The sequence below is a fragment of the Amycolatopsis sp. NPDC031561 genome (assembly GCF_055580625.1).
Window position 1 is genome coordinate 148,163 of record NZ_JBVILA010000020.1, and the last position, 46,527, is coordinate 194,689.

A 46,527-nucleotide genomic window follows, 5' to 3' on the forward strand; every position below is an offset into this window, starting at 1 on the left:
TTTCCAAGAGGTTCCCTGCCTTCTGTGGGGGGGGGAAGGGGGGGGGGGGGGGGGTGGGGGGGGGGGGGGGGGGGGGGGGGGGGGGGGGGAAACCCCCCCCCCCCCCCCCACGACCGACCCAGCCCACCCCGCTCCGGAACCTTGGCCGCTTTAGCTGACACAACCCGCCGAAGCAGGCGGCGCGGACGACGTGGACGACGAGGGCGGAGCGGCGACCGAGGAGGTGGCCGCCACCGGCTTGATCCCGATTCCGCCCGTCGGTTCCCCCACCGCGGCGACGTTCGTCGACGTCAGCGTGGCGTTCACGAACGCCTTCACCTGGGCGGGATCCACCTTCACCGCGTCACCGTCGGAAGGCGTCGGCAGGGAAAGGCTCTGGATCGGGATCGTCTGGAACTTGATCGCCCCCGAACTCATCCCCCGCAACTGCTGCGCGAAGCTCAGCACGTCCCAGCCGCGGTCGAGCACGACCGCCCCCTGGATCGCGCCGGTCAGAGCGCTCAGCCTGGAGGGGTCGGTGAACGTCCCCGCGTCCAGCATGGTCTTGGCCATACTCGAGAGGAACGCCTGCTGCCGAGCGATGCGGTCGAGGTCGCTGGGCAGCCCGTGCCGCTGCCGCACGAAAGCGAGCGCCTGCGGCCCGGAAAGCAGCTGCTTCCCCGCCGGGAACGCAGCGCCCGAGAACTTGTCCTGGACCGGTTCCTTGAGACAGACCTCGACACCGCCGACGGCTTCGCTCAGCGCGGAGAACCCGGCGAGGTTGACGGCGGCGTAGTGGTTGATGCTCAGCCCGGTGAACTGCTCGATCGTCTGGATCGTGAGTTTGGCGCCCGCTTCGTTGGCCTTGACCTCGAGCTGGGCACCGCTCAGGCCTTGGGCGCGCAGCGAGCTCATCGCGGCGTTCTTGCCACGACTGTAGGCGGAATTGATCTTGTGCTTGCCGAAGCCGCCCGCGATGTCCACATAGGAATCGCGCGGGATGGAGATGGCGGTGGCCGCGGCGCCGCCCGCCGGGATGTGGACCACGATCATGGTGTCGGTGGTGTCGCCGCCGTCGTCGTCGGCCCCGGCGTGCAGCGTGTCGAGCACGTTCTGCGGCAACGGGTTCCCGTAGGTGTCGGTGCGGGAGTCGATCCCGACGAGGAGGATGTTCTGCGCCACCTTCAGCGGTTCGCCAGCCGGACCGTCGGGCATCTGAGCGGAGGGCGCGATCACGTCGGCCGTGACGATGCCTTCGTCCAAACGGCTCAACTGCGTCCACGCGAAACCCGTGACCCCCAGTACGGCCGTCGACACCAGGCCCAGTGCGACGCGGCCGCCGATCCGCCGTCCTCGCGACGTGAGCAGCACGACCTTCTCCCCGCTTCCGTGAATGATCCCCCGCATTCGAGGATCACCGCGTTAGCTGGGAATTACCTGAGAAACGTGTCATAACCGGGTCTTAAAGCCCGTTCGGCCCAGCAGAAGTGATCAAGCAGACAACCGGCCGCGACACCGAGTGCCGGACCGACCGCGCAGCGCTCCCTAGCGGGGCATCCGGCGCCAGATCGCGCGAGGCACCACGCGCATCACCGCGAACACCAGCCTCAGCAGTCCCGGCACCCACACCGTATCCCGGCGTTTCCGGATTCCGGCGACCGTCGCGTCCGCGACCTGATCGGGCGTGCTCGAGAACGGCGCCGGGGACATGCCCTCGGTCATCCGGCCGATCACGAACCCGGGCCGGACGAGCAGGAGGTGCACGCCGGTGCCGTGCAGGGCGTCGGCCAGGCCGCTCGCGAAACCGTCGAGGCCCGCCTTGGCCGAACCGTAGACGTAGTTCGCCCGCCGGACCCGCACCCCGGCGACCGACGAGAACACCACGAGGCTTCCGCTTCCTTGCTCACGAAGCACATTGGCCACATGCGTCAGCACACTCACGTGAGCCACATAGTCGGTGTGCACGATCGCGACGGCGTGCTCGACATCGGTTTCGGCACGCGCCTGGTCGCCGAGGATCCCGAAAGCGGTGACGACGACGTCCAGCGGGCCGTGCTCCGCGGCGACGTTCTCCAGGAACGGGCCGTGCCCGGCGAGGTCGTCGGCGTCGAACTCGACGACGTCGACCGTCTTCGCTCCCGCGGCCAGCAGTCGTTCGGTCTCCGCACCGAGGTCCGCGCTCCGCCGTGCGGCCAGCACGATCTCGCGCGCCCCGCCCTTGGCAAGCCGCTCCGCGACCGCGAGACCGATCTCGCTGCGCCCGCCCAGTACCAGCACCGTTCCACTCACCCGCCGCAGTCTGCCAGGCGGTTCGGGGCCGCCGGCCAGTGGCACGGTTCACAAACTGCAATTTTGCAGTATCTGCATCTTTGGGCGTATCGTGGTGCTCATGCCCGAACCCGTCAAAGGCCTCCGCGAGCGCAAGCGGCTGGAAACCCACCGCGCGCTGGCGACCACCGCCGTCCGGCTCGTCGCCGAACGCGGCCTGGACCAGGTGACGGTCGAGGACATCAGCGCGGCGGCGGGGGTCTCGTCGCGCACCTTCTTCAACTACTTCGCGTCCAAAGAGGACGCTGTCGTCATCGCGCACGCCGACAACGCCGAGCGTTCGCAACGCATCATCGAGAAGTTCCTCGCCGCGCCGAAGGAAGTCAGCATTCCGCGCGCTTTCGTCGCCGCGCTGAAAGAGGACTTCGCCCAGATCGACGAGAACCGTGAAGAGTGGCTCGGCCGGATGAAGGCGATCCAGGAGAACGCCACCCTGCATTCGCGCGCGGTGGCGATGAACCACGACACCATCGCGCCGACCATCGAGGCGATCGCGCGCCGCGCAGGCGTGGATCCCCGGGACGACCTGTATCCGACGCTGCTGTTGTCCACGCTCGGCGGCGCCGTCAACGCCGTGCTCATCCTCTGGTCCCGGCACGACGGCCGAGTGTCCGCGCTCGACCTGCTGGACGAAGCCGTCGAAATGCTTCTCGCCGGGCTCCCGGAGCCCGGCGGCCGCGCGCGCTGACGCGCTCGGCATCCCAGAACACGAAGGGGGACAACCATGTCCGCATCCATGACCGAATCACGAGAACCGGAATCGCCACCGGATTCGATGGGCCGCAAACAGGTCCTCGAAGCCATGTCGGGGCTGATGATGGGCATGTTCGTCGCCATCCTCGCCTCGACGGTGGTCGCGAACGCGCTGCCGCGGATCGTTTCCGAACTCGGCGGCTCGCAGTCCTCCTACACCTGGGTGGTCACCACCGAACTGCTCGCGATGACCGCGACGGTTCCGCTCTGGGGCAAACTTTCCGACCTGTACAACAAGAAGCTGCTGATCCAGCTCTCGCTCGGGCTGTTCGTGGTCGGCTCGCTGGTCGCCGGGTTCGCGGGCAACATCGAGCTCCTGATCGGCAGCCGCGTCGCGCAGGGCATCGGCGCGGGCGGGCTCACCGCGCTCGCGCAGGTGATCATGGCGGCCATCGTTTCGCCGCGTGAACTCGGGAAGTACTCGGGCGTCTTCGGTGCCGTTTTCGCGGTCGGGACCATCGCGGGCCCGCTGATCGGCGGCGTCATGGTGGACACCTCGTGGCTCGGCTGGCGCTGGTGCTTCTTCCTCGGCGTGCCGTTCGCGATCGCGGCGATCCTGCTGCTGCAGCGCACCCTGAACCTGCCGACGGTCCGGCGTGACGTGAAGGTCGACTACCTCGGCGCGTTCCTGATCATGGCCGGGGTCTCGACGCTGCTGGTCTGGTCTTCGCTGGCCGGGCACCAATTCGCGTGGGCCTCCCTGTGGACGGCCGGCCTGGTGACCGCGGGCGTGGTCATCCTCGCCCTCGCCGTCTACGTCGAGTCGAAGGTGGCCGAGCCGATCCTGCCGCTCGGGCTGTTCCGCAACCGCACGGTCACCCTGACCACCCTCGCGAGCTTCCTCGTCGGCGTCGCGATGTTCGGCGGGACGGTGTTCCTGTCGCAGTACTTCCAGCTGTCGCTCGGCAAGTCGCCGACGGTGGCCGGGCTGCTGAGCCTGCCGATGATCTTCGGCCTCCTCGTGTCGTCCACGGTCTCGGGGCAGCTGATCAGCCGGACCGGCAAGTGGAAGAGCCACCTGCTGCTCGGCTCGGCCTTGATGACGGCGGGCCTCGCCCTGCTGGGCACGCTCGACTCGAAGACGAACCTCGTCGTCCTCGGCGCCTACATGGTGGTGCTGGGCGTGGGCGTCGGCATGCTGATGCAGAACCTGGTCCTGGTGGCGCAGAACGACGTCGACGCGCAGGACCTCGGCACGGCGACCTCCACACTGTCGTTCTTCCGCAGCCTCGGCGGTTCGATCGGGGTCAGCGCGCTGGGCGCGGTGCTCGCGAACCGGGTCACCGCGCTGATCACCGAGGACCTCGGGCCGCTGCCCGGTGGCGGCGAAGGCGGCGCGGTGCCGAACATCGCCACGCTGCCCGAACCGGTCGCGAACGTCGTCCGCGACGCCTACGGGGAAGCGACCAGCGAGTTGTTCCTGATCAGCGCGCCGATCGCCCTGCTGGTCGTCGTCGCCGTCGCGTTCCTCAAGCACAAGCCGCTCAAGACCCAGTCGGGGAACGAGCGGCTGGCCGAGGAGACGGCCGCCGACGCCGTCGCCTGACCACCACGAGAGAGGGGCCCGGTTCGCCGAACCGGGCCCCTCTTTTTTCGCGCGCGAAAGAAAGCGATGGAAATTCAGTCGCGCGATCGAGTGGATTCAGGCGGCGCTGCCGACCCGAATCGGGCGGCGCCGCTCACTACCGGTCAGCCCGCCGAAAACGCCATGGGCGAGTCCGTTGTCCAGGGCGTAGGCCAGGCAGGCCGAAATCACCGGGCACCGTGCGCAAACGGCCTTCGCCCTGTTCGCCTGCCGTGCGCCGGGACCGGTTTCGGTGACCGGGAAGAACAGTTCGGGATCCTCACCGCGGCAAGCGGCCTCACTCAGGTCACCGGCCATCCTCGTTTCCATTTTCCTATCACCTCCTTTTCTTCGATTTTCCCTTCCGCGTCAAACGACTTCCGCTCGAAGCCCGGGTATCCACCCCGGTACGCGGCGCAAACATCACCTTCACCGAATCGTTACACTCAGCGGCCCGCTCACTGCACCTGTCCTGTGAGGGCATTCGCGTCAGGCGGCTGGGAGCGGTGAGTGCGGGTGATGGGCCAAGAAGAGTTCGACGAGTTCTTTCACAGCGAATTTCCGCTGCTCACCGGCTTCTTGTGCAAGGCGGGCTTCGCGCTCGACCCGGCGCGGGACGCCGCTGCGGAGGCGATGCTCAACGCCTACGAGGACTGGCAGACCATCAACCAGCCGAAATCGTGGGTCCGCCGCGTCGGGCACCGGCGGGCGAAGGAGCAGACCGCGGTCCGCGCCGACTGGGCCTTCGCCGACGCCGGCCGGGAGGACAAACTCACCGTCCTCGCCGACGAGACCTCGTCCGTCCTGACCATGCTGGGGCGGCTGCCGAAACGCCAGCAGCTCGGTATGGCCTGGTCGCTGGACGGCTTCACCTCCCGGGAGATCGCCGGGGTGCTCGGCATCGCGGACGAGGCCGTCAGCGCGACACTGCGTCACGCGCGCGGCCGGCTGGAGGAGCACGACCCCGAGTTCATCGGCCGCCTGGACAGCGCCAACGGCGCCTTCGTCGACGCGCTGCGGGTGGGGCTCGACGTCGAAGACACCCTGTCCCGGATCAAGAACCGCGCGATGATCCGGGACCTGGCCCTGGTGGAGCCGGGCACCCCGACGGAGGCGGAGCCCGAGCAGGTGACGCCGGATCACTGGTACACCCTCGACGGTCCCGTCGCGGCCGCGGGACAGGGTGACCGGCGCGCGCTGGACCACCTGCTGACCACCATCCGCCCGATCGTGATCCGGTACTGCCGGGCGCGGATCGGCAGACAGGAACGGACGTACGCCTCGGCGGACGACGTCGCGCAGGAGGTCTGCGTGGCGATCCTCCGCGCGCTGCCCACCTACCGCGAACGAGGACGGCCGTTCCTCGCCTTCGTCTACGGCATCGCCCAGCACAAGGTCGCCGACGCCCGCCGCGCCGCCGCCCGCAACCGCACCGAACCCGTCGCCGAAGTCCCCGACGGGGTCTCGGATACCGCGAGCCCCGAACAACACGCGCTGCACAACGAATTGAGCGACCGGATGGGGGAACTGCTGCGGATCCTGCCGGACAAGCAGCGGGAGATCGTCGTGTTGCGGATCGTCGTCGGCCTTTCGGCGGAGGAGACCGCAGGCGTGGTCGGATCGACGGCGGGTGCCGTGCGGGTGGCGCAGCACCGGGCTTTGACACGGCTCCGCAAGATTCTCACCGACGAGTGACCTCGTGAGTGGCAAGGACGGTTAGAACCGTCCTTGCCACTCACGAGGCCCAGCGCGTTCACGGACGGCAGCGTTCCGCGGTCGCCGCGGCCGTCTTCAGTTCGGGCGCTCCCAGAATGGCCGCGACCGGGTCGAGCGCGCCGTTCGTGTCCTTCTGGGCGGCGATGAGCCCCTCGACCGCCCGGCCCTGTGCCGCGGTGTCGTTCTTCCCGGACGCGTCCAGGTCGGCCTTGGCTTTCACGGTCTTGTCGCGCGCCGCGGTGTACTTACCGAGGAACTCCTGCTTCGCCGTCTCCCCCGCCGGAACCGGCGAGACGGGTAGGGCGCTGAGACCGTCGACCGTCTTGGCCAGAATGGTCGAGTAGTGCCCGAGCTGGTCGCTCGTGCTCTTCTTGATCACCTCGACGGTTTCACCGCTCGCCGACGGCATCTTGTTGTTGCCGTCGACGAAATCCCGGATCGCGCCGCAGAACCCGTTCATCCAGGCCACCGTCGCGGCCGAATCCGCGGCGGGCGACGAGGTCGTCACCGGCGGCGGCGCCGGGGCGGCCTGCGGTGCCGGGTCCGGCGCGCAACCGGACAGTGCCATCGCGGCCAGGGCGATTCCCGCCGCGCCCAGGAACCCGGCCGATGTCTTACGGGCAGCGCACATGTCTGTTTCCCCTCTCTTCCGGCTGGTGTTCCGGCCGGCGCGAGGACTGTGACATGCGGGAACGCGCGCGGTCTGCGTCATCTGACTCAGAACGGACGGGCGGCGCTCGAACTCGTAACGTTCGAGGCACGACGCCCGGACCGCGTAACGGGGTGCCGACAGGTGGCGAGTACAGCATTACCCCTGTTCGCTTCGAGGGCACCCAGCCGGGGAGGCAGCATCATGGCCATCAAGATCATCGCAGCGCGGCTCGAAGGCGGGAAGTTCCACGAAAGCATCACGAAACTGCGCTGGATCAACCCCGGCAGCGGCGAGACCGGCGAGAGCTTCGTTTCGGCGATCGTGGCGTGGATCGAGGACGACGACGGGAAGGCCTACGTGGACGAGGGAATCCACCGGGTGGCGGTGGAGATCATCAAGCCGACCTTCGGCCCCGAGTTCCTCCGCACGCGGGCGGACGGGATCTGGAAGAACAACCTGCTGGAGCTTCCCCGCTTCTGAGGCGGGCTTGTCCACAATGGACCACGGTGATCCGCGGCTCCGGCACGTCAGCCAGCGGGTCCATCAGCCTTGCCGGTCCAGCCATTCTGAAATCACTCGGTTCGTCTCTTCGGGCATTTCCTGCTGGATCCAGTGACCGCAGTCCAGGCCGACCACTTCCACATCGGGCACGAACTCCGCCAGTTTTTCGAACCTCGGGACCGCGAGGTCCCGATCGCCGTAGATCATGAGGGTGGGCTGCTTGATGATCGGGTCCGCGTCCGCCAGCTGGTGCCAGTCGCGGTCGAGGTTCCGGTACCAGTTGATGCCGCCGGTGAACCCCGACGTCTCGAACGCGGAGACGATGACGGCCAGGTCGCCGTCGCTCATGACGGGCTCACCGAGTGGTGTTTCCGCCTTGGCGAGATTGATGAATGCCATGCCCGGCTCAGGGGGCGCGGGGGGCACGTTCTTCCGGTAGAGGTTGCGGATGAACCGGGAGGTGTTGCCATCGAACACGGCATCGGCGACACCCGGCTGCCGGTTGAAGTGGACGAAATAGAAGTCGCCGCCGAGGAAGGTTTCCATGACCTCGATCCACGGCGTTTCTCCGCGCGCCTGGTAAGGCAGGCTCATGTTGATCAGCTTGTTCACCCTGTCGGGGTGCAACAGGGTCAGCCCCCAGACGACGAACGCGCCCCAGTCATGACCGACGAAGGTGGCATCCTCGTAGCCGTAGTGATCCAGGAGCGCGACGAGGTCACCCGTCAGGTGTTCGATGTCGTAGTCCGTCACCTCGGCGGGGCGGGAGGAATTGCCGTATCCCCGCTGGTTCGGTGCGATGACGTGGTAGCCGGCTGCGGCGAGGACGGGCATCTGGTAACGCCAGGTGAAGGCGTGCTCCGGCCAGCCGTGGCAGAGCACGATGGGCTTGCCCTTGTTTTCTCGGCCTGCTTCGAACACTTCGAGCTCCACGCCGTTGACTGGTACAAGGGTGGGCTCGGGAAAGTCGGCTGGATCGAACATCGAATTTCTTCCCAATCTTTACAGGGTTCAGGCGGCGAAAGCACTCTGACGATGGTGTCGGCACACCCCTGACAGGCCGAGGGCCGGCACCGTCGTGGATGGTCGGACTCGTCGATGAGGCCGCGACACCCACTTTGCCGACTAATCCGGTCAGCCCATGACCGGTTTTCTGCGGAATTTTCGCCGAGGTGCGACCGGCCGGCTGGTGAGTACCAGCGAGCAAGTCATCGACAGGTCGCGGTGGCGTCACTCCTTGTTCGGCACCAGGTACAGCTCCTGCTTTCCGAGTGTCGGCGCGTCGAGCGTCCAGTGCGCGAGCGCGTCCTGTGGTGGGGTCGCCAGCCGGCGCAGCACGAGTTCGGGACGGCGTGGCCGGACGTCGAAGTCGAAGAAGGCGTAGTTCACGCGGAGCATCGCGCGGGTCCAGCGGTTCTCCTTGCCGCGCGCCTCGATCGCGGCCGGCAGCAGGCCGCGGTCGGAGAAGACGTCGACGACCGGGCAGCCGCAGGTGTAGGCGAGGATGCCGATTTCGCCCGCGCTGCCGACGATCCGGCCTCCGGAGAGCGTTCCCAGTTCTGCTCCGATACGTGCGTACTGCGCGCTCGACGTGTAGTTCGACGTGAACGGCGCGTACATGCGGGGAAGCCCGGCAGCCGCGTACGTGATCAGACCGGCGACGATCAACGCGAGCACCCCGCGGACCATGATCCGGTGGGAAACCGCTACGGCACAGACGAAAACAGTCGCCACGGTGAGGCCGGGGCCGTAATACCAGTGGTAGGGCGGGACCGTCAGCGACACGTAGCCGAGGTGGTACAGCAGGCCACCGAGGGCGAGCGGAACGAACGGCCGCAGCCCGGCGGGGATCGTGCGCCGCCGGATGGCCAGTGTCACCACGGCGAGGACAGCGAGTACGGCGGGCAGGAACGCCAGTGCCGCCATCACCGGCGAAGTCCGCGCGTAGAACAGCGGGCCGTTACCGAAGTTCCAAGCGCCCCAAGCATGTTGCGCGCCCTGGAGCGTCTTGATCACAACCGTGTCCGGTACCGCCGCGCCGAGCACCACCCAGCTGAAGCAGAACCACGGCAGCGTGATCAGCCCGGCTCCGAGCAGTGCGCGTCCCGTGCCGGGACGGAGGAAGACGAAGAGCACCACCGCGAATACGATCAGGTCCAGCCGGACCAGGGCGAGCACGCCGGCCGCAAGACCGAAGGCGAACGGGTTCTTTTCGGCGGCGAACACGGTGAGCCAGCCCAGGACCGCCGCACCGAGGGTGACCTCGAGCCCGATCGACGAGAGCAGAAGCGGGTTCGCGGTCAGCGCGGCGAGTGTCAGAGCAGGGAACCGGGGCGGCAGCCCCGCCGCCCCGCCGAGCCTGCGCAACGCCAGGGCGAGCAGGACCTGGCACAGCACGAACAACGCTCCGGCGGCGAAGACGGCGTCGCGGACGAAGATGGTCAAGACCGCCAGGATGAGCACGTTCGCCGGCGACGTCGCGGTGTTCGACGTCGCGTCGGCGAGCAAGCCCCAGTGGCCGTGGAAGGCGACGTTGCGCGCGTACGCGAGCGTGATGAACGTGTCGTCGATCAAATGCGGACGGGCGAGCAGGAACACCCCCGCCGAGAGCACCGCTACGGCCAGGGGCATCCGCCAGGACGTCGTCCGGTTGTCCGTCGTCCGGACCTGTTCCATGATCATGGCTTGATATGGCTCCCCCGGCCCGGAAAGTTGCGCGCAACGTTCGGCCGGTGCCGGCCACAACCAGGACGTGAGCAGCCATACGATCGAGGCGGGGGTACCGGTGGAACAGACCGGTGACCGGGAACTGTGGGCCCGCGCGGCCGGCGGCGACGAGGGGGCGTTCGGCGAGCTGTTCGAGCGGCACGCCGAGGCTCTGTGGAACTACACGTATCGCCTGACCGGTTCGTGGAGCAGCGCCGAGGACCTGGCGTCCACGACGTTCCTCATCGCGTGGCGGCGGCGGGCGGAGGTGACCTTGGTGCGGGACAGTGCCCTGCCGTGGCTCTACACGGTCGCGGCCAATGTCGCCCGTGACGAGTACCGCGGTGCTCGTCGCCGGCTGCGGCTGCTCGGGAAGATCCCGGCCCAGCCCGCCGTGTCCGACCACGCCGATTCGGTGGCCGAGAAGATCGACGGCCAGCGCCGGCTGGGACAAGTCGCCGAAGCCGTCCGGTCACTGCCGAAATCGCAGCGTGACGTCGTCGAACTCTGCCTGGCCGCCGAGGTGAGCATCGCCGACGCCGCAGAGCTGCTGGGCATCGCCGAGGTCACCGTCCGCGCCCATCTTTCCCGGGGACGAGCCCGGCTGCGTACGTTGCTGGAGGAGAAATGAGCGGCGAACCCGTGTACCCACCTCGCCATGCGATGCCGGACGACGTCCGCACCCGGATGCGATCGGCCGTCCGAGAGGGGATCGCGAAGCCGCGGCGGCCGGCACGCATCTGGTACGCCGCCGCGGCGGCCGTTCTCGTCGCGTCCGGCGCCGCCGCCGCGACGCAGCTGCTCCGTCAGCACGGCACGGACCCCCGCCCCGAGCCGGCCGCCGGCGAGCTCAACCTGGACGTCAGGCTGGCGGCGTCCTCACTCGACCGTTGCTGGGCCGCGGTGCGGGCCGCGGGCAAGACGGATCGAGTGCCCCCGCGCGAGGACTGGGTTCCCCAGTTCACGGACGTCATGCTGGACGTTTCGGTCGTCGCCGCGACGGCGGCGGGCAAGCCGATGTTCTGCGAGACGACGCTGACCACCGTGACCCTGTCCGACCCGAACGCCGCCCCCGCGTATGTGCCGGGCACCCTCACCGGGCTGCTCCTGCAGAGCGCGACCGGGCTGATCGGCGGGGTGCTCGATCCGGCCTTGCGGGGTGCGGGTCTCGCGTTCCAGGCCGAGGATTCCGGCGGCGGGGACGCCGTGGAAGCTTCGCCTCTGACACATCAGTTCGTCTCGTTCTCCTGGACCGACCCCGCCAAGACGCGACTGTCCGTCTACGAGCCCGTCGGAGCGACGACCACGAGCCTGCCGCCGGCTCCGGCGCCGCTGCTTTCGGCCGTCGATCGCCCGGTCGCCCCGGCCGACCGGACCTCGCCCGCGGGACGTGCACTGGGCATATGCCTGTCCGGTGCGGCGGACGCCGTCTCCGACGTGGCGGGCTATAAGCCGGGCGCGATGCTGGACAAGGACGGCTATCAGGTCGTTCTCGGCCGTTTGGGCGACCGGAGCCTGGCGTGCACGACCGTTCCGGACCCGCGGCGTCCCGGCCGGCTGAAGATGCGTGTCTACCAAGACCATTTCGAGCTCCCGCCGGTGCAGCCCCGGAACATCCCGATGCAGCCACTGGGCGGGGTGGAAGACGGCGGTGACCGGGGTAACGCCCGGACGCCGTTCGCCGGGACGCTGCTGCCGGCGACCGCGGTGACGGTGACCTGTGACTTCGGCGCCGGACCGACCTCGACGACCGATGTGGTCGACGGGACCTTCGTGGCCTTCGTTCCGAAAGAGGTGAACGATCCGGTCCCGCGAGGGGTCCACATTCGAGCGCGTGATGCCAACGGCATCGTCGTGTTCGACGGGACTCTGTAGCCGGGGTGGCCAGTTCTACCCGAGACCCCCTTTCTTGATCGCTCGATCCAGAAAGGGTACGGTGAAGTCGTGGTCAGAACTCGCGAATTCGATACCGAGGCGGCGGTGAGCCGCGCGATGGAGCTGTTCTGGTCGCGCGGCTACGAGGCGACTTCGGTACGGGACCTGACCCGGCACCTGGGAATCGGGCAAGGGTCCTTGTATGCCGCGTTCGGCGACAAGGAGGGCCTGTACCAGGCGGCGCTGGAGCGCTACCGAACCACCCTCGCGGCGGCCGCCCTGCGCGACCTCAAGGAGGGGGCGGACGCCCGGTCGATGATCCGCACGATGCTGGTCGAGCGGGTCCTGATCGCCGTGGAAGACGACGGCCGGGGCTGCCTGGTCGTCAATGCCGCTTGCGAGCGCCTGCCGAAGGATACGGCAACCCGGCGCACCGTGCGGGACATGCAGGACGCCAGCCGGGACGCGCTCGTCGAGGTGCTGCGTATCGCGGCGGAGCGGGGCGAGATCGCGACGCGGCACGACCCGCACACGCTGGCCGCCTTCCTTGTCACCTTCCTCAACGGACTACTGGTCTCCGCGAAGATCACCCCGGACGTCTCCACTCTCGAACCACTCGTGGAGGTCGCCCTGACCGCTCTCGACTGATTTTTGCCGCCCTCAAACTGGATCGTTCGATCCAGAAAACCTCGCACTGCGAAGTACGCCAGGAAAGTTGGGAAACATGATGTTCGACCATGACGGAACGCCGGTCCGCACGGGACGTGCCGCGGTCAACGGAACGAGCCTGCACTACCGGGCGGCCGGGTCCGGCCCCGCGGTGGTGCTGTTGCACGGCGTGCCCAAGACCGGTTACCACTGGCGCCACCTCGTTCCGAAGCTGACGCCCCACCACACCGTCGTCGTTCCGGACCTTCGCGGTCTCGGCGACTCCGCCCGTCCTGCGGATGGCTACGACTCCGTGACGATGAGCGACGACATCGCCGAGCTGATGGCCCACCTCGGACACGAGACCTACGCCGTGGCGGGCGAGGACTGGGGAGCGGTGATCGGCTACCAGCTCGCCGCCCGCCACCGCGGCCACGTCAACGCTCTCGTGTTCGCGGAAGCGTTGTTCCCCGGGTTCGGCTTCGAGGACCACACCGCGCTCACCCCCGAGAACGTCGCCGGCGGCATGCACCTGTGGCATCTGGGCTTCTACTTCCAGCCGGACGTACCCGAGATGCTGATCGCCGGGCACGAGCGCGAGCTGATCACCTACATGATCAAGTACGAACGCAGCCACCCCGACACCGCCACTTCCGACGCGGTCGACGAATACGTGCGCTGCTACTCCATGCCTGGCGGCATCCGCGCGATGCTCTCGATCTACCGGGCAATGCTCGTCGACGCCGAACAAAACCGGCGAGCCGCACAGAAGAAACTGGACATCCCCGTCCTGGCGCTTGGCGGATCCGCGTTCATCGGCGACCGCAACGAGTCCCAGATGCGGCTCATGGCCCACGACGTCACTGGCCACGTCTTCGACGCCGGACACGACCTCGCCGAGGAAGTACCCGACGACATGGCCGCCATCATCGTGCCGTTCCTGGCCGAACACGGGTAACCGCACCCGGCCACCGATGTCGGCGGCCCGACGCTGCCGGCATCGACGTCGGCACGGTGGATCCGGTGCACGTGAGAGCTCGTCGTCGCGGATTCATCGGCGCGGTCGGCTGCGACGAGCCGAATTTCCGCCGGCCGCCATCGGCCGCAGCGGCAACAGTTCCGCTTGTGCCAGCGTTTCAACTGCTCCAGCTGCGGTAGGCGGGGCACGGTGGCGGTGAAGATCCCGAGGTTCCCCTGCTCGCCGGACACGGCGGGGGTGGGGTCAGGCGGTCTCGTCCGTTGGAGGTGACCACCCCCTTGTCCTTGATCCGCAGCCGCAGGCCGTCGACATAGAGAATCGGGTATCTCGTCCAAAGGCCGGGATTGTCACAACGCGATCTCGTCGGTCACCACTTCGGTGACGTTGGAGATCAATTCCCGTGACACGTTCACGTCATATACGTCACGCAAATGAGATTCGATATCCCGGGTGGTCATGCCATTCGCTGGGACCCGTTGGCTGTTCCCTGGCCGCCGAGCAGGCCGGCTCATGTCCCCGAGGACGCTCGAACAGAGTCTCCGACAGGTCGGGATTCCCAGCCTCCGCGGCCGGACCGCGGAACGACGCGTCATCAGGACGTTTCACCACGATCCAAGCGGCCATAAGGGCAGGAACCACTGCCCCTGCGGCGGAACAACCGCCCGCGCGCTCATGGTCCCGGGAGTGCAACGCTTCATGCACCGCAAAACCGGACAACAGTGGAAGATGGAGCAAACATGCGCAAGCTCTTGACAGCGGCGGCCCTGTTCGCGAGCTGTCTGGCCATCGGAACGACACCGGCGAACGCCGCTCAGACCCGCGCGACGCCACTGGCGGACTGCCACGTCGCGAACGTGCAGCTCGCGTTCGACAACTGGGGCTCCACCGGTGGTTTCCATGCCTACTGCGGGCAAAACCGGCGTGTCTGGGCCGTTACCGCGTTCTACGACTCGGCTGGGGCACAGGTCGCGGGCGGCAGCGGCTACACCCTTGTCTCCGCCGACGGCCAGTGGCATTGGTTGTACGCGAACACCAACTGGGGCGGCGTCTGGAAACCGGTCTACACCGGCTGCATCTGGATCACCCAGGACAACCCCTTGCCCGGCGGCACACTTCTGTCCAACTACTGCAAGAACAAATAACCACCATCGCCCGCATCGTGAGAGAACCTTCATCGCATGGCGACGTTCAGCTTGAGGGTGCTTCCGGGCCCTGCCGTTCGGCGGAGGGCCGGCCCCGTCCTCAGGAGCTGACGCCGCGACCAAGGCCGCAAGGCCCGGTGCTGACGCTCCGGCAGCGCGGCCGCCTGTGATGGCCGGCGATAGGCTCGACGGCTTGAAGGACCTGATCTTCGGGAGGGCGTGGATGACTTTTGTCTGGTCGTTGACGGAGCTGGACGCCGTCTTCCGGCAGTGTTGGGACGAACAGACCTGCGATCCGGCCGTCCCGTGGGATGACGGCAACCCTGCGGCCGGGCACTGCGGTGTCACGTCGATGGCAGTGGCAGAACTCTCCGGCGGTGTTCTACTCTGTTCGGAGGTCTTTCGACGCGATGGTCAGCGCGACGGTCTGCACTATTGGAATCGCTTGCCCAGCGGCATCGAGGTTGACCTGACTCGAGATCAGTTCCGTGCTGGTGAGCAATTCGGCCCGGCGTCGGCGCACGAACCGATTCGTCTCCCGACAGCGCGAATGGCCACGCGCTACGACCTCTTCGCCTCGCGCGTGCGCGCCCGCCTGGGCGGGCCCCTGCCGGAGGGAATCCCCATCTCAGGCAGCGGTTGTTCAGTGCTGACTCAGACGGACTGAAAAGGTCGGAATATCAGCTGAGCGCTTGAGTCTCGGTCGCTGGATTCTCCTGGCTTGCCGCCCACGACGCCAACAGGGCCAGACCGTCCGCGGTCGCCGTGCCGACGGCCGCGGTGTAAACGGTCAGGAGCAGGCCGGGGTCGGCAGACAGTTCCATTGACTCGACGTCCAGGTCGAGCTGGCCCACTACCGGATGGTGCAGGCGCTTGCGTCCGGACCGGTGGAGCCGGACGTCCTGAGATGCCCACCGCTGCCGAAACAGTTCACTGCGTGTTGACAACTCACCGACCAGGGCGACCAGCTCCTCGTCGTACGGATTGCGGCCGGCTTCCATGCGCAGCTTCGCGGCCACGTCGCAGGCGATTCGGTCATAGTCGACAAAGAACGTTTTTGCCGCTTCGGGATCCAGATACACGAACCGCGCGGTGTTCGCCGGCCGTCGCGTTTCGGCCAGCACCGGTGAATACAGCGCGCGGGCAAGGTGATTCATGGCCAGCACGTCGTAACGGCTGTTGCAAATCCACGCCGGCGCATCGGTGATGGCGTCGAGCACCTGCTGAAGCGCCGGGCGCGCCGTCACGGCGGGTCGCCGGCGGCGCGGACCGCCGGGTGCCCTGGACTGCCGCGCGAGGTGGAAGAGGTGATCGCGCTCGGCCTCGTCAAGGTGCAAGGCGGACGCCAACGCGTCGAGCACCCCATCGGAGGCGCCGGTGAGGCTGCCGCGCTCCATACGCACGTAGTAGTCGACCGATACCCCTGCCAGTAGAGCCACCTCTTCGCGGCGCAGACCTTTGACCCGGCGGTTGCCGCCGTAGGAGGGCAGTCCGGCCCGCTCGGGCGTGATGCGCGCGCGACGCGAACTCAGGAACTCCTTGATCTCGGTGCGCAGATCGATCTTGACCACCCCTTCACCATAGGCCCCGTCCGCGGGCGAAGGGAGGTTCTGCTGGTACCCCCGTTGAGACCCGACTTGAAGTAGTTCACGAGGGCCCGTCGGCCGACGGCAAAGTCTCGCGTCTAGGTACCCGATGCGGTCGTGGCGGTGCCGCCGTCGACCGGGACGATGGTGCCCGTCAGGTAAGACCCGGCCCGGCTGGCGAGGAACACGGCGACACCTGCCATGTCGTCGTCGCGGCCGAGCCGGCGCAAGGGCGCCTTCGCCGCGATCGTGTCGCCGATGGCATCGATCGTGGCCGCCATCATCCGCGACGGGAACACTCCCGGGGCCACCGCGTTCACCGTGACGTGCTGTGGGCCCAGTTCCCTGGCAAGCACCCTGGTGAGCTGATGGAGTGCCGCTTTGCTGCTGGCGTACGAGTAGTTGGGCGCCTCGGCGACGTGGATGGCGGCGATACTGCCGATGTTGATGATCCGCGCGGGATCATCGGCGGTGCCCGCCCTGCGCAGTGCGGGCAGCAGCGCCTGCACCAGCCAGAACGGCGACTTGAGGTTGAGGTCGATCACTGCGTCCCATGCCTCGGCCGGGAACGTCTCCAACGGCTCGCGCCACATCGCCCCCGCGTTGTTGACGAGGATGTCCAGGCGTTCCGAGTCGGCCTTGACCAGATCAGCGAGGCGCTGACACTCATCGTATCTGGACAGGTCGGCGGGGATTGCTTGAACGTCGCCGAATTCGGACAGTTGACGCTGTGCCTCCGCGCACGCGTCTGCCTTGCGTGAGCTGACGACGACGCGGGCGCCCGCCTGCAGAAGGCCGCGCGCGATCATCATCCCAATGCCCCTGGTGCCGCCGGTGACAAGTGCGTACTTCCCACTCAGATCGAAAAGTCCTGAGTGAGTGGTGAACTGGTTGTCCGCCATGGGTCTTCGTCCCTTCTGCCGTGGACGCATGTGCTGACACGGTCACGCGTCCAGTGCAGCTGAATTGAACTGATGAAGGTAAATCTGCAGCTAACCGGAAGTCGACTCAAACAGGTTGACAGACGTCCTGGACGCCTGGGAGTCCCTGGCGATACAGGTACTATGAGAGCCCCCTTGTCTGGCGCGTCGGCTCCCACCGCCACAATCCCCTCAGGCACAGTCATTTTCTTGATTGCTTTGATTCGTATTGCGACCCGGCATCGTCGTCGTGAATCGACGGTCAGGCCAATGTCGGACCTGCGTGGACGGGGTTACGTATCAGCTCCAAATCGCTGGAATCGAGTAGCCGCACTTCGAGTAAAAGCGGACCACGAGTACACCCTCCAACCGTGGAAGCGGTTGTGACGAGGAAGCAGAAAGGCTGCTACGCCACCACCGGCTCTGCAAAGCACTTCTCCAACTATCGCCACACCGGAGCAAACGGAGCCCAATCGGAGACAACGTAGGGCACGAAATCCGCAGCACTCGAGGCTTGAGCTCGAAGCAGTTGCCGCGTCATCCAGTCCGGCAACAGATGATCAAGGTCTACATTGACGTCCGCACCGAGGCCAGCTTGCAGGGCAGCAGTGACGTCAAAGCCCGAGTGCGCGACACGCTCGGGATCTCGAACGCCCAGCTCCCAGTCGCCGGCCGCAGCCAGCCTTCGCCTGACTGGCTATCCAACGCACCGAGCCTCAGAACGACCTACGACCCTGGCACTTATCGACGCAGGACCGTTCGAGTTCATGGAGACCCGCTGGAAATACCAGCTGGAGCTGATCCGAGCCAAATCGAACATCGGGCACGCGCGTCCGGCCTTCCACGTCGATCTCCCGGTCCTCATCCTCAGCGAGGATGAGGACGTGGGTGGCGTCCGCCGGAGAGGCGAACGCGTGCCATGCCGGCGTTCGACGGTCATGAGATCAGCGGTTCGGGTGATCGCGGTAGGCCGCGGCGATGACCCGCAGCTTGAGCCCGAGGTGCAGCATGAGCCGGTCGTCGCCGGAGTCCAGGCTGCACCCGCTGATCTGCTCGATCCGCTTGATGCGCTGGTACAGAGTGGCGCGGTGGACGTGCAGCGAGTCGGCGGCGCGCTGGATGTTGCCGCCGTGGTCGAAGAAGGCGGACAGCGTGGAGATCAGGACGTCGTGCGTGTCCTCCGCCTCCACCGCCGCGAGCGCCGGAACCTGCGATGCGTTGAGGAGGTCTTCGGGCGCGAGCTTCAGCAGCAGCTCGTAAGGACCCAGTTCACCCCAGCGGGCGAGCGTCCCGAAACCAGGCAGCAGCAGGGCCGCGCGAGCGGCCAGCAACGCCTGCTGGTAGGACGTAACGACGTCGCCGAGGACCGTCACGGAACCGCCGAGCCCGAACACCAGCCGCGCCTGCTCATCGCCGAGCAGCCGGAAGCGGCCCGTGATCCGCTCGGCGACCGCGTCGACGAGGGCCCGCGACGGCGGAACCCGCTGAACGAGCAGGATCCACGCGCGCCAGCGGTTCGTCGCCATCAGGGCTACGTCGTCGGCGACGGCCCGCAGCCCGTCCTCGACTGCTGCGTCGAACGCGACCTCTCGCGGTGTCGCGGAAGCCTGCGAAGCCGGGCACTGCACGGTGAGCACGGTGAAGTGGCCGCACTCGTCGCCGAAAAGCTGCTCGGCGTGCAGGTCTTCGATCGCTTGCGCACGCACCGCCGGGTCGGCGGAGACGAGTTCGCGCAGGATGCCTTCCTGACGTGCCTTCGACCGTTCGTGCAGCAGCAACCGGCGCAGGAGCACCACCCCGGCGGAGGCTGCTGCCTCGCCTGCTGCCGCCACCTCGCGGCCGGTGAACGCGCCGTCCTTGTCGATCAGCCACAGGTAGCCGAGCAGCATGCCGTTGCAGCGCACCGGCGCGCACAGCCTCGGCATCGCGCCCTCGACGTCGACGAAGCCGGGCGCGACCCAGCGGCTGATGCCATGGGCAAGGATGTCGTCGACGATCTCCGGCCGCACGGATCGGTTCATCACCGAGCTGACTCGGAGGGTGTCCTCGTCGCCGAAGTGGCGGCTGGCGGCGAGCAGGCGCAGGGCCGGGTCGTCGATCGCGACCGACCGCCGCAGGCGCTCGGCGAGTTCGTCCACGATGGACTGGAGGTCGCGGTCGGGCACACCCGTCCCTTCCCTCGGCGGATGCCGTCCACGGTAGCCGTCCCCAACCGGAGCGGTCAGCCCATCACCGTGCCGGAGCTGCCCGAGTTGCGCTCGCGCCTGCGGGAGAACGCCCCGAGGTCGATCTCCAGGCCGGTGTGGGCGCCCCGGTAGCGGGCCGGGCGGGTGTCGTGGTCGGCGCCCGACTCGACGCGGTCGATCAGCGTGGCCATCAGCCTGCCGACGACGGGGGCGTTCTTGAACTGGTTGCCGCTGGTGCCCATCGCGACGTAGAACCCGGGCAGCTCGGTGCGGTCGTAGATCGGCGTCCAGTCGTCGGCGGCGTCGTACACGCCGACGATCCCGCGCGCCCGGTTCGGTACCCGCAGCCCGGTCAGCCGTCGTGCCGCCCGCGTGACCTGGGCTTCGAACACGGCCATGGTCGGGTTCGGCTGGGCGTCGTCGGGGTCGTCGAGCCAGTGCAGCGGGTCGCACGCCGGCTCGGTGCCACCCACGAGCAGGCCACCGCCGACCTCACCGCGGACGTAGACCCCCAGGTCCATGTCTGCCACAGCCGGCCCCACCCCGCCGGGCGGGTGATATCCCTCCGGCGCGAGCACGTGGGCGACTTCCTGCCGCAGCGGCCGAACGCCGATGGTGAAGTCTGCCCCGACTCCCGCCAGCTCATTGAGCTTGCCCGACCACGGTCCCGCGGCGTTGACGACCACCGGTGCGGCGATCTTCGTGCCGTCCGCGAGCCCGACGGCGCTTGCCCGCCCGTGGCGTGATTCCACCGCGCACACCGTGGCGCGGAACCGGAACCGCGCGCCTTCCCGCGTGGCCGCCGCCGCGAGGTTCTGCGCGGCGAGCTGGGGGTCGGTGACGTACCCGGCGTCGGGGGTGTAGACGGCGCCGAGCGTGTCGGTGGTGTCGGCCCAGAAGGCGTCATCGTCGATGCGCCGGGGCGGCCAGAACCGGCCTGCGTCGATGCCGGGCACGCAGTCGAGAAGGGTCGCGCTGTCCCATTCCTGGTAGGGCACGCCGACTTCGTCGAACAGCGGCAGCCAGCTGTCGCGCGGCGCGGCGGCGACGTCCAGCATGACCAGCCCGCTGCGCTCGAACCGGGCCAGGTCGCCGACGTCATGGCCCAGGTGCTCGCTCCACGCCGACCAGCAGAAGTGCGACTCCCAGGCGGTGGCCACACCGGCGAGAGTGGAGAAGTTGTACCGCACCACGGCACTCGACGCGCTCGTCGAGCCCTGTCCGGCGCCACTCGCGCGGTCCACCACCACGACCTGGCGTCCCGCCTTCGCCAGTTCGAGCGCGATCGCCGATCCGATCACGCCCGCGCCGACCACCACGACGTCCGCACTGAGTTGTGAGCTCATCGTCCTCGTCCTCCCTGTGCTTCAGCAAGCCGGCATGTGGCGCCCGAACCACTGCAGCACACGGGCGAGGAAGTCCGTCTGGGCGGGGAAAGCCCGGATACCGTGCCCTTCCTCCGGGTAGATCACCAGCGCCGATGGCACGCTGTGGGCGAGCAGGGCCTGGTGGAACTCACGAGCCTGGCCGGGTGGTGTGCACTTGTCCCGCGCGCCTGCAACGTTCAGGCACGGCGTCCGCACCTTGCTCGCCTGCAGCACCGGGCTGCGCAGGTGGGCGAGGGTGCCCGGCTGCTCGGGATCCGCGCCGAGGAAGCGGGTGCCCCACGCGGCGATGTTGCTGGTGAAGCTCTGGCTGTACCAGTTCGTCACCGGCGAAACGGGCACCGCAGCGGCGAACCGCGAGTCCTGGGTGACCAGCCACGACGACATGAACCCGCCGTAGCTGCCGCCGATCAGGCCGACTCGGGAGCCGTCGACGACCCCGCGCTCGACCAGCGCGTCGATTCCGGCGAGGTAGTCGTAGGTGTCGGCGCCACCCATGTCGCCGACCACCTGCCCGGCGAACTGCTGTCCGCGCCCGCAACTGCCCCTGGGGTTCGGGCTCAACACGGCATAACCCTGCTCCACCAGCAACGGGACCCAGGGATACCGCATGGACCACGAGTTCTGGTACGCCCAGATCGGGCCGCCGTGGATGCTGACGACCAGCGGGAACGGGCCCTGCCCGTCCGGGCGGCACAGGATGCCGTCGATGTCCAGGCCGTCCGGCGCCGTCCAGGTGACGACCTCGGCCGACCCGGCCACCGAACGAAGGAACTCGGTTCCCGCGTGCGCCACCGTGGCGAGCGGCCGCCCGTCGCCCAGCACCAGTCGTGGCGCGAGTTCGTAGGAGTCCTGCACAGTCAGCACGCGGCCGTCCGCGGTGAACGCCCCTTGCGGGAGGAAACCTCCGCCGGAGCACGCCAGCCGTGTCGACAACACCTCCTCGACCTCGCCGCCGGGCACGCTGATGATCCCGGCGACCGAGTCGAGTCGCCGCAGCCCGATGTAGCCCAGGCGTCCGCTACCGATCCACTCCAGCTGCGTGACGTCCGTGCCGCGAGTGTCGATCCGCCGCGCAGCACCGGTGGCCGCGTCAATGAGCACCACATCACCCGCGACCAGCAACCGGTCGCTGCAGACCGCTTCGACCGCGGTCACCCACCTGCCGTCCGGGGAACCGGTCGGCAATCCCAGCTGGACATCGCTGCCGAGCAGCTCGCGGACGCCGCCGTCGAGGTCGATCAGACTCAGGTGCGCGGTGTACCACGCGTCCTCGCCGGGTGCGTCGGACGCGATCGCCACGATCCGGCCGGGACCACACCACCCGGCTTCCCAGCAGTTCATACCGGCCGGGGACACCTGAGTCGACTCGCCGGTCGCGACGGTGTGGACCCACAAGCTCCGCCACCCGGTGCCGTAAGTTCCGTCGTCGACCTCGGGGAACCAGGAGGGGCGCTCCCGGTCCGGTTTCGAGGCCGTGCCCGAGCCCTGTCCGCCGGAGAGGTCCGCCCCGAACCCCGCCACCCCGAGCAGCACCTTGCCGCCGTCGGGGGACCAATGGGCGTACTCGACGTGACCAGGAAACTCCGGTGCGGGCCGCGCCTCCCCGAATCGGTCGTGATCGAGCAGGTAAAGCTGGAACACACCGGTCTCGTGCCGATCGGACAGGAAGGCGAGCGTGGTGCCGTCCGGCGAGAACCGCGCACCCCGCGACGAGCCCGGGCCACCGGTGACAGGCTGGAATTCACCGCCGTCCGCGGTGTAGATCGCGGTCCTGGGCACGCCCTCCAGCTCGTCGAACACCGCACCGGTTACCACTGTGCGCGAACCGTCCGGAGTCACATGCGGCTCGCGGATCGCGTGCGGCTGGCCGAAGGCGGGCTCGTGAAGCGCTGTCAGGTGTGCCGTAACCCGTTGATGGATCTCTGTCGCGTCCACGTCTGCCACTCACGCGTTCCTTCCTGCTCGAGGTCGACCCGTCCCTGATTCTGAGCTTCGCGAGTGGCGCCGCACAGCCGACAAACGCCGATCTTCGCAGCAGCTGAACACGACATCTGTCGTTTGGTTAGCTCGATGCCTGCCAAGTCTCAGTACACAGCGGATGGTCTCGCCGAAGTCGCTATCACGATGGCGCGGCTTGCGCCGATACCCCGGTCGACAACGTCGGTATCGGCGAGCGCAGCGAGGATGCGTGGTGTCCTGCGGGACGTCGCGGCTATGCGGGCGGGGCTCATACGGCCGCCGAACCAGCGCGAAGCCGCACTGGTGCGGGCTGGATCACCGGCGGCGGATCGCGCAGGCGGGAGGCGACGGTGCCGACGTCGCCGAGTGGCCGTCGGCCCGGTAGCGAGACACGCGCGGAGCCTCTGAGTGGAAGCGAGAAGATACCGGCGTGACCGCAGAGCCCAAGCAGGAACTGCTGAACTGGCTACGTCACGTCATCGATCTCCGGCCTCCGCAGGTGGCTGTGAAACGAGCGAGACCTCGGCCGCGCGACCACTGGCAGCTCGGCAGCCAGCCCACGACGCTGCGCACGGACCCGGACCGCACCCGTGCGCTCGCGGCCACAACGGACTTCCCGCTCGGCTGGTTCTGGACCTGGCCTGCTGAAGAGGCCGCGTTCGATCGTGACGGCAGGATGAGCGGCCCGCTACCGGTGCACCTCATCGACGCGACGGCCGACGACATCAGGGAGTCGCTGCCGCCCCGGTTCGTGTTCGTCACCGACCCCCCTGGCCGAGCACACCGGCCACGGTGACGGCTTCCCGTTCCTGCCCTTCGCCCGCGACGTCGGCACCGGCGAGATCCACTACCTCGACAGGCGGCTGCGGATCCGCCGGTGCACACCGCCGCCCCGCCACGATGCCGGACGGCGTACCCGTCACTCCGAACGTCGACCTGTTCCTCGCCGAAAGGGTCGGCGACCAGGGCGCCGGTACCGAGTGGGTCGGGGTGGTCGTGGGGGGGGGGGGGGGGGGGGGGGGGGGGGGGGGGGAAAAACCCCCCCCCCCCCCCACGACCCTCAGCACCCGATCAAGCCGCCTTTGCCTTGCCCCTCACTAAATGGACGCCCGGGCAGCCCGTGAAGCGTCGGTCAAGGTGGTGCCCACACCGGAGACCAGACCGCTGTGGACGCAGGTGAGGGTGACTTTGTAGCCACCTGGAGTCGTGGCGTACACGAAGGCGCTGCAGGTGTCGCCACCGCCGAGCGCGATCTGTGCCAGGGCACGCGCTTCCGAACTGGCATCGGTGAGGGTGGTGCCGAGCCCGTCGATGAAGGAGAGCCCGATGCCCTTGCAGTTGAGGGTGGCTTTGTAGCCGCCGCTGACCGCGGAGTTCATGAAGGCCGAACACCCGGCGGCGGGGGCGGCGTTCGCGGTGGCGGGCAGCGCAAGACTCGCGGCGGTGAACGCTCCGATCATGACCATCGTTCCTTTGGCCAGGCCGATCTTGCTGATGCTTTCGCGCATCGACACGTCCTTCCCTCTCTCGCGGCGCGAGGCGCCGGATCCGACGGGCCGAGCGGGCTGCCGGCCCGTCGGTGGTTCGACGTTCGGAAACCCTTGCCGGTTCCGGAAACGAGCCTCAGCCAGGATGGGCGATGAACCGGTTTCCCCAGAAGCCGCCGAACTCCACCGGTTTTTCCGCGATGCTCCAGCCGAAGATGTTGTCCTCCCCGGTGCTCACCAGCACATCCCGGATGACGCTCGTCATCGGCCCGGGATGCTCTTCGTGCCAGGCATCCCGATCGTGGTAGACGACCGGCCACTCGTCCGGATCCGCCTGCCCGGTGAGCCACCAGAACGTTCCGCCCGCACCGTCGTTCCCCCAGGGGTAGAGGCCACCGGGCTCCGGGAACAACCGGTACGTGACACCGCGCAGGTAGCCGAGGTCTTCGTCGCCGAAGAATCCCAGCATCCGGTGGTTGTTCCTCTTGACGTTCGCGCATTCCTCGGCGCTTTGGCCGGGATTCGAAATCTCGATCACGCCGCGAAAACCGCCGGCAGGGAACCGCGTGAGCAACTCCTTGTAGTCACTGGGCAGCGGTGTTCCCAGTTCGCGTTCGACGGTGGTCCAGTCCAGCTCCGGCCGGAAGTCTCCGGCCTGCCAGCCGACGAGCTCGCAGATCTCGTCGACGTGCGACCGTCTTGGCGCGTCTGTCACATCTTCTCCTGGTCGGTCAGCCTGATTTCCCTTACGAGGAATCCTGCCAGGCCCGGACCGGCCACAGAGCGGCGATGTGTTCCTGAAGCGAGATGACGCTCGAGTGGCCGCGGGTGACGGCCTCGATGCCTTGCACCGCGGCGGCCAGTCCCTGGACCGTCGTGAGGTACGGGATTCCGCGGGCGGCCGCCGCGGTGCGGATCTCGTCCTGTCGTGTCCCGGGCAGGGTGTCGACGACCAAAACGATGTCGCCTGCCTCGACGAGGTCCACAAGGGAGTGTTCGCGGGCGATCGTGACCGGCAGCCCGAGGTACTGGAGGATGGTGCCGGTTCCTTCGGCGGCCAGGATTTCGAAACCGTTGTCCGCCAGTGCTTTCACCGGGAAGATCATCGACCGGTTGTCGCGGGCGGCGAACGCGGCGTAGATCCGGCCCTTGGTGGGCAACGGACCGGACGCGGCGGCCAGCGCCTTGGCGTAGGCGGTGCCGAAATTCGAGTCGATCCCCATCACCTCGCCCTGTTTGACCGCGACGGCGGAGTCCGGCGGGAGGGTGCCGCCGTCCCCGATGGGCGGCAGAAGGCCCTCGGCGCGCAGATCGGCGATGCGGGCGCCGAGCATCACCCGTGCGGCGGCCTTGGCCAGCGGCACGCCGGTGGCCTTCGACACGAACGGGATGGTGCGGTCTTCCCGCGGATTCGCCTCCAGGACGGACAACGCACCCGGCGTGAGCGCGTACCGGACGTTCAGCGGCCCGCGCAGTCCCGTGCTTTCGGCCAGGACTCGGGTGGCCTCGCGGATCCTGGCGAGATCGGCGCGGCCGAGGGTGATCGGCGGCAGCACGCAGGCCGGGTCGCCGGGGGCTTCGAAGCGCTCCATGACCCCGCCCAGATACAACTCCTGGCCGTCGTAGAGGGCGTCGACGTCGATCTCGAGCGCGTCGCCGGTCGAGCCGGCGCCCTGCGGCCGTGCCACCGTCACGAAACCGAGGTCGTCCAGGGTGTGACCGACGGCCAGTTTGACGGCGAGCGCACTGGAGCCGGTCACCCGGGAGTCGAACCCGGTCACGACCACGCGGCCGCCGGGCGGGTCGACCGCGAACCGGACGGTGCAGCCACCGGGTCCGGCGCCGACCGCCCGGGTCACCGCGACGGCGACGTCGCACATCCGCCGGTACGCCCGGTCGGTCAGCGAGCCGGATCCTTCCGTCGAGCAGGCGACGGCCACCGTGTCTTCGCGGTCGCGGACCACTTCGAGCTCGAACTTCTCCCAGCCGGGCACGGACGTTTCAGACACCATCTCGGCCCCCGCCCGCCCGGCGATCCGGGCGAGCTCCTCGGGGTTCTCGCCTGCCAGGATCGCGTCGATACCGGTGCCGATCAGCTCGACGCCGTACCGGGTCAGCACCCCGGACTCGTACAGGGCGACCGTGGTGTCGAGCGCGGCCTGCCCGCCGAGGGTGGCGAACAGGGCGTCCGGCCGTTCCCTGGCGATGACCTGCTCGACCGTGCCGGGGTCGATCGGCTCCAGGTAGGTGGAATCGGCGAACTCCGGGTCGGTCGTCATCGTCGCCAGGTTGCTGTCGACCATCGTGACCCGCAGCCCCGCCGCCTTGAGCACCCGGCACGCCGCGGCGGTATGGCGGAGCACGACCGGACCGGAGCCGATCACCAGCACCGACCGCGGTTCAGGAGGCCGCGGCATGGGTGTCGTCGGGGGCGGGCCAGCGTCTGCCCGCTTCCCAATAGGACTGGACCTCGTCCAGCGACCGGCCCTTCGTCTCCGGAGCGAGAAAGAACACGAAGATCCAGGCCAGAGCCGTGATGGCGAAGAGGACGAGGAAGGTCAGCAGGCCGCCGATGGCGTTGAGCACGTCGAGGAAGAACTGGGCCACGAACAGGTTCGTCGTGAGATTCGTCAGCAGCATCACCGACGCCCCGGCGCCTCGAAGGTGATCCGGGAAGCCTTCGGCGGCGAAGACCCACACCAGCGCCCCGAAGCCCGAGTTGAAGCCGACGATGAAGGCGATGAGACCGAGAAAGCCGACCACACCGGGAGAATCGGTGGCGAAGCCGATCACCAGCAGCGCGTGTCCCAGCCCCATCAGGGTGGTACCGGTGAGCAGCACCGGCCGCCTGCCGAACCGGTCGATCGTCAGCGCGCAGACGAGCGCCGCGGCGGCACCGGCGAGCTGGACGAAACCGGGCAGGACGAGCAGTCCGAAGTCATCGGTGTAGCCGATGTGCTGGAAGATCCGCGGGCTGAAGAAGACCATCGCGTTGATGCCGGTGGCCTGGACGAAAAAGCCCAGTGTGACGACGAAAAGCGTGAGTCTCCGGTAGCGGTGCCCGAAGATCGCGCGCACGACGCCCACCTGGCGTGCGGCTCCCTCCCGCCGGAGCTGCCGCCAGCGTTCGGTCTCGGGCAACCCCAGCAGCCACAACGCGGTGGCGAGGGCGAGGACGCCGGGAATGGCGAGCATCAGCCGCCATTGCCCGCTGTCCGCGAGGAAGTAGCCGCCGAAGTAGCCCATCGCGATCCCGACGGAGGTCGCCACCTGGTAGAGGACCGCGATGCGCCCGCGAGCGCGCGTGGTGGCCGATTCGGCGATGAAGATCGGGGTCGTCACGATGGCGATGCCGATCGCGGTGCCCTGCCCGAACCGGCCCGCGCCCAGCCACAGCGGATTCGCCGCCGTGACGGCGATGCCGGTGGCCACCAGGTACAGGAGTGTCAAGCCGAGCAGGGTCTTGCGGCGGCCGAGGGCGTTGACGAGCTTGCTGCCCAAAACGGCGCCGGCGATCCAGCCCGCCGCCGTGGCGGCGTACAGCGAACCCTGCTGGGTCGTCGTGAGGTCGAAGTGGTCGGTGACCAGCAGCAGCGCGCCCGCCATCGCGGTGGCGTCGTAGCCGCAGGTCAATCCCAGGATCAGGGCGAAGATGCTCACTCTGGCGTCCTGCGAGTAGCCCCTCACGCCGGGGCCGCCGCTTTCAGCGCGGTCATCACGGCGGGATGCACACTGGCCGAAGCCAAGCAGACTTCGAAGACCCGATCCGCCTTCGTCAGCGGGTCGGTGAGATCCAGCGGCCGCCCGTCGAGATCGGTGCAGACCCCGCCGCATTCCCCCAGAACGCACAACGCGGCCGCCACGTCCCAGATCCGGCAGCTGCGATGCACGAACGCCCCGTAAGCGCCGTCGGCCACCATACAGATGTCGAAGACGCTGTTGCTCATGCGGACGCCGAGGCACGCCGTCCCGAGTGCCGCGGCGAGCCTGCCTTCGGCGGCCATCAGGCCGGGCGGCCCCTTGTCCATTCCGAAGGCCACCAACGACTTCTCCGGACCGGTGGCCGGGAGCGGTCCGAGCGGCTGCCCGTTGCGCGTGGCGCCCTTGCCTGCTTCGGCGACGTAAACGGTGTCGAACGCCGGCAGCGCGAGTCCGCCCGCGAGGACGCCCCCTGCGCCGACCGCCGCCATCATCACCCCGTAGAGCGGGCTGCCCGCGGCGTAATTGCTCGTGCCGTCCAACGGATCCACGATCCAGGTGACCTCGTCGTCGCCGGGGGTCGCCCCGCTCTCCTCTTCCAGGATCGCGTGCCGCGGATACCGTTCCCTGATCCGCCCGGTCAGCAGCGCGCCGACGGCGAGGTCCGTGTCGGTCACGAGCTGGTTCACGTCCGACGGCTTGACCGTCGTCTCGCCGGTGCCCCGCATTCCCAAGGCCACTTTGGACGCTTCACGAAGGCAGGTCTCGATGAACTCCGCGAATCCGGGATCCGGTCCGGTCATGGCGCGACCTTGGCGTATTCCGCGATGATGGGCTGCTCCGGAGTGATCACGGTGTCCGGGATCTCGTCCAGCCCGAAGAACCGCCAGGTGCTGTTCTCCGCGGTGTCCAGGACGATGGTGGCGTCCTCCGGCAGGCGGGCCACGTACGCGGCGGTGATGTTGTAGATCTCGTCGCCGTGCGGATAGCGGTAGTAGTACTCCGCTCCGGAAAAGAGCCCCAGCAGATTCAGTTCGCCGATCTCCAGGCCGATCTCCTCCTTGACCTCCCGCCGTCCGGTCTCCTCGAACGACTCCCCCGGCTCCATGAGGCCACCGGGCAGCCCCCAGCCGCCGGTGTCGACCCGCTCCAGCAGCAGGACGCGGCCGCCCGGATCGGTGATCACGACCGAGGTCCCTGGAAGGATCAGCGGCCGGGTTCCGACCAGTTTCCGCAGTTCCGCCACGTAGTCGTTCACGATGCTCTACCGCCTGCTTTCTGTGCTGTCGCGGATAGTTCGCGGATGAGGTCGCAGATCTCGTCGACGACCCCCGCGGGCATATGAGAGTAGAGCGGCAGCGTGATCATGCTCGAAGCCAGTTCCTCGGTCACCGGCAGCTCCGCGACGGCGGGGACGTCCCGGTAGGCGGTCTGCTGGTGCAAGGCCGGGCTGAAGTACTTGCGAGTACTGACGTTCTCCTGCGCCAGCCGCTCGGCCAGTTCGTCGCGGGTCATCCCGAAGCGGGTGGCGTCGACGCGGATCCCCAGGTCCTTGTACGAAGTCGCGGCGCCCTCCGGAATCGTCTGGAACTCCAGGCCGGGCAGTCCGTCCAGCCGGGAGCGATAGCGCTCCGCCAGGGAACGCCTGATGCCGATCCAGTGGGAGAACCGTTTGAGCGCGTGTACGCCCATGAACCCGGAGACCTCCGTCATCCGGCCGTTGAGCCCGGCGAACCGGCTGTCGTAGTCGCCGGGATTGCCGTATTCGCGTGCCATCCTCAGCTTGGCGGCGAGAGCGGCGTCGTTCGTCGTGATCAGCCCGCCCTCGCCGGTGCTGAGGGTCTTGGTCGGGCTGAGGCTGAACACCTCGGCCACCCCTTTGCTGCCGACCATGCTCCCGTCGGGGTAGCGGCTGCCGAAGCCGTGCGCGGAGTCGAAGACGAGCGGAATCCCCCGGGAGTCGCACGATTCCTGCAACAGACCGGCGTCGCACGGGACGCCGAACGTGTGCACCGCCAGCACGGCGGCCGCCCCCGGCAGGAGCGGGGCCACGGCCTCCGGGTCGAGGGTCCAGGTGCGGGGATCCGAGTCGGCGAACCGGATCCCGTGCCCTGCCCAGCGGAGAGCGTGGCCGGAAGCCATGAAGGTGAAACTCGGGACGACGACGTCACCGGTCAGCTCCAGGCAGCGGAACACGAGCATCAACCCGGTGGTGCAGTTGCTGACCGCGACCGCGTGATCGACCCCCAGGTACGCACTCGCGGCTTCCTCGAATTCCCTTACGTACCGCCCGTTGGTGAGCATCCCCGACTGGAGGATCTCCTTGACGGCCAGCTCCATCTCGGCATCGGCTTCCACGGTCGGGCGGACCATGGGCACGAGTTCGGGAAAACGTCTCGGCCGGGTGTTCGGGCTGAGGTCGGTCATGGTCGGGCTCCTGAGGGTGTAAGACGGAAACTCACGCCGAGACCGGGTCCACGCGCTGGGCCACCGCGGTCAGGTAGTTGCTGTAGCGAGGCGAGGCGAAGTCCGAGTACTTCCCTTCGCGCATGGCGTCCCGGATCTCCCGCGCGGTGTCGACGACCCGGCGGCTCGGGGTGAAGCCCAGTTCCCGCCGGATGGGATCGAAGTTCACCCGGTAGTTCCGTGGATCGGTGTGCTCTTCGAGGATCTCCATGCGGACGCCGTCGATCTCCTCGGCGATCAGCTTGCCGATGGAGTCCATGCGGTAGTTCTCTTCGCCGAAGCCGCAGTTGTAGATGCTCGGGGCGGCGGGCCGGTCGTCCTGGAGTACCAGGTGCACCGCCGCGGCCGCGTCCTCGACGTGCAGGAAGGGCCGCCACTGGGTCCCGCCGTGCACGGTGACCCGGCCGTGTTCCACGGCGTTCGCCGTCATGATGTTGACGGCGAGGTCGAACCGCATCCGCGGGGAAAGGCCGTGGATGGTGGCGAACCGCAGCAGACGAGGGAAAAGCTCGTCACGGGGCAGGGAGAGCAGGTAGTGCTCGGACAGCACCTTGGATTCGGCATAGACCGACTGGGGCGCCATGGGTGACAGGACGCCCACCTCCGCGTCCGCCGTGAATCCGTAGTTGCTGCAAGTGGAAGCGAAGACCAGCGACCGGATCCCGGCCCGCCGGCACGCCTCGGCGACGCGGATGGTGCCGAGATAGTTGACGTCCCAGGCGGTGTCCGTGTCGACGCCGCAGGCCGGATCGCCCACGATCGCCGCCAGGTGCACCACCGCGTCCACCCTGTCGAGGGCCTTGCCCCAGGCACCCGTGTCGAGGACGTCGCCGTCGATGTAGGTGACCCCGGGCAGTTCGAGTTCCGGACCGCCGACCAGGCCGTTGTCGATGACCACGACCTCTGCCCCGGTTTGGCGGAGTCGCCTGGTCAGGACCGATCCGATATACCCTCGCCCGCCGGTGATCAGGTACTTCTTCATCGCGCGTCGTCTCCCAGCCTGGCGTCGGCCACCACGATCTGGCCGAGCGAAATGCCGCCGTCGTTGGTCGGCACCTGCTGGTGGCAGTACGGGTCGAAGCCCGCCTTCCGCAGTTCCACCATGCAGTTGACCACCAGGAACTCGTTCAAGAAGACGCCGCCGGAGAGCACCACCCGGTGCGTTCCGGACTCCCGGAGCGCCTGGCATCGGTCGACGACCATGTCGACCACGGCCGAGTGGAAACGACGACTCAACGTGGCGGAGTCCAGCCCCGCCTCCCGGTCCGAGGCGAGCGCCCTGATCACCGGCCGAGGGTCGATTTCCCGGTCGTTCAGGCCGAATCGGTACCGGTGTTCCTGCTCGGCCATGGTGAAGTCGCGTTCGAGCAGACCCTCCAGCTCGATCGGGCCCTGCGCCTCGTATTCGGCGTGTGTGGTGATGGCGAGCAACGCGGCGACGCCGTCGAACAACCGGCCCATACTGGACGCGGGTGGAGCGTTGATCCCACGCTGCGCCATGGTCGCGAAGACGTGCCGCGCCTGCTCGTCGAGGGTCTCCAGCACCGGAAAGGCGTTGACCGCAACGGAAGTCTCGCCGAACGCGTCCAGCGCCAGCGCGAACCCCGTCCTGATCGGTTCGGTGACCGCCTTGTCGCCGCCCAAAAGCGGCACGGTCCGCAGATGCGCGACGCGGCGTGCATCGCGATAGCCGCCGACGAGGAACTCGCCACCCCAGATCGTGCCGTCGTCGCCGTAGCCGGTGCCGTCGAAGATGACACCGATGGTCTCGCCGCCGAGCCGGTTCTCCGCCATACAGGAGGCCATGTGCGCGTGATGGTGCTGGACCGGGACGACCTGCTCGAAGGTTTCGCCCTGCTCCTGAAAGGCGAACCGGGTCGCGCGGAACTGCGGATGCAGGTCCACCGCGGCGTGCCGCGGACGCAGGTCGTGGAGATCGGCGAGATGACGGACGGCTTCCCGATGCGCGCTGAAGGTCTCGTCGTTCTTGATGTCGCCGATGTGCTGGCTGACGTAGACACGTGAGCCGCTGCTCAACGCGACGGTCGTCTTCAGTTCGGCGCCGTAGGCCACCAGCGGCGCCAGTTGCGTGCCGACCTCCACGGGATACGGCGCGTAGCCGCGGGACCGGCGGATGAAACCGACCAGTGGCTCACCGAGTTCGGGATGCTCGGAGTACCGGACGATCGAGTCGTCGACCCGGACTTCGATGTCGCGGTCGTTGTAGAGGATCAGGTCGGCGACGGCGAAGAGCTGCGCCAGCGCGTCTTCGTTGCGGTACACGATCGGGTAGCCGGAAATGTTGCCGCTGGTCATGACCAGGGTGTCCAGTCCGGCGTGGTCGAGCAGAAGGTGGTGCACCGGCGCGGAGGGGAGCATGACGCCGAGATTGGGGTTGCGCGGGGCGATCTGCTCCGGCAGCCCCGGGGATCGCTTGCGTAGCAACACGATCGGCCGGGCAGGCGAGAGCAGCAGTTCGGCCTCGGCGGGACGGACCTCGGCGAACCCTTCGACCGTGCCCAGATCGCGGGCCATCACCGCGAACGGCTTGGAATCACGCCGTTTGCGGGTCCGCAGCCGGGCGACCGCCCCGCCGTCACGGGCGTTGACCGCGAGATGGAATCCGCCGACGCTCTTGACCGCGACGATGCCGCCCTCGGCGAGCGCCGCCGTGGCCGCGGCGAGCGCTTCCTCCCCCGAAGCCGTCTCGCCACCGGAACCGGCCAGCAACAGCCGGGGACCGCAGTCGGGGCAGGCGTTGGGCTGGGCGTGATAGCGACGGTCCAGCGGGTCCCCGTACTCGGTGACACACGGGCCGCACATGGTGAAGCCCGCCATCGTGGTGACGGCCCGGTCGTAGGGCAGCTCGCGGATGATCGAGTACCGCGGGCCGCAGTTGGTGCAGTTGATGAACGGATACCGGTAGCGCCGGTCGGCCGGATCACGCAGCTCGGCACGGCAGTCGGCGCAGACGTAGGAGTCGGCGGGCACGACCGTGGTCCGGAGGCCGCCGTGCCTGCTTTCCCGGATGGTGAACCCCTCCGGCCGCGCCTCGGCCTCGGGCAGGTCGTTCACCTGGACCGCCGTGACCCTGGCCTGGGGCGGCGCCTGCGTGCTGAGGCCTTCGGTGAAGCGGTGCACCTCCTCCGGCCTGCCGGTGACCTCGATCAGCACACCCTCCGGGTCGTTGAGCACCCAGCCGGTCAGGTCGCAGTTCAACGCGAGCTTGTAGACGAAGGGCCGGTACCCCACGCCCTGGACCACGCCTGCCACGCGAATACTCCGCCGGACACTCACATCACTACTCGGCATCTCGTCACCTCCCCGCTCGGTATTTCACTGATCGGCACTTCACTGATCAGCACAGACGCGGCAGCTCGGCGCCCTGAAGTTCCTCGACCACGGAATCCCGTCCGTCCGCGTCGCGCCTCAGCACGATCGGATCCGCGTCTCCCGTCACCTCGCCGATCGTCGTCGCCTCGGCGCCGTACTTGTGCGAGCGGAGCACGGCCAGGACTTCCTGCTCCGCCGCCGGATCGACGAACAGGCACAGACAGCCTTCGTTGGCGGCGTGAATCGCGTTGATTCCCAGCATGTCCGCGGCCATCACGGTCTCGAACTGAATGGGCAGCCGGTCCTGTTCGAACCGGACGGCGTGCCCGGACGCCCTGGCGTACTCGTGCAGGACGGCCGCCAGCCCGCCGCGGGTGACGTCCCGGACCGAATGCACCGCGCCCTCGCCGACCGTCGTCAGCAGCGTGTCCATGAGCCCGTTGAGCGGCGCGCAATCGCTCAGCACGCGCTGCTCGAAGCCGAGGCCCTCCCGGATCGACAGCAGGTGCACCGTGTGGTTGCCGATCGGTCCGCTGAGGATCACCCGGTCACCGGGCCGGACGTCGCGCATCCGCAGCGGCGCGCGTTCGAAGACGCCGATGCCGGCGGTGTTGAGGTAGATCTGGTCGACCTCGCCCTTGCGGACCACTTTGGTGTCACCGCAGACGATCTGGACGCCCGCCTCGAGCGCCGTCTCCCGGATGGACGTGCACACCTGGTGGAGCCGGGCCATCGGCAGGCCCGTCTCCAGGATCATCCCGAGTGTCAGGTAGAGCGGCCGCGCGCCGACCACGGCGAGGTCGTTCACCGTGCCACAGACGGAGATCTTGCCGATGTCCCCGTTGCCGAAGAACGGCGGATCGGCCACGAACGAGTCCGTGGTCATCGCGATCCGCCCGGCGGGAAGGGACAGCATCGCGCTGTCCTCCATCTCGCCGATGTACACCTCGCCGAGTGTCTCGACGACGAAGGAGATCAACTCACCGCTGAGCTTGGCTCCGCTTCCGTGGTCCAGAACGACCTCGTCGAGGCCGGTCACCGAGTCTGTCATCGGGCGTCCTACCTTCCTTTCTTCGAGCGAGGGCCGGAAGCCCTTTCGGACAGTGCTCAAGGAAGGGTCTTGACGACCATTCGGGGCAGTTCACCCTTGGTGTCGAGGGTCTCCAAGATCTCTTGCGAGCTCGCGACAGTGGCGCAATACCCGGCGAGCCAGGCGAGGGAACGGTCACGATCCGCCGTCTTGTCGGAAACGACGCATTCGGCGGGCACCCAGACGTTGTAACCGCGGAAGAACGCGTCGGCGGCAGTGGTCTGGACACAGATCTGGGTCTGCAATCCGGTGACCACGACGGTCTCGACACCCTCCGCCTGAAGCAGATCGTGCAATTTCGTCTCGTAGAAACCGCTGTCCTTGTTCTTCTCCACGACGACGTCGCCTTCGCCGAGGAACGCGGGGAGAATCGCCGCACCCTCGGTTTCGCGTTGCAGCGGCAGGGTTCCGTCCGCCCGGCGGTTCGCGTTCGGGTCGTCGGGCAGGTTGATCAGCTGCAGGTGGTAGACCGTGTGGCCGCGGCGCCGCATCTCGTCGAGGTAGGCGATGTAGTGGGGCTGCGCGTCGGTCATCACCGCTGTGCGCTCGGGGGTCAGGTAGACCACGTCACCCTGAAGATCGTTGGTGATGACGGCGATTTTGCCCATGACAGCTCCTTGTCAAGAGGAATGACGAATAGAGAAAACACCCATGAGACACAGAAAACGATCCAGCAGGATCGAACAAAGAAGTCCCCAGAGAGCGACCCGAGGCCGCAAACGAATCCCGTCAGAAAGACCCGCTCCCCCAGTCCCCCTTTATTTTCACATTCCCGCCCCAGCAGTTCAATGGTCGAGACCACTGATACACCTTTGTCTACCCAGCGAATGTCACCGTGTCAAGCCCCGGATTCGGCGCCGAAAGATCAATAACCCGACCTTCGGGGAATTCCACAGGTTTCCGTCCCGTCACATACGGATACCCGCGTCGACGAGGGCCATCACGCATCTGCGGCAGCTCCGAAATTCGTAGTGCGACAAAAGGATCAAGCCCTTCGGGACGGCTGCGTCATCAGTCATCGAACAACTTCGCCCACCTTTCGGAACCGATTACCTACAACAAATGGCTCACTCCTTTCGTCCCCTGGGGAGCCACGCACGGGCGAGCGGCTTGCTCGCCGCCGCCGTGTTGGGCGCAGGCGGCCATGTCGATGGCGCGCACCAGCCGCGACGGCACGTGCCTGCGGGTGGCCTCCGCCGCCGCCCAGTGCGCGGCGTGGGTAGCCGACACCTACCCGTCGACACCGGTGACGGCCGGTCGGCCGGACAGCATGTTCTTCATCGGGGAACTCCTGTTCGTCGTGGCATGGGGGACACGGTGCTGAAGCGCCCGGCGCGGCGTCGCAACTTGCGACCGCGGGGCGGGATCGCCTGCGGCCGGGCAGGCCGGGCGGCTCGGTAGAAGAACCGCTTGCCGATCTCGATGAGGACGAGATAGCCGGCGACCATGATCGCCAGCACGCCGTAGAAGGCGAGCGGTAGCGGCTGGAAGCCCAGTGCGTGCGCGAGTGGTGTGGCGGGCAGCAGGGCGCCGATGGTGACCACGCCGAGCGCGGCGAGGGTGAGGGGAAGGCTGGGGTGACTGCGGAAGAACGGGACGGTTCTGGTCCGGATGGCGAAGATCACCAGGGTTTGCGTGGCGAGGGACTCGACGAACCAGCCGGTGTGGAACTGTTCGGGCCCGGCGTGCAGGACCCAGAGCAGCAGGCCGAAGGTGGCGAAGTCGAACACTGAGCTGAGCGGCCCGAAGCGGAGCATGAACCGGCGGATGAACGCGATGTCCCAATGCGCGGGCCGGCGGAGTTGTCCGGCGTCGACGTTGTCGGTGGGGATGGCGAGCTGGCTGGTGTCGTAGAGCAGGTTGTTGAGCAGGATCTGTGACGGGAGCATCGGCAGGAACGGCAGGAACAAGGACGCGCCCGCGGCGGAGGCCATGTTGCCGAAGTTGCTGGAGGTGCCCATCAGGACGTACTTGATGGTGTTGGCGAAGATGCGCCTGCCTTCGACGACGCCGTCGGCCAGCACGCCGAGATCCTTGTCGAGCAGGATGACGGCGGCGGCGTCCTTGGCGACGTCGGTGCCCGAGTCGACCGAGACGCCCACGTCGGCGGCGTGCAGAGCGAGTGCGTCGTTGACCCCGTCACCGAGGAACGCGACGCCGCCGGACCTGTGGCGCTGGATGCGCACGATCCTTGCCTTGTGTTCGGGACTGACGCGGGCGAAGACGGTGGTGCCGGGGATGGCGGCGGCGAGGGCGTCGTCGTCGAGGTCATCGATGTCCGCACCGGTGAGCGCGCCGCCCTCGGTCAGTCCGAGGTCGTGGCAGACCTTGATCGCGACGGCGGCGTTGTCGCCGGTGACGACCTTCACCGCGACGCCGAGGCCGGTCAGGCGGTGCAGCGCGGTTCCGGCGTCGGTCTTGGGCGGGTCGAGGAAGACCAGAAACCCGGTCAGGTGCAGGTTTTGCTCGTCCGCGGAGGTGAGTGCGGCCAGGTCACCGGCGAGCCGGGTGGCTACGGCGACGACCCGGTTGCCCGCGGCGAACTCGGCGTCCAGGGCGGCCCGTGCCTCGGGCGGCACGTCCACACAGCGCTCCAGCACGGCTTCCGGTGCGCCCTTGGTGATGAGAGTCGATACGCCCGAGGTGCCGCAGGAGATGACGGACATCATGCGACGGTCGTGGTCGAAAGGCAGTACCGCCGTCGGTTCCCGCTCCGACGCGGCGGCGCCCAGACCTGCTGTGGCGGGTGAGGCCCACAAGGCTTGATCGAGTGGGTTGCCGCCGCCGGTTCGCGCGGCCATCTCGGTGCACAGCAGGCCCCGGCGCAGGACGTCGTCGGGCGTGCCGGTCGCCGTGGGGACCGCGCGCATGTACTGGACGCGGCCCTGCGTCAGGGTGCCGGTCTTGTCGGTGAACAGCACGTCGACGTTGCCGAGGTCTTCGATGCAGACCAGTCTTTTGACCAGGACCCGGCGGCGGCTCATCCGGCGTGATCCGGCGGCGAGGCTGGTGGAGACCACGGCGGGCAGCAGTTGCGGAGTGATACCGACCGCGATCGCCAAAGAGAACAGCAGCGCGTCGAAGATCGGTTTGTCCAGCAGGATGTTCGCCACGAAGATCGCCGTGGTGAGTACGGCGGCGACGTAGACCAGCAGCAGGGAGAACTTGCGGAGGCCGACCTGGAACTCGGTGTCGAGCGGGTGGGTGTCCAGCCCGGCCGCGATCGAGCCGAACCGGGTGCGAGCACCGATGGCGACCACGACGCCGGCACCGGAGCCCGCGCGGACCACCGTTCCCATCAACGCCGCGCCGGACAGGTCGGCGAGCGGGGTGCCCGGTTCCACCGGCGCGGTGGACTTGCCGACGGGCAGGGATTCGCCGGTCAGGACGGATTCATCGCATTCCAGGCCAGTGACCGACACCAGCCGCAGATCGGCCGGGACGATGTCGCCCAAGCGCAGTTCCACCACGTCGCCGGGGACGAGCAAGGTGACGTCCACACGGGACCGCGAGCCGTCGCGGATGACCGTGGTCTCGTGGCGGATCCGGGAGTGCAGGGCCTCGGCGGCCTTCTCGGCGCGGTACTCGTTGGTGAAGCCCAGCCCCACCGACACGAGCACGATCGTGGCGATGATGACCGCGTCACCACGCTGGCCGAACAGGGCGGACGCCAGCGCCGCCGCCAGCAGCAGGCCCAGCAACGGGGACCGGAGCTGGTGCCAGAGCACCGGGAACACGCGGGCGCGGTGTGAGGACACCGCGTTGGGTCCCCACTTGGCCTGCCCTTGAACGACGCCTGCCTGGGTGCGGCCGTACGCGGCGGTGACACCGAGATCGTGCAGGACTTCTGTCACAGGACGAGCCGCGGCGGTCATCACCTCCGCCACATCCGGCCGGGTCACCGAGCCGATCTTCACCGTGGTCATCGGGAGTGTCGGTTCGGCACCGGGGCGGCGCACCGGGTCTCTTGGGCGATCTGGAGGTCTTCCCTGGCGGTGATCACCAGGGTCCGTAGCGCCGCTCCCGCGGCGGTGAGGTCGGTGTCGCCGTGTGCGGACCGGTTGCGTTCCGGGTCGAGGGTGGCGCCCAGGTAACCGAGGCGCTCGACCGCGCGGCGCCGCACACCGGCGGAGTTCTCGCCGACCCCGCCGGTGAACACGAGCACGTCCAGCCCGCCGGTCGCCGCGGTCATCGCGGCGATGCCCGCGACCAGCCGGTGGGTGTACACGTCCAACGCCAGTAGCGCGTCCGGGACACCGTCCGCGGCGGCGGTCTCGACCTCGCGCAGGTCACCGGTGCCGGCGAGGGCGGTCATTCCGGAGTGGTGCTCGAGCGCGGTGGCCACCTCATGCGCCGAGAGTCCCTCGTGTTCTTGCAGCCACAGCACCAGGCCGGGATCGACGGTGCCCGAGCGGGTCGCCATGACCAGGCCTTCCAGCGGGGTGAAACCCATCGTCGTGTCGACGCTGCGACCGTCGAGCACGGCCGCCAAGGACGCGCCCGCGCCCAGATGACACGTCACCACCCGCAGCCCCGCCAGTGGCCGCTCCACCATTTGAGCGGCACGGCGGGCGCAGTAGGCGTGGGACAGCCCGTGGAACCCGTAGCGACGGATCCCGTGGCGCTCCCGCCATTCGCGCGGTATCGCATAGGTCGAGGCGGCAGCGGGCATCGCGGCGTGGAACGCGGTGTCGAAGCACGCGACCGCGGGCACACCGGGCAGCAGCGCGGTGATCGCGTCGAGCGCGGCCAGCGATGCCGGCTGGTGCAAGGGGGCGAGATCGGTCAGCTCACCCAGCCGGGTCCGCACGGTGTCGTCGACGCGCACCGGGCCGCGGTAGCGGGTGCCACCGTGCACGATCCGATGCCCCACCGCGTCGGGCTTCTCCCAGCCAAGCACCACGTCGGCCAGATCACCATGATCGGCGGGGAGGTCGACGCCGCGCAGCACGGTGTCGTCGTCGAGCAGGCGCAGTTTCAGGCTCGACGACCCGGCGTTGACGGCCAGGACCCGCACCGTCAGTCCCCGTGCCGCAGGGTCCACCCGGCGATCGCCGGGTCGTCCTCGCCGTGCTCACGGGTGTAGCGGCGGGCCGCCTCCCTGCTGTCGACCATCTCCTGCCGTAACGCTGCCGCGTTGTCGCCCAGCGCGGGCACCCGGTCGATGACGTCCATGACGAGGTGGAAGCGGTCGAGGTCGTTGAGCATGACGTTGTCGAACGGGGTGGTCGTGGTGCCCTCTTCCTTGTAACCGCGTACGTGCAGGTTGCGGTGGTTGGTGCGGCGATAGGTCAGCAGGTGGATCAGCGACGGATAGCCGTGGAAGGCGAAGATCACCGGTGTGTCGGCGGTGAAGACCGCGTCGAAGTCCACATCGGACAACCCGTGCGGATGCTCGGTCTCCGATTGCAGGCGCATCAGATCGACGACGTTGACCACCCGGACCCGCAGTTCGGGCAAGTGGGTGCGCAGCAGGTCCGCCGCCGCGACGGTCTCCAGGGTCGGGATGTCGCCCGCGCAGGCGAGCACGACGTCCGGTTCACCGTCGGCGGTGCCCGCCCACGGCCAGATGCCCAGTCCCCGTGCGCAGTGCGCGGCCGCCTCATCGATGTCCAGATAGGACAGTGCGGGTTGCTTGCCCGCGACGATGACGTTGACGTAACCCTTGCTGCGCAGGCAATGGTCCGTTACCGACAGCAGGGTGTTGGTATCCGGCGGCAGGTAGACGCGGACGATCTCGGCCTTCTTGTTCACCACGTGGTCGATGAACCCGGGATCCTGGTGGGAGAACCCGTTGTGGTCCTGGCGCCACACATGTGAGGACAGCAGGTAGTTCAAGGACGCGATCGGGGCCCGCCATGGGATGCCGCGGCTGGTCTTGAGCCATTTCGCGTGCTGGTTGAGCATGGAGTCGACGATGTGGATGAACGCCTCGTAGCAGTTGAACAACCCGTGCCTGCCGGTGAGCAGGTAGCCTTCCAGCCAGCCTTGGCACAAGTGCTCCGACAGCACCTCCATGACCCGCCCGTCGGGGGCGAGATGGTCGTCGCCGGGCACGGTGGTCGCGTTCCACGCACGGTCGGTCTTCTCGAAGACCGCGCCCAGACGGTTCGACGCCGTCTCGTCCGGACCCATGATCCTGAACCGGTCGGTGTTGTCGGCGACGATGTCACGCAGGAACGTACCCAGCACGCGGGTCGCCTCGCTCGACTCCACGGCGGGGCGGTCCACCGGTATGGCGTAAGCCCGGAAGTCCGGCAGCGACAGCTCACGCAACAACAGTCCGCCGTTGGCGTGCGGGCTGGCGCTCATCCGCTTGGCGCCCTCCGGTGCGAGGGCGCGCAAGTGCGGGAGCAGCCGGCCGGCCTTGTCGAACAGCTCCTCAGGCCGGTAGCTGCGCAGCCAGGTTTCCAGAAGCGCCCGATGGTCGGAGTTGGTTTTGGTCGATGCCAAGGGAACCTGGTGTGCCCGGAAGGTGCCCTCGACCGGGATGCCGTCGACCTCCTTCGGCCCGGTCCAGCCCTTCGGGGTGCGCAATACGATCATCGGCCATACCGGACGATCTCCCGGGGCTCCACCACGGGCGGCGTGCTGGATGGCGGCGATGTCGTCGAACACCGTCTCCAGCGTCGCGGCCAGCAGGCGGTGGACTGTGGCCGGGTCGTCGCCGGTGACGAAGTGCGGCTCGTAGCCGTAACCGCGCATCAACGCGGCGAGTTCGGTCTCGGGGATGCGGGCCAGCACGGCAGGGTTGGCGATCTTGTAGCCGTTGAGGTGCAGCACCGGCAGCACGGCACCGTCGGTCACCGGGTTCAGGAACTTGTTCGAATGCCAACTGGCCGCCAGCGGACCGGTCTCGGCCTCCCCGTCGCCCACCACGCACAACGCGACCAGATGAGGATTGTCGAACACCGCGCCGAACGCGTGCACCAGCGCGTAGCCGAGTTCACCACCCTCGTGAATCGAACCGGGGGTCTCCGGTGCCACATGGCTCGGGATACCGCCGGGGAAGGAGAACTGGCGGAACAGCTTGCGCAGGCCGTCCTCGTCCTCGCCGATATCCGGGTAGACCTCGCTGTAGGTGCCCTCCAAATAGGCGTTCGCCACCAGACCGGGTCCTCCATGTCCCGGACCGGTCACATACAGCACGTCGAGATCACGGCGGCCGATGATCCGATTCATGTGCGCGTACAGCAAATTCAGGCCGGGCGTGGTCCCCCAATGACCCAGCAACCGCGGTTTCACCTGCTCGGCCAGCAACGGCTCCCGCAGCAACGGATTCGCCAACAGGTAGATCTGCCCGACCGAAAGATAGTTGGCCGCACGCCAGTAGGCGTCTATCAGCTCCAGATCCTCTTTGGCAAGGCTGGACACGGATCCAGGGACGGTGGTCAGCACGATGACGGCTCCTTGAGCGGACACGGTTTCGGCGCCGGTACACGCACCGCTGGACGAAACCAGCGCGGCGCCATCGAAACGGGAGCCTCTCAGCGTGCTGATCAGTGCGAGGACGCGTCGAGCGAGTCCGACGTCATTGTCGGCGCTCCCGTCCCCGATCGACCCGCGACCGGCGGTCAGAGCGCCGAGGGCGGCACACGCTTGGACGCGTGCGCACGAGTTGCTCTCGGCACAACGAACCCTACGCCTCTCAGCGTCATCCAACGCGATGAACCGGATAGCCGCTCATACCGACTCCGCCTGCAACATCGAGGACCGACGCTTACGACGACGATCCAGACAGCGGCCCCAACGTCTGCGCACGTGTCCGCCAGGACGTACAGCGACGCAGGCCATGATCAACCGTCACCCGCACTTCGGTCGCCGGCATCCCTGAAGCGCCACCGGACGATCTGGATGACCGAGGGCGAATCGGAGGTGAAGCCTCGATATTTTCTTTCCACCAGGAATACGTAAAATGTTGTCGCGTCGAACTCCGACAGGCGGCGACGGCTGTCATGCCAAATCGTCCGAGCGTGGACGACACGGTCTCGTGTCGACACCGGGCGGTGTGCGCCCATTCGAGGTACAGCCGTATCGGTTTCCGCACCCGCCGGAGTAAATTCGCCTGTCGTACCCCCAGACCTCGGTGACGTGACATATCCGTGAAGATCACGGTTCGGGATCACGAACCGAGGTTTTTTGTGTGAACGAGGCGAACGTCGACAGTTCGGCCGCGCTGCGGATCACTGTTCGCACAACCCTATTCCGCCGGCGCACCGCGTCCGCGCGAGTCATCGCTCACTGTGTTTCAGGAAATGAAGATCATGAGATTTCAGCAGAATCCGGTCCGCCGGGGAATCGTCGCCATGCTGGCCGGAACCCTCGCGGTCCCGGCCTTGTGGGCCGCTACCCCGCTGACCGCCCACGCCGCCGTCGACTGCGTCGTCAGCCCCGGCGTGACCCAGACCAGTACGGTCGTGACCGGAAGTCCCGGCAACGACACCATCGACTGCGGCGGCACGAACCCCGCCAAGACGATCAACGGCAACGGTGGGAACGACACCATCACCGGCACGGACTTCGACGACACGGTCAACGGCGGCGACGGCAACGACACCATCACCGGCGGCACCGGGGCCGACACTCTCGCCGGCGGGCTGGACATCGACACCATCTCCGGCAGCGCGGGCAACGACACCCTCATCGGCGCCTCCAACGACGGCAGCCAGGACAGTCTCGACGGCGGCGACGGCATCGACACCTGCCAAGGACCCGCACCCGACCCCGACATCCACGCCAGCTGCGAAAACACGAGCACACCACCGACGTCCGGCCCGGGCTCGAGCACGGGAAACGCCACCGAACTGTGCAACACGACCGGCGGCGTCCTGTCCCTCACCGTCAACCCGGTCGGCTACGTCTGCGTGTTCAACCCCCTCAACCCGGCCAACCGCCGAGTCCAGGAAGCCACCCGCATCTGCACCGGATCCAACGGGACGTTCGTGAACCTGCTTCCCTTGAGCTACGCCTGCCTCCTGCCCGCCGGGCCACAAGCCACCCACGTCGCCATTTGACTTCTCTTGGCCGGATCGGTTTCTCACACATGACGGGGCAGGTGTGCGCTCAGAAATTCTCGCAGGCCCGCCGCGGTGACGCGACGACTTTCCGCGCGAGGGTTCTTGTCCGAGCGCCAACCCCACCGAACTCGAAGCCTCTTGTCTCGAGCAACCGGCCTTGCTCCAGCGACAGCAGCACGGGCTTGAATGGTCCTGTGAAGGGTAATCGCGAATCCAGGTCTCGGTGAACCGCGGGCGGGCACCGGCGGTCCGGATCGCGGGGAACCTTGCGGGTCTCCAGCGCCGTGGCACGCGTGTCGGTCTGGGCCGGAACAGATCTTCGGCTTCCCGGACCACCGACGACACCGTCCAGCGTGCCGTCGGTGGTCCGCCCTCAAGGCGGCCAGCATCGGGAGCTTCTCGGCGACAGTCTCGCGTTCGCCTCCACCGGACTCGACGGAATTCCCGGGAAGCGGCACCATGCCCCGCGAGCTCGATGATCCTTCTTTCTCCCAGGTCGCCAGGCTCATGAGACTCGAGACACCAGCGCGAAGACGTGCTCGGCGAGGAGTTCTACTCGTCGAGCCACTGAACGGAGCTCGGTTGGTGAACACCACGACGAGCATTCTCGCCACGCGGACACGTACGGGTGCCTTTTCGTATTTGATATTCGTTCGGTGCTCCACTTCTTGTATAAGCCGGTTCATTTTCAGCCGACTTTGTTCCGGCAGTTCGGTTTTTCACCGGGCCGACCGGGACTCGTGGCTTCATTCCTGATTCAGGAGTTCCACTGATGAATATCAAAATTCGCCGCATCGCCGCATCGTCCTTCGCCATCGGCGCCCTCGCGATGCTGACCATGACGCCGGCCAGTGCCGCCGCGACCACTGCGGATCTGGCACCGGCGAACGCCCCTCCCGCAAGCTGTGCCAGCGCCATCGCCGCCGCGGTCGACACCGCGAACTCGGCCACCGCCGCCGCGGCCAACGTCGCCGACTCGGCCGCCGCAGCCGCCGCTGCCAAGGCGTTCGCCGAGGGTGTGCTCACCGGGACTCCCGCCGCGATCAACGACGCCGCCGCCAACCTGGGTGCGTTCAGCACCGCTGCCGCCACGGCCGCGGCGGCGAGCGCGGCCGCACACGCCACGGCCGCCACCGCGACCATCGGTGTCCTCGTCGCCTGCGCCAAGGCGTAATTTCCCCAGCACCCGGAACATCGGACCAGGAGCGGTTTCCTGGCGATGTTCCGGGCGCTCGTCACGGACAATTTGATCCACCGAATAAACGCCGTAGTTGACGCAGTCGGTGGCCGGGAGGGAAGCGAACAGTACGTGGAGCGCGCCAAGTGAATCGTCGGTCATCGGCGTGGACGGAGCCCCTGCGAGCCACCATCATCCAGGACTCCCACCGCCTCGCTGAAAGTATCGTCGACGTCCTGGAGAAGATGCACCCGCGCCGCAGATGACGAGACGCTCCATCCTGGATCCCGAGGTCGAGTCAACTTTCCCGGATCGAATCGCGGATGGCGTTCTACCCGTAGCAGGACGAGGCTCAACTCATGCCACGAGATACCGCACGACGCGCCCCGCCCACCGGCCTAGCCCGGCTCCGGACGGGTGAGGCCTACGACCGTTTCATCAAGTGGGGCGAACTGCCGATGCTCGCCCTGTCCATCGTGTTCCTCGCCGTGCTGGTCATCCCGGTGCTCGACGAGACACTCCCAGCAGGCTGGCTGACCGCGTTTGCCCTCACCGACACCATCATCTGGGCAGCCTTCGCAATCGAGTACCTGCTCCGGCTCCTCCTCACACCACGGCCCGGACGGTTCCTCGTACGCAATATCCCGGACCTGATCGTCATCGTCGTACCGGCATTACGGGTACTGCGGATGGCGCGACTCGCGCGACTGGTCCGGTTCACCCGCTCCGGCGCCATCGCCATGCGCGCCACCCAGCGCATCGGATCCCACCTCCACGTCAGAGCAGCGATCCAGATAACCGCGACCGCGATCATCGTCATGTTCGTCGGCGCCGTCGGCATGCTGGACGTCGAACGACACGCCCCCGACGCGAACATCCGCACCTTCGGCGACGCCGCGTGGTGGGCCTTGACCACCCTGACGACAGTGGGCTACGGCGATCGCTACCCGGTCACCACGGACGGCCGAATAGTCGCCACTGTCGTCATGCTCACAGGAATCGCCGTACTAGGAGTGGTCACCGCCTCCATCGCCGCCTGGTTCGTGGACAGACTCCGAACCGTCGAAAAAACCGAGACACTCCAGTCCAAACACGACCAGCACGTCGACGCAACCCTCACCGAAGTGCTGGAAAAACTCGCCGTCCTGGAAGCCCGCTCGACCCCTGACCACCAGATAGCCGACGTCCGGCCGAACAAACAACCAAGCGGCGACCGCGAGTGAGGATTTCATGCGGCAGTCGATCGAGTAGCCGACGATCTATTTGGGGGGTAAGTCAAAGGTGGCGTGTTCGTGGGCGGGGCAGGCGACGGGGTGGAGGTGTCTTTCGCCACGTTCGATACCGAGTGGCCGTGTCGCGAAAGCCACTTTCGGGAC

Annotated in this window: 38 protein-coding genes and 3 pseudogenes; 14 read left to right on the forward strand and 27 right to left on the reverse strand. The window is 67.8% G+C overall.

Annotated elements, in window-relative coordinates; translation table 11 throughout:
* Nucleotides 1–150: 150 nt before the first annotated feature.
* Together ACZ5IK_RS32060 and ACZ5IK_RS32065 are read right to left on the reverse strand one after the other, a co-directional pair.
* Complete coding sequence (locus tag ACZ5IK_RS32060; protein ID WP_465491119.1) at nucleotides 151–1,350, reverse strand: LCP family protein; 1,200 nt, start codon at nucleotides 1,348–1,350, stop codon at nucleotides 151–153.
* Between the two features lie 174 nt (nucleotides 1,351–1,524).
* On the reverse strand, nucleotides 1,525–2,268 hold the full coding sequence (locus ACZ5IK_RS32065) for an SDR family NAD(P)-dependent oxidoreductase (RefSeq protein ID WP_465491120.1): 744 nt from the start codon (nucleotides 2,266–2,268) through the stop codon (nucleotides 1,525–1,527).
* 100 nt (nucleotides 2,269–2,368) lie between these two features.
* Between ACZ5IK_RS32065 and ACZ5IK_RS32070 the strand changes: the two genes are divergently transcribed.
* Nucleotides 2,369–2,995, forward strand: a complete 627-nt coding sequence (locus ACZ5IK_RS32070; RefSeq protein ID WP_465491121.1) for a TetR/AcrR family transcriptional regulator — start codon at nucleotides 2,369–2,371, stop codon at nucleotides 2,993–2,995.
* 87 nt (nucleotides 2,996–3,082) lie between these two features.
* The gene (locus ACZ5IK_RS32075; protein ID WP_465491156.1) at nucleotides 3,083–4,606 is read left to right on the forward strand and encodes an MDR family MFS transporter; all 1,524 of its coding nucleotides are present in this window, start codon (nucleotides 3,083–3,085) and stop codon (nucleotides 4,604–4,606) included.
* 96 nt (nucleotides 4,607–4,702) lie between these two features.
* Here the strand turns inward: ACZ5IK_RS32075 and ACZ5IK_RS32080 are convergent, their stop codons facing one another.
* Entirely contained in the window at nucleotides 4,703–4,954 is a 252-nt protein-coding gene (locus ACZ5IK_RS32080) for a WhiB family transcriptional regulator (protein ID WP_101606252.1), read from the reverse strand.
* A 189-nt stretch (nucleotides 4,955–5,143) separates the two neighbouring features.
* Here ACZ5IK_RS32080 and shbA point away from each other — a divergent pair, with 189 nt between their 5' ends.
* Nucleotides 5,144–6,319, forward strand: coding sequence for an RNA polymerase sigma factor ShbA (gene shbA / locus ACZ5IK_RS32085; RefSeq protein WP_465491157.1), 1,176 nt, complete (start codon nucleotides 5,144–5,146; stop codon nucleotides 6,317–6,319).
* 58 nt (nucleotides 6,320–6,377) lie between these two features.
* Here shbA and ACZ5IK_RS32090 read toward each other — a convergent pair whose 3' ends face one another.
* The gene (locus tag ACZ5IK_RS32090; protein ID WP_465491122.1) at nucleotides 6,378–6,971 is read right to left on the reverse strand and encodes a hypothetical protein; all 594 of its coding nucleotides are present in this window, start codon (nucleotides 6,969–6,971) and stop codon (nucleotides 6,378–6,380) included.
* A gap of 222 nt (nucleotides 6,972–7,193) precedes the next feature.
* Here ACZ5IK_RS32090 and ACZ5IK_RS32095 point away from each other — a divergent pair, with 222 nt between their 5' ends.
* Nucleotides 7,194–7,472: a DUF3892 domain-containing protein gene (locus tag ACZ5IK_RS32095; RefSeq protein ID WP_101606250.1), complete on the forward strand. Its 279-nt coding sequence runs from the start codon at nucleotides 7,194–7,196 to the stop codon at nucleotides 7,470–7,472.
* 63 nt (nucleotides 7,473–7,535) lie between these two features.
* On the opposite strand, the gene ACZ5IK_RS32100 is transcribed toward ACZ5IK_RS32095, so the two are convergent.
* Both ACZ5IK_RS32100 and ACZ5IK_RS32105 read right to left on the reverse strand, forming a co-directional pair.
* Nucleotides 7,536–8,477 carry an alpha/beta fold hydrolase gene (locus ACZ5IK_RS32100; protein ID WP_465491123.1) on the reverse strand — a complete coding sequence of 314 codons (942 nt, stop codon included), beginning with the start codon at nucleotides 8,475–8,477 and terminating at the stop codon, nucleotides 7,536–7,538.
* 246 nt (nucleotides 8,478–8,723) lie between these two features.
* Nucleotides 8,724–10,175 (reverse strand): hypothetical protein, encoded by a 1,452-nt coding sequence (locus ACZ5IK_RS32105; protein ID WP_465491124.1) that lies wholly within the window; start codon nucleotides 10,173–10,175, stop codon nucleotides 8,724–8,726.
* 70 nt (nucleotides 10,176–10,245) lie between these two features.
* On the opposite strand from ACZ5IK_RS32105, the gene ACZ5IK_RS32110 reads away from it, so the two are divergent.
* The 4 genes from ACZ5IK_RS32110 to ACZ5IK_RS32125 all read left to right on the forward strand — a co-directional run bounded on the left by ACZ5IK_RS32110 (nucleotide 10,246) and on the right by ACZ5IK_RS32125 (nucleotide 13,680).
* Nucleotides 10,246–10,830, forward strand: coding sequence for an RNA polymerase sigma factor (locus ACZ5IK_RS32110; RefSeq protein WP_465491125.1), 585 nt, complete (start codon nucleotides 10,246–10,248; stop codon nucleotides 10,828–10,830).
* Nucleotides 10,827–12,074 (forward strand): hypothetical protein, encoded by a 1,248-nt coding sequence (locus tag ACZ5IK_RS32115; RefSeq protein WP_465491126.1) that lies wholly within the window; start codon nucleotides 10,827–10,829, stop codon nucleotides 12,072–12,074. The genes ACZ5IK_RS32110 and ACZ5IK_RS32115 overlap by 4 nt, the downstream gene beginning before the upstream one ends.
* 69 nt (nucleotides 12,075–12,143) lie before the next feature.
* Nucleotides 12,144–12,722 carry a TetR/AcrR family transcriptional regulator gene (locus ACZ5IK_RS32120; protein ID WP_465491127.1) on the forward strand — a complete coding sequence of 193 codons (579 nt, stop codon included), beginning with the start codon at nucleotides 12,144–12,146 and terminating at the stop codon, nucleotides 12,720–12,722.
* 76 nt (nucleotides 12,723–12,798) lie between these two features.
* Complete coding sequence (locus ACZ5IK_RS32125; RefSeq protein ID WP_465491128.1) at nucleotides 12,799–13,680, forward strand: alpha/beta fold hydrolase; 882 nt, start codon at nucleotides 12,799–12,801, stop codon at nucleotides 13,678–13,680.
* Between the two features lie 283 nt (nucleotides 13,681–13,963).
* Here ACZ5IK_RS32125 and ACZ5IK_RS32130 read toward each other — a convergent pair.
* Nucleotides 13,964–14,201: pseudogene (locus ACZ5IK_RS32130) on the reverse strand (transposase); the annotation flags it as partial.
* A 237-nt stretch (nucleotides 14,202–14,438) separates the two neighbouring features.
* On the opposite strand from ACZ5IK_RS32130, the gene ACZ5IK_RS32135 reads away from it, so the two are divergent.
* Nucleotides 14,439–14,843: a hypothetical protein gene (locus ACZ5IK_RS32135; RefSeq protein WP_465491129.1), complete on the forward strand. Its 405-nt coding sequence runs from the start codon at nucleotides 14,439–14,441 to the stop codon at nucleotides 14,841–14,843.
* Nucleotides 14,844–15,036: 193 nt separating this feature from the next.
* On the forward strand, nucleotides 15,037–15,510 hold the full coding sequence (locus ACZ5IK_RS32140; RefSeq protein WP_465491130.1) for a YunG family protein: 474 nt from the start codon (nucleotides 15,037–15,039) through the stop codon (nucleotides 15,508–15,510).
* A gap of 13 nt (nucleotides 15,511–15,523) precedes the next feature.
* Here ACZ5IK_RS32140 and ACZ5IK_RS32145 read toward each other — a convergent pair whose 3' ends face one another.
* From ACZ5IK_RS32145 to ACZ5IK_RS32165, 5 genes are all read right to left on the reverse strand, one after another.
* A complete protein-coding gene (locus ACZ5IK_RS32145) occupies nucleotides 15,524–16,414 on the reverse strand; it encodes a helix-turn-helix transcriptional regulator (RefSeq protein WP_465491131.1) in 891 nt (296 codons plus the stop codon).
* Nucleotides 16,415–16,527: 113 nt separating this feature from the next.
* On the reverse strand, nucleotides 16,528–17,331 hold the full coding sequence (locus tag ACZ5IK_RS32150; RefSeq protein WP_465491132.1) for an SDR family oxidoreductase: 804 nt from the start codon (nucleotides 17,329–17,331) through the stop codon (nucleotides 16,528–16,530).
* Between the two features lie 962 nt (nucleotides 17,332–18,293).
* Nucleotides 18,294–19,514, reverse strand: coding sequence for a PucR family transcriptional regulator (locus ACZ5IK_RS32155; RefSeq protein ID WP_465491133.1), 1,221 nt, complete (start codon nucleotides 19,512–19,514; stop codon nucleotides 18,294–18,296).
* Nucleotides 19,515–19,570: 56 nt separating this feature from the next.
* A complete protein-coding gene (locus ACZ5IK_RS32160) occupies nucleotides 19,571–20,881 on the reverse strand; it encodes an NAD(P)/FAD-dependent oxidoreductase (RefSeq protein WP_465491134.1) in 1,311 nt (436 codons plus the stop codon).
* A 21-nt stretch (nucleotides 20,882–20,902) separates the two neighbouring features.
* Nucleotides 20,903–22,867, reverse strand: coding sequence for a S9 family peptidase (locus ACZ5IK_RS32165; protein WP_465491135.1), 1,965 nt, complete (start codon nucleotides 22,865–22,867; stop codon nucleotides 20,903–20,905).
* A gap of 445 nt (nucleotides 22,868–23,312) precedes the next feature.
* Between ACZ5IK_RS32165 and ACZ5IK_RS32170 the strand changes: the two genes are divergently transcribed.
* On the forward strand, nucleotides 23,313–23,678 hold the full coding sequence (locus tag ACZ5IK_RS32170; RefSeq protein ID WP_465491136.1) for a hypothetical protein: 366 nt from the start codon (nucleotides 23,313–23,315) through the stop codon (nucleotides 23,676–23,678).
* Between the two features lie 301 nt (nucleotides 23,679–23,979).
* Here the strand turns inward: ACZ5IK_RS32170 and ACZ5IK_RS32175 are convergent, their stop codons facing one another.
* From ACZ5IK_RS32175 to ACZ5IK_RS32245, 15 genes and pseudogenes are all read right to left on the reverse strand, one after another.
* Nucleotides 23,980–24,390: a hypothetical protein gene (locus tag ACZ5IK_RS32175; protein WP_465491137.1), complete on the reverse strand. Its 411-nt coding sequence runs from the start codon at nucleotides 24,388–24,390 to the stop codon at nucleotides 23,980–23,982.
* 115 nt (nucleotides 24,391–24,505) lie between these two features.
* Complete coding sequence (locus ACZ5IK_RS32180) at nucleotides 24,506–25,084, reverse strand: SMI1/KNR4 family protein (protein ID WP_465491138.1); 579 nt, start codon at nucleotides 25,082–25,084, stop codon at nucleotides 24,506–24,508.
* 31 nt (nucleotides 25,085–25,115) lie between these two features.
* Nucleotides 25,116–26,024 (reverse strand): annotated as a pseudogene (locus ACZ5IK_RS32185) (ATP-binding protein); the annotation flags it as partial.
* A gap of 87 nt (nucleotides 26,025–26,111) precedes the next feature.
* Nucleotides 26,112–26,786 (reverse strand): annotated as a pseudogene (locus ACZ5IK_RS32190) (carbamoyl phosphate synthase preATP-grasp domain-containing protein); the annotation flags it as partial.
* Nucleotides 26,770–28,029 carry an MFS transporter gene (locus tag ACZ5IK_RS32195; protein WP_465491139.1) on the reverse strand — a complete coding sequence of 420 codons (1,260 nt, stop codon included), beginning with the start codon at nucleotides 28,027–28,029 and terminating at the stop codon, nucleotides 26,770–26,772. The gene ACZ5IK_RS32195 and the pseudogene ACZ5IK_RS32190, both read right to left, overlap by 17 nt.
* A 23-nt stretch (nucleotides 28,030–28,052) precedes the next feature.
* Nucleotides 28,053–28,871, reverse strand: coding sequence for an inositol monophosphatase family protein (locus ACZ5IK_RS32200; protein WP_465491140.1), 819 nt, complete (start codon nucleotides 28,869–28,871; stop codon nucleotides 28,053–28,055).
* Nucleotides 28,868–29,326: an NUDIX hydrolase gene (locus ACZ5IK_RS32205; protein WP_465491141.1), complete on the reverse strand. Its 459-nt coding sequence runs from the start codon at nucleotides 29,324–29,326 to the stop codon at nucleotides 28,868–28,870. Before ACZ5IK_RS32205 ends, ACZ5IK_RS32200 begins: the two co-directional genes overlap by 4 nt.
* The gene (locus tag ACZ5IK_RS32210) at nucleotides 29,323–30,495 is read right to left on the reverse strand and encodes a DegT/DnrJ/EryC1/StrS family aminotransferase (protein ID WP_465491142.1); all 1,173 of its coding nucleotides are present in this window, start codon (nucleotides 30,493–30,495) and stop codon (nucleotides 29,323–29,325) included. Before ACZ5IK_RS32210 ends, ACZ5IK_RS32205 begins: the two co-directional genes overlap by 4 nt.
* 31 nt (nucleotides 30,496–30,526) lie before the next feature.
* Entirely contained in the window at nucleotides 30,527–31,516 is a 990-nt protein-coding gene (locus ACZ5IK_RS32215) for an NAD-dependent epimerase/dehydratase family protein (protein WP_465491143.1), read from the reverse strand.
* A complete protein-coding gene (hypF, locus tag ACZ5IK_RS32220; RefSeq protein WP_465491144.1) occupies nucleotides 31,513–33,807 on the reverse strand; it encodes a carbamoyltransferase HypF in 2,295 nt (764 codons plus the stop codon). The genes ACZ5IK_RS32215 and hypF overlap by 4 nt, the downstream gene beginning before the upstream one ends.
* A gap of 85 nt (nucleotides 33,808–33,892) precedes the next feature.
* Nucleotides 33,893–34,918 (reverse strand): hydrogenase expression/formation protein HypE, encoded by a 1,026-nt coding sequence (gene hypE / locus ACZ5IK_RS32225; RefSeq protein WP_410665489.1) that lies wholly within the window; start codon nucleotides 34,916–34,918, stop codon nucleotides 33,893–33,895.
* A 56-nt stretch (nucleotides 34,919–34,974) separates the two neighbouring features.
* Nucleotides 34,975–35,565: a cysteine hydrolase family protein gene (locus tag ACZ5IK_RS32230; protein WP_465491145.1), complete on the reverse strand. Its 591-nt coding sequence runs from the start codon at nucleotides 35,563–35,565 to the stop codon at nucleotides 34,975–34,977.
* Between the two features lie 669 nt (nucleotides 35,566–36,234).
* Entirely contained in the window at nucleotides 36,235–38,883 is a 2,649-nt protein-coding gene (gene mgtA / locus ACZ5IK_RS32235; protein ID WP_465491146.1) for a magnesium-translocating P-type ATPase, read from the reverse strand.
* The gene (locus ACZ5IK_RS32240; protein WP_465491147.1) at nucleotides 38,880–39,974 is read right to left on the reverse strand and encodes an acetate/propionate family kinase; all 1,095 of its coding nucleotides are present in this window, start codon (nucleotides 39,972–39,974) and stop codon (nucleotides 38,880–38,882) included. The genes mgtA and ACZ5IK_RS32240 overlap by 4 nt, the downstream gene beginning before the upstream one ends.
* 2 nt (nucleotides 39,975–39,976) lie before the next feature.
* Nucleotides 39,977–42,355, reverse strand: a complete 2,379-nt coding sequence (locus tag ACZ5IK_RS32245; RefSeq protein WP_465491148.1) for a phosphoketolase family protein — start codon at nucleotides 42,353–42,355, stop codon at nucleotides 39,977–39,979.
* 866 nt (nucleotides 42,356–43,221) lie between these two features.
* Here ACZ5IK_RS32245 and ACZ5IK_RS32250 point away from each other — a divergent pair.
* The 3 genes from ACZ5IK_RS32250 to ACZ5IK_RS32260 all read left to right on the forward strand — a co-directional run bounded on the left by ACZ5IK_RS32250 (nucleotide 43,222) and on the right by ACZ5IK_RS32260 (nucleotide 46,374).
* The gene (locus tag ACZ5IK_RS32250; RefSeq protein ID WP_465491149.1) at nucleotides 43,222–43,971 is read left to right on the forward strand and encodes a calcium-binding protein; all 750 of its coding nucleotides are present in this window, start codon (nucleotides 43,222–43,224) and stop codon (nucleotides 43,969–43,971) included.
* Between the two features lie 775 nt (nucleotides 43,972–44,746).
* The gene (locus ACZ5IK_RS32255) at nucleotides 44,747–45,148 is read left to right on the forward strand and encodes a hypothetical protein (RefSeq protein WP_465491150.1); all 402 of its coding nucleotides are present in this window, start codon (nucleotides 44,747–44,749) and stop codon (nucleotides 45,146–45,148) included.
* Between the two features lie 362 nt (nucleotides 45,149–45,510).
* Nucleotides 45,511–46,374, forward strand: coding sequence for a potassium channel family protein (locus ACZ5IK_RS32260; RefSeq protein ID WP_465491151.1), 864 nt, complete (start codon nucleotides 45,511–45,513; stop codon nucleotides 46,372–46,374).
* Nucleotides 46,375–46,527: the final 153 nt, after the last annotated feature.

Coding starts and splice junctions, on each gene's coding strand:
- ACZ5IK_RS32070 (WP_465491121.1), top strand. CDS start 2,369: ATGCCCGAACCCGTCAAAGGCCTCCGCGAGCGCAAGCGGCTGGAAACC.
- ACZ5IK_RS32075 (WP_465491156.1), top strand. CDS start 3,083: ATGGGCCGCAAACAGGTCCTCGAAGCCATGTCGGGGCTGATGATGGGC.
- ACZ5IK_RS32080 (WP_101606252.1), bottom strand. CDS start 4,954: ATGGAAACGAGGATGGCCGGTGACCTGAGTGAGGCCGCTTGCCGCGGT.
- shbA (WP_465491157.1), top strand. CDS start 5,144: ATGGGCCAAGAAGAGTTCGACGAGTTCTTTCACAGCGAATTTCCGCTG.
- ACZ5IK_RS32090 (WP_465491122.1), bottom strand. CDS start 6,971: ATGTGCGCTGCCCGTAAGACATCGGCCGGGTTCCTGGGCGCGGCGGGA.
- ACZ5IK_RS32095 (WP_101606250.1), top strand. CDS start 7,194: ATGGCCATCAAGATCATCGCAGCGCGGCTCGAAGGCGGGAAGTTCCAC.
- ACZ5IK_RS32100 (WP_465491123.1), bottom strand. CDS start 8,477: ATGTTCGATCCAGCCGACTTTCCCGAGCCCACCCTTGTACCAGTCAAC.
- ACZ5IK_RS32105 (WP_465491124.1), bottom strand. CDS start 10,175: ATGATCATGGAACAGGTCCGGACGACGGACAACCGGACGACGTCCTGG.
- ACZ5IK_RS32115 (WP_465491126.1), top strand. CDS start 10,827: ATGAGCGGCGAACCCGTGTACCCACCTCGCCATGCGATGCCGGACGAC.
- ACZ5IK_RS32125 (WP_465491128.1), top strand. CDS start 12,799: ATGATGTTCGACCATGACGGAACGCCGGTCCGCACGGGACGTGCCGCG.
- ACZ5IK_RS32135 (WP_465491129.1), top strand. CDS start 14,439: ATGCGCAAGCTCTTGACAGCGGCGGCCCTGTTCGCGAGCTGTCTGGCC.
- ACZ5IK_RS32150 (WP_465491132.1), bottom strand. CDS start 17,331: ATGGCGGACAACCAGTTCACCACTCACTCAGGACTTTTCGATCTGAGT.
- ACZ5IK_RS32160 (WP_465491134.1), bottom strand. CDS start 20,881: ATGAGCTCACAACTCAGTGCGGACGTCGTGGTGGTCGGCGCGGGCGTG.
- ACZ5IK_RS32175 (WP_465491137.1), bottom strand. CDS start 24,390: ATGCGCGAAAGCATCAGCAAGATCGGCCTGGCCAAAGGAACGATGGTC.
- ACZ5IK_RS32200 (WP_465491140.1), bottom strand. CDS start 28,871: ATGACCGGACCGGATCCCGGATTCGCGGAGTTCATCGAGACCTGCCTT.
- ACZ5IK_RS32210 (WP_465491142.1), bottom strand. CDS start 30,495: ATGACCGACCTCAGCCCGAACACCCGGCCGAGACGTTTTCCCGAACTC.
- ACZ5IK_RS32215 (WP_465491143.1), bottom strand. CDS start 31,516: ATGAAGAAGTACCTGATCACCGGCGGGCGAGGGTATATCGGATCGGTC.
- hypE (WP_410665489.1), bottom strand. CDS start 34,918: ATGACAGACTCGGTGACCGGCCTCGACGAGGTCGTTCTGGACCACGGA.
- ACZ5IK_RS32230 (WP_465491145.1), bottom strand. CDS start 35,565: ATGGGCAAAATCGCCGTCATCACCAACGATCTTCAGGGTGACGTGGTC.
- mgtA (WP_465491146.1), bottom strand. CDS start 38,883: ATGACCACGGTGAAGATCGGCTCGGTGACCCGGCCGGATGTGGCGGAG.
- ACZ5IK_RS32250 (WP_465491149.1), top strand. CDS start 43,222: ATGAGATTTCAGCAGAATCCGGTCCGCCGGGGAATCGTCGCCATGCTG.
- ACZ5IK_RS32255 (WP_465491150.1), top strand. CDS start 44,747: ATGAATATCAAAATTCGCCGCATCGCCGCATCGTCCTTCGCCATCGGC.
- ACZ5IK_RS32260 (WP_465491151.1), top strand. CDS start 45,511: ATGCCACGAGATACCGCACGACGCGCCCCGCCCACCGGCCTAGCCCGG.